Raw genomic sequence first — 56,084 nt, 5'->3', positions numbered from 1 at the left:
CTGTTCGAATTCTCTTTGCCTGCCGCCCTGACAACGCGGTTGATGAAAGCAGGAGGTACGGCCGGGTATGGAGCGGATTTTGCCACCGGATTTTTCGGGGCGGTCATGGCTACTCCCTGCTCCGCGCCGTTTCTTGGAACAGCTATCGCATTCGCACTTGCGGGGCGGGTGATAGACATCGCTGTCGTTTTCACCTTTCTCGGGTTAGGTCTGGCCAGCCCATATCTGTTGGTGGCCATCGTGCCGAACGTTGTTCGGTTCGTGCCCAAGCCCGGCCGCTGGATGATCGCCTTGAAAGCCGGCCTTGGCATCCTCCTGATGGGTACCGCGGCATGGCTGTTCTATGTCCTGCTCGGCGTTGCTGGATCGCGCGCGGCCCTAACAGTTGCATCTCTCGGTGCGGTTATGCTCTTCATAGCGGCATCGCCCTGGGTGCCAAGATCTCTTCGCTGGCCCTTTGGGCTGGCGCTGGCGGCACTCGCGGTCGCGGCCGCGCCATTCTTGGCAACACCCGCCGCACCCGATGCCCAAGCAGGAAAAATTGCCTGGGTCACATTTGACCGCGGCGATATTGCCCGTCGAGTATCACGCGGAGAGGTCGTTTTTGTCGATGTAACCGCCGATTGGTGTTTGACCTGCAAAGCCAACAAGGCGCTCGTTCTTGAACGCGACCCGGTTCTTTCGGCATTGAACAGCTCTGGTGTCACGCCGATGCTGGCCGACTGGACCCGCCCAGATGACGCGATCACCCGTTTTTTGGAGACCAACAACCGTTACGGCATTCCATTCAACGCGGTTTATGGGCCGTCTGCTCCCGAAGGAATTATCCTATCTGAAATATTGTCGACTCAGGATGTTCTTGCTGCTCTGCACGCGGCGCGTCCGGGGGCCGCTCAAGCAACGCTCATCGAGGACGATGTGAAGGTTTCCAGATTTGGAAACACTTTGGAGCAAAGTGCCGACTGAGTAATTTCGCCTAAGCTGCGCATCAAGGACGCCGAGTCAGGCAGCATTTAACGCCCTGATTTAGATCAACCACACCATCTGGATAGCGTGTTATAATCACCTAGGAAGGACTCAAATCATGCGATCAAGGCCACATATCGATGTCAGAAGAGTGTCGCGTATTCGCGTCAGCTTCGTCCTGATATTGATCGGAGCCTTGTTTTTCGGTCTCATTGCCGATGGTTTGCATGCGCATGAGGGCGAGCCTGCCGGGTTAGAGACGCAGATTGTTCAGGTCACCGACGCAAATTCCTCCGTCCACGTTATTCTGGACGCGGATTGCGGAATTCATCCCGGTTGCGCCGCTGCTCTGATCCCTAACGGGCTTGTCAGCGCAGTAGTTTCGAACCGTAGCACGCGAATGGTAATGTCGTGGCGGCAATCGGCGTCTTTCGCCGATGACGAATTCATACACGTCCCCATTCTCTTCTGAGCATTCCAGTCAGCGAGGTAGCGAAGCGCCTCCCTTTCGGCTTTTACGCCAATCGTGACGCTTAGGTTTTTCGACAGGCTCGTAGTCTGGATGTCCGGATTCTACCTGACCGCGCTCCTCACTTCATTCGCTCCTATCAACCGTGGATCCGCCGGTTTTCTGCCCTCGCCACGGCCACCGCATGATCTCGACCAGATAAAGGTTCCAAAAATGAACATGTCGTCCCGCATCGCCTATACGCTCGCCACTTTGTTCGTGTCAGCACCAGCTTTGGCCGCTCCGCCTACGGTCTTCATTCCAGAGGGCAGCGCCAATTCAGTCCTGATGGTTCAGGCGGAGACTGGAAAAGTCCTGCGTCGGATCAATGATGTCGAGGCGGTCCACGGTCTCGCAGGCGCACCCGGCGTGCCGTATCTGGTCGCCGGCAGCTATTCGGAGATCCCGCGCGAGGATGTCGCGTCGCTAGAAAAGCCCTCCACCGTGTCTGCAGACGATCACGCCGCGCACCACGCACCAAAGGCCGCGCCAATGGGGCCACCGGATGCCGGGATCAGTCTTCTCTCGATTCTGGACGCAAAAAGTGGCGATATCCTCCGCCGGATAGAGGTGCCGGGTGCCGTACATCATACGGCAGTTTCCCCTGATGGACGCTTTGCCGTTGCGACCCATCCGGCAGGTGACGGAATATCGGTGATTGACTTGGCGACTTTCGGCATGACGGCATTTGTCCCGACTGGATCGATGCCGAACTATGCAGCGTTCGGAACTGATCCAAATCTCGTCTACGTCTCCAACACCGGTAACGGAACGATCAGCGAAGTAGATCTGTCGCGGGGTATCGTTCGTCGCAACTTCATTGCAGGTGACACCCCGGAACATATGGCGGTTTCGCCCGAAACTGATCGACTCTTTGTCGCAGACGCGGACGCAGGTCAGGTTCTGGAACTGTCTTTGAGTACCGGTGAAAAGCTGCGGACCTTCGAAATTGGCGGCGAGATTCATGGACTGGGGCTGTCAAATGATGGGGCAACTTTGTTCGTCGCGGGTAGGGGAGAGGACAAACTCGCCTCAGTTGCACTCGCTACCGGGGAAGTGCGCACAGCCACGCTTGCACCAGAACCCTACCACCTGACGGTAATTCCAGGCTCCGACATCCTTTATGTCTCAAGCCGTGCAGAGCCCGTGGTTTGGCTCATCGATACCAGCTCACTGCAAACGCGTGAAACAGTTTCTGTCGAAGGAGAAGGACATCAGATGGTGGCGCTTCCCTGAAGGGCTGCCGATGGGAATGAAAGGCACAGGATCATGGCACAGGACACTCGCCCAACACTTCGTTTTCTGGGAGCCGCCGGAACAGTAACCGGATCGCGCTATCTGATTGAAACCGGGGATCGCCGCATTCTAGTTGATTGTGGCTTGTTTCAAGGCTTCAAATCGCTGCGGGACCGCAACCGCAAGGCGTTTCCGGTACGCCCCACCACCATTGACACCGTACTTCTGACGCACGCGCATCTCGATCATTCAGGCTATCTGCCTGCGCTGATCCGCGGCGGGTATCGAGGGAAGGTGATGTGTACCGAAGCGACGGAGGAACTCTGCGGCCTGATCCTGCCGGACAGCGGCCATATCCAGGAAGAGGAGGCACGTTTTGCCAAAAGGCACCGATACTCCAAGCACAAGAACCCCAAGCCGCTCTACACGTTGAAAGATGCTCAGGCGGCGCTTGAGCATTTGCACAGAGTTCCCTTCAACAGCACAGTCGATGTTGGTGACGGAATATCCGCAGAGTTCATCCCGGCGGGCCATTTGCTCGGTGCGGCGCAGATCCGTATCAGACTGCCAGGAAGGACAATCCACTTCAGTGGCGACCTCGGCCGACAGAACGACGCACTGATGCGACCACCACAACCGTTCTCAGGTGCGGACGTGTTGGTTTGTGAATCCACCTATGGCAATCGCCATCACGCAGCCATCGACGCGGAGGAAGAGCTTCTGCCAATCCTGAAACGTGTTTTCGGGCGGGGCGGTACGGTTCTCATCCCCTCATTCGCGGTTGGGCGCGCGCAGGGGCTTATGTATCACATTGCACGCCTGCAAAACCGCGGCGAGATCCCATATGTGCCGGTTTATCTCAACTCGCCAATGGCGATCGACGCGACCGAAATCTACCACGGCCATCACGAAGAACATCACGTTGCCTGGGAGGATTGCCTTGCGATGTTCCAGATCGCCAAGCGGGTCACTTCGGTCGAGGAGTCGAAGAAGCTGAACACGCAGCATGGCCCGATGATCATCATTTCGGCGAGCGGCATGTTGACCGGCGGGCGGATCCTGCATCACCTCGCCAGCTTCGGCGGCGACCCGCGCAACGCAATCCTGCTGTCGGGCTTTCAGGCTGGCGGTACCCGCGGGGCGGCACTGGCCGCTGGCGCGGACAGTCTGCGCATGTTCGGTCGAGATTTCCCGATCAGGGCAGAGGTGATCCAGCTCGAAGCCTTTTCCGGACATGCCGATGCCGAAGAGTTGCTGGCCTGGATGCGCGCGTCGGATCGCGCGCCGCGCATGACCTATGTGACTCACGGCGAACCTTCTGCCTCGGACCGGCTGCGCTGGCGGATCGAACATGAACTCGGCTGGCCTGCCCGCGCCCCCGAACACCTCGAAACGATCCGGCTGGACAATCCAAAATGACAGAAATCGACAATACGCTCGCCCTGTCCCGCGCGGGGATCGACACTTACCGGCAACCCGTTGTCTTCATGCGCGAAGACTGCCACGTCTGCCGCGCCGAAGGCTTCGCAGCCCTGACCCGGATCGAGGTCACGCTCGGCGACAGGTCGGTGATTGCCACGCTGAACGTGTTGACCAATGGCGACTGGCTGCCCGACGACACTGCCGCCTTGTCGGAAGAAGCCTGGGCCGCCCTGAAGCCCCAACCGGGGGACCGGGCAAGTTTTACGCACCCGGAGCCACCGGACTCCGTCTCAGCGATCCGCGCCAAGGTCTATGGAGAAACCCTTGAGCAGCAAAGGTTCGACGCAATCATTCGTGACGTCCTCGATCATCGTCTCTCCGATCTCGATCTGGCAGCCTTCATCACCGCCTGCGCGGGCGACCGGCTTTCGATTGCGGAAACCATCGCACTGACCCGATCCATGCAGGCGGCGGGCGAAACGCTGGATTGGGGCGGCGCCGAGATCTACGACAAGCATTGCGTCGGGGGGCTTCCAGGAAACCGCACCACGCCGATCATCGTTTCGATCATCGCGGCGGCGGGGCTGATGATCCCCAAGACCTCTTCTCGCGCGATCACTTCCCCCGCAGGCACGGCCGACACGATGGAGGTCATGGCTCCCGTCTCGCTCGACATCCCCGCGTTGAGACGCGTCGTCGAGGCTGAGGGCGGGTGCATCGTTTGGGGGGGCAACCTCGCTCTCAGCCCTGCGGACGATGTTCTGATCCGGATTGAACGGCCACTCGATTTCGACAGCGACGGACAGCTGGTGGCGAGCGTCTTGTCGAAGAAGGCTGCGGTCGGTGCGAAGCGCGTGCTGATCGATGTGCCCGTCGGACCAACGGCCAAGGTCCGCTCGGCGGAAACCGCCGCTGCGCTGGCAGAGCGGCTCCGCGCCGTTGGCAAGGCCATCGGCCTGACGCTCTCGATCCATCAAAGCGACGGGACTGCACCTGTCGGACGCGGAATTGGACCCGCACTTGAAGCCCAAGATGTCCTTGCCGTGCTACGCCGCAACGAGAACTTCCCTGTCGACCTGCGCGACCGTGCACTCGACATCGCTGGAGCGCTGCTGGACCTTGTCCCCGAGACGGGCGGCGCGGGCGGGCGAAAGGTGGCCGCACAGCTGCTCGACAGCGGCGCTGCCGAGGCGAAGTTCATTGCGATTTGCGATGCACAAGGCGGTTTCACTGAGCCCGGTGAGGCGCGTTATCATGCGGTGATCACCTCCCGCACGGCGGGGCGCCTCATTGCGATTGACAATCGCCGCATCGCGCGCACAGCGAAACTCGCCGGCGCACCGCGGCAGCAGCTCGCAGGGCTGCGCCTTCTGGTCCAGATCGGTGACCATATCGAATTTGGCAAGCCGCTGTTCGAGATCCACGCCGAAACGCTGGGAGAACTGGAATACGCCCGCTCCTATGCCGAGGCGCAATTGGGACTTTGCACAATTGAGGAGGCAAACTGATGACCATTATCGCCCCCTTTCCCGGCATGGAGCCATTGGCGCGCAGAATGGCGGCGACATCCGGTGCCGAAATCCAGCCGGTGGACTTGCACCATTTTCCCGATGGTGAAACCCTCGTGAAGCTCGGCGGCGATCCTGCAGGACGCGAAATCGCCTTCCTCGCCACGTTGCGCGATCCTGATCGGCTGGCGTTGCCTCTGCGTTTCGCAGCTCTGACGGCGCGCGAACTTGGGGCCGCGCGTGTGGGGCTGGTCGCGCCCTATCTTGGCTACATGCGCCAGGACAAGCGGTTTCATCCACGCGAAGCTGTGAGCGCCCCGATCTTCGCGGGATTTCTTGATGAATGTTTCGACTGGGTGATGACCGCTGACCCCCATCTGCATCGCAACCCGAGCCTTTCAGCGCTGTTCCGCATTCCCGCATATCGTGTCGCCACAGCCCCTCTGCTGGCCGACTGGATTGCGGCGAACGTTCCAGAGGCCGTGCTCCTTGGGCCTGACAGCGAAAGCCAGCAATGGGTGGCTGAAGTCGCCAGGCTCGCCGGACGCCCCTACGAAGTGCTGACAAAACATCGCTCCGGGGATCGGCAGGTCGAGATCAGCCTGCCGGGCAGCGCCGTTTTCCGACAGGGGACACCCGTGATCCTCGATGATATCGCCTCGTCCGGACACACGCTGATCCGAACGCTCGAACAACTCGAGCAGGCCGGTGCCCGACCTGCGACTTGCGTAATTATCCACGCGGTTTTCGCACACGGCGCAGAGGAAGCAATCCGCCATGCCGGTGCCGCGCGGATCGTCAGTACCGATACGATTCCACACTCAACGAACGCAGTCTGCGTCGGCGAGCTGTTAGCGACAGAAATGAAAGTTGCTCAATGCGCCACTTGACCTTCCAGTTACTGGAAGAATTAGGTTTGAGGCAATGAGCTAGAAATACGGGAAAGGATCCCCGAATGAACAACCATCACGAACATGCCAACGGATCTGACGATCAAGTTCCTTCTGGCTACGCGGGCACGGTCTTCACTTGCCCGATGCACCCCGAGGTACGCCGCGCCGAACCGGGAGATTGCCCGAAATGCCAGATGCATCTGGTGCCGGAGGGCGAGCCCTCGCAACACCACGCCCATCATCAGCACACGGGCGACGCGGTGGAGCCAAACCACTTGGACTCGGTTCCCAACGACTACACTGGCCCGGTTTATACCTGTCCGATGCACCCTCAGGTGCGCCAGACGCATCCCGGGTCTTGTCCGATCTGCGGTATGGGGCTGGAACTGGAATCGGCCGCCATGGAAGCGGAAGGCCCGAACCCGGAGCTTGTGGACTTCAGCCGTCGTTTCTGGGTGGGGGCCATTTTGACCGTACCGCTCCTTGTGCTGACCATGGGCCCCTATCTTGGCCTGAGCGGGGTGCGCGAGATATTCGGTGAACGCGTCACCCTCTGGGTCGAACTCGCGCTCGGGACACCCGTTGTCTTTTGGTCCGGCTGGCCTTTCCTTGTTCGTGGCTGGAACTCGTTCCGGACAAGGAACCTCAATATGTTCAGTCTCATTGCCATGGGTGTAAGCGCCGCATGGCTGTTCAGCATCATCGCCGTCCTGGCACCGGGCATATTCCCCGATGGGTTCCGGGATGCCGAAGGGCATGTCGGCGTCTATTTCGAGGCGGCGGCTGTGATCGTCACGCTGGTCCTTGTGGGACAGGTGATGGAGCTGCGCGCTCGCGAAGGCACTGGCAAGGCGATCCGTGCTCTTCTGGATATGGCCGCCAAGACGGCACGTATTATCCGCGACGACGGAAGCGAGGAAGAGGTTCCATTGGAACAGGTCCAGGTCGGCGACCGACTACGTGTGCGACCCGGTGACAAGGTGCCGGTCGATGGTATGGTCGTCGAAGGCAGGTCCTCAGTTGACGAAAGCATGATCACGGGCGAGCCGGTACCGGTAGAAAAGGTCGGAGGAGACCCTGTAACGGGCGCCACGATCAACGGAACCGGCAGCCTGATCATGGAGGCGACGCGCGTCGGCGCCGACACGATGCTGAGCCAAATCGTCGAGATGGTGGCCAATGCGCAGCGGTCTCGCGCGCCGATCCAGAAATACGCCGACAAGGTCTCCGGATATTTCGTGCCTGCAGTTATTGGCATCGCCGTGCTGGCCTTCATTGGCTGGGCCATTTGGGGCCCGGTCCCGGCCCTTTCCTATGCTCTTATTGCGGCCGTTGCCGTTCTCATCATCGCTTGTCCCTGTGCCCTCGGCCTTGCGACACCGATGTCTATCATGACGGCGACGGGGCGCGGCGCGCAGGCGGGTGTCCTGATCAGGAATGCAGAGGCACTGGAACGGTTCGAGAAGGTCGATACCCTGATCGTCGACAAGACCGGCACGCTGACGGAAGGCAAGCCGAAACTTGTCGGCGTCTACCCTGAACCGGGTCACGATGAGGTAGAAGTGCTTCGGCTTGCCGCATCGCTGGAACGCGGCTCCGAGCATCCTCTCGCGGAAGCCATCGTACGCGGTGCTGAAGAGCGTGGCGTCGACCTGGCAAAAGCCGACGCCTTCGAGGCGGTCACCGGCAAGGGCGTCAAAGGCACGGTGGACGGGCGGGTAGTGGCGCTCGGCAACGTGAAACTCCTGACTGACCTCGGACTTGATGCAGCAGAGCTTCGGGACAAGGCGGATGCCCGTCGGGATAATGGCGAAACGGTTATGTTTGTCGTCGTCGAGAATGACGTTGCCGGTCTTGTCAGCGTCGCAGACCCGGTAAAGGCGACCACACCGGCCGCCCTGAAGGAACTGCACGCACTTGGGTTCCGTATTATCATGGCGACGGGAGACAATGAGCGTACCGCTAGGGCCGTCGCGTCCAGTCTAGGCATCGACGAGATCCGCGCCGATGTGATGCCGGAAGACAAAGCGAAGATCATCAAGGAACTTCAGGCCAAGGGGCACAAGGTTGCCATGGCCGGCGACGGTGTCAACGATGCACCTGCCCTGGCTCAGGCCGATGTCGGGATTGCCATGGGCACCGGCGCCGATGTGGCCATTGAGAGCGCAGGGTTCACGCTCGTCAAAGGGAACCTCGACGGTATCGTGCGTGCGCGCAAACTCGCCCGCGCGACCATGCGGAACATACGCCAGAACCTGTTCTTTGCTCTGATCTACAACACTGCGGGCGTGCCCGTCGCTGCGGGGATCTTGTTCCCATTCCTCGGGATCTTGATCAGTCCGATGTTTGCGGCCTTTGCCATGAGCGCTTCCTCAATCTCGGTCGTCCTAAACTCCCTTCGGCTACGGCGCGCGCAGATTTGAGGGGAAACAAGAACGATCGCGAGGTCCATCAGACCGTTCAATAAACAGTATTGGGTACAATCCATCGCCGGAGAAGGGGCAACAGCGTTCAGACAATCACCTGCAAACCAAGGAGACCAAAATGACCTACATTTCCAGACAGATGATCTTAGCCATTGCTGTGGTGTGGGGGCTGCCAGTCGGCGCCCAAGACAGCGGGCATATGACAGATAATGGGGCGATGAGTCAGATGATGAGCTCCGGACTGTTCCTGCCAAACATGGATGCAGCCAAGGGGCGTGCGCTGTTCGCCTCGAAAGGCTGTGTCGTTTGTCATTCTATCAACGGGGTCGGAGGCGAGGATGCCCCCGCCCTTGATGCAGCGTATATGGACCTGCCAATGAACCCGTTTGAATTTGCCGCCCGAATGTGGCGCGGCGCGCCGGCGATGGTCGCTGCCCAAGAGGATGAGCTCGGCGGGCAAATTGAATTCACAGGTCAGGAGCTTGCCGATATCATCGCGTTCGTTCACGATTCCGAAGAACAGAAGGCATTCTCTGCCGGCGACATCCCCGAAAAGATTGAAGAAATGATGCACCAAATGGGTGAGGAGGATCACGACTGAAGCGTCAGGGGATATCGCAGTAGAATAAGGCAATGCGTCAAAGTTTCATTTGCGCCCTAAGATGCCGATCCTATGGCGGACCGCTTCTGCGCCAGCCAAAGTAATCCAAATCCCGCGGCTAACATCGGCAAGGAAAGGACTTGCCCCATCGTAAGCCCCCAGTCACCAAACTGCACAACATACCCAATCGGATTGTTCACGTCTGCGAATTGAGCGTCGGGCTGGCGAAACAACTCTACAAAACTTCTCGCAAAACCATATCCGGCCAGGAAGAGCCCGCAAATTGCCCCTGGTGTCCTAAGCCATCCGCGCCGCCACGCAAGGAATAGGAGAGCGAAGCCAAGCAACAGGCCTTCCAAAAGGGCTTCGTACAGTTGCGAAGGATGCCGTGCGCAAATGTCGGTTATTCCCGGGCATGATTGCGCTGCGTCACCGGGAAATATGACGGCCCAGGGCATGTCCGATGGGCGGCCCCATAGTTCATTGTTTATGAAATTTGCGATCCGGCCCAAGAACAAGCCCGGAGGCGTTGCCAGAGCGAGAAGGTCAGCCATGCTCAGGAGCGGCATACGCTGACGGATGCCATAAACAAGCGCGGCAATGGTTACTCCAGCAAACCCACCATGAAATGACATTCCCCCTTGCCAGACCTTCAGAATTTCTAACGGATTGGCAAGATAGAACCCGCGCTGATAGAACATCACGAACCCTAACCGCCCGCCAACGATCACCCCGATGATAATCCAGGTCAAAAGATCCTCAATTTGGCGCGGTGTTAGCGGGGCGCCCGATGCAGGCCACAGAGCGGCGCGTTTGACCGTGGCAACACAAATTCTCCAGCCGACGAGAAGGCCGATGATATAGGCCAACGCATACCAGCGGAGAGTCAACGTAAACGTGCCGATCTCAACCGAAAATATATCCGGCCCGATATTTGGGAACGGAAGTGCGGACAAAGGCATGGACATTCTTTCTAGTCATTCGGGTGAGGTCGGATCGTGCACATACGCCGTTCGTGCTCTCTCATGGTTTGTTCATCGCGAGTGAAGCTTCCGCGGGCTATTGGCCCGACTGGAGTTCTTCCAAGGACTGCAAAATGACACTTTGGCGCGGGTCTTCGGAGGAAACGGGCACCAATAGCTCTTTGGCTCGACTGTACGCGTTCAAGGCGAGGTCAGTTTCGCCGAGCACCCTGTAGGCCCTGCCAAGACGCATCCATCCATCGATATCGTCTGGTTCAGCCTCAAGGCGTGTTGCCAAACGTTCCACCATGGATCGGATAAATGCATCTCGATCGACATCATCCATCTGGCTGGCCGCTTCGACATCTGCAGCAGTGGGGCCGGGCGAATTGCCTGACATTACTGGAGCATAATCCGACAAACTGATAGGCGCTCGGCCTAGTGCCGCACCTATCCGGTTTGCTTCCGCGACAAATGTTTCCATCCAGGGTGCGAACCCATCCACTTCGTCCAATCGCGTGAGAAGACGATTGTAGGCCTGCTCATTCGCACCCGCTTGCGCAAGCCCGACAGCATCGTAAAAAGTTCCAGCAGGATTGGTCGGATCGAGCTCAAGTGCTCTTGCAATGGCCCGCTTCGCTTGGGGTGTCACGATCCCCTGTTCGGAAACGATGAGAGCTTCCGCATAGATCGAAAACACAGCAGAATCGGCATTCATGGATTGTGTTGCACGCTCGTAGGCCGATGCGGCATCCGAAGCGCGGCCCAATTTCATGAAGGTCTGTCCAAGGAGCATCCAGCCCTCCAAGGCTCCGCCTTCTGAATCCGCCTGCAACCGCTGCAATAGCTTCTGCGCCAACGCTTCGATTTCACGATTTTGCGCGACCTCTGCCTGGCGATCCTCGAAAGCGATGCTGGATAGGTTTGGCGCTCCAGCAAAACTGTAATACCCCGCCGCGAACAGCGGCACAAAGACCGCAGCAGCCATGAGTATGACCCTGCCGCCGCCGCTGGATTCCCCGGTGTTTTTTACTCTCCCCACGGAGAGAACCCGCCGCTTGATTTCCTGTCGCGCCGCATGCGCCTCTGCGACTGAAAGCAGGCCGCGTTCAGCATCCCGATCGACTTCAGACAACTGGTCCTTCAAAACTGCGAGAGTCCTGTCTTCGGCCGGACCTTGCACCAAGGCAGGCTTCCACGCCGAAGCCGCAACAATCCCTGAGGCAGTCAAGGCGAGGACTGCCATTGCAATCCATATCATCGGTGGTCCCCTTCGCTGGATGAAGTGAAAATGCGTGCGACCTCGGCCTCCTCGTCATCGCTCAGGTCTGCGATTTTTTTTCTTTTTCGAGAGCCCATCAGGATGCCGCCACCGATCCCCAGAGCCAAGAGCCCAAGGAGTGGGGGGGTAAACCAGAGAGCGTAGGTCTCGGGTTTAAACGGAGGCTTCAGTAGAACGTAGTCGCCGTATCTCGCTTGGATGAAAGCAATTGCATCTTCGTTCGTGTCACCCGCAACCAACCGTTCCCGGACCAAAAGTCGTAGGTCGCGCGCAACGCCGGCGTTCGAGCTGTCAATATCCTGATTTTGGCAAACTACGCAGCGAAGCTGCCTGGAAACCTCCCGTGCCCGAGCCTCGAGGATTGGATCGGAGAGGATTTCGTCGGGCTCAACAGCCTGCGCAGACATTGGCATGATGAGTGCCAACACAAGGAAGAAACTACGCATGTCAGCTCCTCTCCTCTAACACACCCGCTTGTCGGAGAGCTTGGCGAAAGGCTGATACAGCCTCTTCACCGACGATCGGGCCGACGTATCGGTAGAGCACCGTTCCATCGCCTCCGACAATGAATGTCTCGGGCACACCCGAAATCCCCCACTCGATCCCGGCACGACCTGACAGATCCGAGCCAATACGTTCGTACGGGTTCCCGAGATTTCGAAGCCAATTGACCGCGTCTGCGGGTTGATCCTTGTAGTTGATCCCGAACAAACGCACGCCATCGCGCTCAACCAAAGCGCTCAGAACCGCGTGTTCGGCACGACAGGGAACGCACCAGGAAGCGAAGACATTGACGACGACTGGCGTTGGGTTTCCGAGCAGGTTTTCCCGAGACAGTCCCTGTACATCAAGACCCGGCACCGGCCCGAGATTGAACGAGGGAGCTGGCTGAGAAATGAGAACCGAAGGAATCTCGCTTGGGTCACGATTGGGATTCAGGCCCCACAAGAAAAATCCGCCGACAATCACTGCCAGTACCAAGGGAATAATCGCTACAGCTCGTTTCATTGCTCACTCCGCTGCGACCGGTTTCGTGGATCGTGCCTTGGAGCTTTGGGGTGCCCCGACACGGAAGCGGCGATCGGACAAGGACAGACTGCCGCCTATGACAAGCATGGCCGCACCCAACCAAAGCAAGCCGACGAATGGCTCATAGAGAATACGCAGAGTCCAGGCACCGCTCTCTTCGGCTTTGTCCAGAGAGGGTTCCGTGATCGAAGCGTATAGGTCTCCCGCCAGGGTTGACCGTATCGCCGATTCTGTTGTCGTACTTTGTGCGACCGGATAGCTGCGCCGCTCAGGTTTGAGAGCCGTCACGAAAGAGCCGCCCCTTTCGACGCGCAGGGTTCCCTGATCCGCAATATAGTTCGGGCCACGAACGCGCTGCACACCTTCAAATGTGACATCAAATCCCGCAATGTTGACACTCGTGCCGGGCTCTACAAATGCGATCTCTTCAGATTTCCAAACCGAAGAGCCAATCATGCCGATCATCAAGACCGCAACTCCCGCATGAGCGAGCGTCATTCCATGCGCCGCGCGGGGCAAATTGCGGGCACGCCGGATGCTTTCCTGGAGCGGAACCTCGAACAAACGAACCCGCAGCGCCCATTCACGTAAGGAAGCAAAAAACAACCAAAGCGCGATGAGGATCGAAAGATATGCCAACACGGGCCCGCCTTTGGCGAAATACCAAATTGCGAGCGTTGCCAGCACCGCCAGCACCACCACGAAGCGGACACGTTGAAGCACTCCGACCAGATCGGCTCGTTTCCAGGACAAAAACGGCCCGAGACCCATGACAAAAACCAAGGGGAGCATCATTGGTACGAACGCGCCATTGAAGAACGGCGGACCGACGGAAATCTTGTCACCAGAAACGGCTTCGAGAAACAGCGGATAAAGCGTACCGAACAGAACCGTGCCAGTCGCTGTAGCCAGGATCAGGTTGTTTAGCAACAACCCTGCCTCTCGACTAATCGGCTTAAACAACCCGCCACCTTCCATCATTGGCGCCCGCCACGCATAGAGTGCAAGTGAGCCACCAATTGAAATCGCAAGCAGGCCAAGAATGTATAGGCCTCGCTCCGGATCCACGGCAAAAGCATGCACAGAGGTCAGCAAGCCAGACCGAACCACAAATGTGCCGAGGAGTGACAGCGAAAACGTCAAGATCGCGAGCAGGATTGTCCAGCTTTTGAACGCGTCACGCTTTTCAGTGACAATCGCCGAATGGAGAAGTGCTGTCCCGAGAAGCCAGGGCATAAAACTGACATTTTCAACCGGGTCCCAGAACCACCATCCACCCCAACCCAGTTCGTAATATGCCCACCACGATCCGAGAGCTATCCCCGCAGTCAGGCTGATCCACGCGGCCAGTGTCCAGGGTCGAACCCATCTTGCCCAGGCTGTGTCGATCCGTCCCTCGATCAAGGCTGCGGCTGCAAACGAAAAGACGATCGAGAAGCCGACATATCCAAAATACAGCAGCGGCGGGTGCATCGCGAGGCCGATATCCTGGAGCAGAGGATTGAGGTCAGCGCCATCAAGCGGCGGAGGAAAGACGCGCTCGAACGGATTGGATGTAAAGAGAAGGAAGGACAGAAACCCGACGCTGATCCATGCCTGCATTGCCAAAGTTCGCGCTCGAAGTGTTTCCGGTAGGTTTGAGCCGAAAGCAGCAACCGCAGCACCGAAGATGGTCAGAATGAAGACCCAGAGCAGCAACGATCCTTCATGACTTCCCCAAGTCGCCGCGACTTTGAAGATCATTGGTTTCAGCGAATGCGAATTGTTCGCGACGTTCAAAACAGTGAAATCAGAGACAACAAAAGCGCGCATCAAGGCGGCAAAGGCAAGTCCGACGAAGACGACCTGCCCAAAAGCAGTTGACCGGGCTGAACGCATCCAGAGAAGATTGCCCCGGGCCGCGCCGAAAAGAGGAATAGTCGATTGGACGATGGCCAACGCCAATGCGAGGGCCAGCACAAAATGGCCGAGTTCCGGGGTCATAGGAGCCTCATGATCTTTGGCAGTGGGATCGACTGGTGATCAGTTTCTCAGTCGTCTAAAGCGGCCTTGCGCTTGCGATACTCGTCTTCATCAATCTCACCGCGCGCGAAGCGATCCCTGAGAATGTCCTGAGCACTAGACCCGGAAACACGGTCCTTTTCGCTGAACCAGCGAACGGCGAAGAATATCAGCGCAATAATCACGCCCCAGAACACGATCATCATCAGCCCTCCCAGCATTCCAAATCCACCGCCCCACATGTGGCCGTAATAATCTCCGCCTGGGTCCGCCATGGCGGCCGTCGCGAACAGCGTGAATGCTGCGGTTGTGTTGGTAAGTCTAAGCATGTCGGTTTCCTTTTCTGTCATTTCATGTTTCAGCAACTGGCAATCGAATTGTCGCGATAAGCCCGCCGTCCGGGTGGTTCGCCAGACTGATCTCCCCACCCTGCGCGCGAAGAATGGACCTTGCGATCGACAGGCCCAGCCCATGCCCGCCGGTTTCCAGAGATCGGCTTTCTTCAAGCCTGAAGAATGGGTCAAATACGCGTTCCAATTCTGCGGTTGGAATCCCCGGCCCTCTGTCAGTGACGGAAATTTCTATTTCCCCATCGGCTGATATCCAGCCCAGCGTTGCGGACCCGCCGTAGCGCACCGCGTTCTCGATCACGTTTCGCAATGCCCGTCGAATGGCATTGGGGCGCAATCGAACCGTGACTTCGGGGCCGTCAGAGAGCACAAACGGTACGACCATATCCCCCCGCAGAGCTTCTAGGAACGATTGCAGGTCAACATCCTGCATTGGTTCGTTCCCTGAGAGACCTTTCGCGAAGGTAAGGGTTGCTTCCACCATCGACTGCATTTCTTCGACGGTTGCGACGAGACTCTCTCGGGTTTCGTCTTCCTCTACCATTTCTGAATGTACTCTCATTGCGGTAAGCGGAGATCGAAGATCATGTCCAAGGGCCGCCAGAACCCTCGTTCGGTCGGCAACGAACCGTGTCAGCCTGTCCTGCATGCGGTTGAAACCAGCGGTCAGCTCCCGAACCTCCTGGGGTCCCCGTTCTGGCAACGCGTCTATGTCTTCTCCACGCCCCAATCGTTCCGACGCCCCGGCCAATCGCCGCAGAGGGCCCAGCAGTCCGGTCATGACAAACCAGCTCACTGCGACCAACAGGGCCATTGCCGTCAGACCAAATGTCAGCATGGAATAAAGCGGCCACTGGATCGGCGGACGCTCAAAGCGCGTACTTACGTTCAACCACTGGCCACCGGCGATCGAAATTGAAAGGTTCATCTCGATAGCGGACAGTTCACCTCGCATCATGGCCAAGTGCATCTCGGTCATTTCGTGCGACAGGTTCGGTAGCGGCAGGATCGCGCCTTGGATCTGGTGAAGCTCTACACGAATGTCGCGACTGTAGCTGTCGTTCAGGAGTGCGCGGACGCGGGTTTCAACCAACCCGCCATCCGAATGGTCGCTATGTTGCACAAGCGGCTTCGTCCCGAGGTCAAAGCGAACAAGGGGCGAGTTCGCCGCGCGGATAATTGATGGGCGCAGGTCAGCGGGTGCCTCTTCAATCAAGCGCGCAACATTTGCCGCTCGTCCAGCTGCCTCAAACCCAAGAGCAGCCCGTATGGCGAGGCTTCGTTCATCGGCGAAGAGCCACAGGCTGACAAACTGTGCGATCCCCAACGCGATAATGATGAGAAGAACGAGTTGGATCCGGAGAGATCGTAGGAGCCGCCAGATCATTCGGACACCTCGACGTCGACCGACAGGCAGTAGCCGCCGCTTCTGATCGTCTTGATAATACGTGGACGGAGAATGTCGGGCTCGAGCTTTCGCCGAAGGCGCGAAATCTGGTTGTCAATTTTCCTGTCCAACGGACCAGCGGAAATGCCCTGAGAAAGATCTAGCAACTGATCGCGGCTCAACACCATCCGAGGGCGCTCCAGAAGGACCGTCAGCAGTTTGAATTCTGCGACCGTAAGAGCGGTCTCTTGTCCCGCGTCGTCGAGAAGCACCTGCCGGTCTACATCCAAGGTAAGGTGTGCAAAGCGGACTTTGCGGCCGCTCAGAGATCCGGTGAAGGCTTCTTTGTGCTCGCTTCTTCGCAGGACGGCTTTGATCCTCGCAAGGAGTTCGCGTGGATTAAACGGCTTGGGAAGATAATCGTCCGCACCGATCTCCAAACCGACAATACGGTCCGCATCTTCACCGAGCGCGGTCAACATGATGATCGGCAGTCGCCCTTCGCTTGACAGACGTTGGCAAACGGAAAGGCCATCCTCGCCAGGCATCATGATATCCAGGACCAGTAGGTCGAAGCTTCCGACAGCCAGCTTCGCGTCCATCTCCGCCGCATCCTTGGCAGCGGTTGCTCGCATGCCATTCTTTTCCAGATAGCGGGTTACACTTTTCCGGATCTGTTCATGGTCATCCACGACGAGAATATGTGGCGCGTGTTGCATGGGGCCCTTCTAAAGCATTGGAAATCAGACGGTCAGGTTCCTTTTTGTCGCCAATTGTATCAGCCCCTGTCCATTGCGACAGACGGATACAAATCCACGGGTGTACGTCCTTACATTCAAATGTTTGATGCCAAGTTGTATGAGGTCAAAAGAAGGAAAGGCTTCAAAATGTCCTACTCAACAAAAATTTCTACCGGTCTTCTGGTTGCCGTTCTCACAGCAGGTGCTGCGCTCGCCGATGACAGCCATCACCAAGCTGCGGGCGCTGAAAGCGTCTCTCCCAATGTACTTGCTCAACCGATGGCAGGGACGGGCGGGCCCGGAATGCTGATGGGTGGCGGCATGATGGATCCCAGTCAGATGGCCGAGCATCTTCAGATGATGCACGGCATGATGCGCATGATGATGCAAATGCATTCGGGCATGATGAGCGGAAACGGCAGCATCATGGGACCAAGCACAACCGGTCAAGGTATGTTCCCGATGATGGGGGGCAACATGATGTCAATGTTCGATATGGATGGAAACGGCGCAGTGTCTCCCGAAGAGGCGCATGAGGGCCTTCAGTCGATGCTGTCGGACTATGACGCCGACGGTAACGGCACGCTCTCGATTGACGAATTCGCGTCGCTTCACGCCAAGGCGATGCGCGAGACCATGGTCGATCGTTTCCAGATGCTCGATGCTGATGGCGACGGCCAGATTTCTCAAGGCGAAATAGTCGCCCCTGCCGACAACATGGCACAGGGTATGACAGCAAATCCCGGAATGATGACGGACCAAGACAACTGAACCCCGTCGTTCAGAATTTCCCCATTCAGGCAAGCCCGTCAACGGTTCGGCGCTTTGGGTTTGCCTGAACAAGATCGAGAGGGCTCAAAATGAGTTATACCTACAACAGACATCTGCCCAATACGGCGATTGATGATGCGGAGATGCGCCTGCGCGAAGCCCTGAAAGAAAAGGGATTTGGTGTACTGACCGAAATCGACGTCCAGGCAACAATGAAGAAAAAGATTGACCGCGACATGGATGGATACCGCATTCTGGGTGCGTGCAACCCTCATATGGCATGGGAGGCCATTGGGCTGGAGCCCCGTATAGGATCGATGCTGCCTTGCAACGTGATCTTGCGGACGGTCGAAAACGGCACTGAAATCAGCGCTGTTGATCCTGTGGCTTCGATGGCCGCTGTCGAGAATGAGAAGCTGCACGAAGTCGCCGCGCAGGTGCGCGATATGCTGCGATCTGCGGTTGACAACGCATAAACTAAACTGAGGAGGCAGACCATGCTGAGCCGCCGTCAAACTTTTGGCCTGTTCGCATCGAGCACCTTGCTTGCCTATTCGCCAGCTTGGGCTGACAACCATGACGTATGGGCGCTCGATACTCTCCATGATGCGCTGAAAAGCGATTTGGCAAGGCTTGTGGACATCCGCAGACCCGAGGAATGGCAAGATACCGGCGTCGCGGAGGGGGCGTGGCCAATCGACATGACCCATCCGCGGTTCGGGGAGCGCCTCTTCGCCGCCCGCGATCTTGCTGCGGGACGCCCGGTCGCCCTGATTTGTCGGACCGGCCATCGCTCAGGTCTCGTAATGAGCAAGTTGCGTGAAGCGAAAGCTGCCGGCTTTGTTGACGCCGTAGGCGGGATGCTTGGCGCCCCGGGGAGATCCGGCTGGATCGAGCAAGGTCTGCCGACAGTAACAAGAGAAGCCGCACTGGCCGCCCTCCCAAGTGAGCTAGCGTGAGACACAAGCTATACCATGACCAATCGTAGAGCCTTCATCGCCGGCTTGGCTGGCCTGCCGTTTGCCACAGGTCCGCTGGCGGCCATCGCACAGGAGAGTGTCAGGGCGTTGGCTATGCCACCATTGCTCGACGCAACCCGCGATCGGCATTTCCGTCTGACTGCCCAAAAGGGCAAGACCGATTTTACAGGACTGGGCGGCGGCGAAACCTGGGGGTTCAACCAATCCTTTTTGGGGCCTACACTACGTCTTCCCGCAGGAGCTTCGACGCAAGCACAGATCGACAATACGCTGTCAGAGAAAATCTCGGTGCACTGGCACGGTATGCTGATACCCGGCGAAGTTGACGGCGGCCCACACCAGACGATTGAACCGGGCACGACTTGGTCTCCCGAACTGGATCTGACACAACCACCCGCTACTCTTTGGTACCACTCGCACGTTCATGGCGACACCGGACGACAAGTTCAAAGGGGATTGGCCGGTGTGATCCACGTTGATGACGGTCGGGACGATGCTCGGGGTCTCCCGATCTCATACGGCGTCGATGATTTGACATTGGTTCTGCAAGACCGCCGGTTCGACCGGCAGGGCCGCATCGATTATGGCCTGTCTATGCCAGATCAGATGATGGGTTTCATGGGAAATGTCATTCTTGTTAACGGTCAGCTAGGCACCCAGGCTGTCGTCCCTCGCGGTATTGTCCGTTTGCGCTTGCTCAACGGCTCGAACGCGAGGATTTATCCCCTATCGTTTTCTGACCGTCGCGAGATGCACCTCATCGCGACGGACAGTGGCTATCTTAATCAACCTGTCGCAATTGAGTCCCTCGTGATCGCTCCCGGCGAACGATACGAAGTCCTCGTCGATTTTTCGGGAGGAGAGGCTGGCACGCTGGTATCCTCTGCAAATCCCAATCAGATGATGGGTGGGATGATGGGCGGCGCGAGCACTGCTGGGGGGAGCTTCGTAGTTCTACCCTTTGGTGTGGATGTGAGACTTCCTGCCCGCATTCTGGAAATACCCGCCGACTTGGGCGGCGTCCTGCCTGACAGTGAGGCCCGATCAGTCAATACACGTCAGATCACACTCGATATGCCAATGGGGATGGGCATGATGATGCGTAGGTCGAATGATCGGTTTGCGATCAATGGGCAGTCCTTCGACATGGGGAGGATAGACTTGTCTCTTTCGAAGGGGGCGACCGAGATTTGGCAAGTCTCCTCAAACATGATGATGCACCCGTTTCATGTTCATGGCGTGAGGTTTCAGGTGCTCGCCGAAAACGGAAAGAAACCAAGCATACAAAATTCTGGCTGGAAGGATACCGTGCTCGTAAATGGCCGTGTCGATATCCTGGTCAGCTTTGAGCAGACGGCAGATCGCGCCAATCCCTTCATGTATCACTGTCACATCCTTGAACACGAAGATGGAGGAATGATGGCGCAGTTCACGGTCACATGATCGTGCAAGCATGGGGATATGGTCGCCTGATTGGTTGTTTGGCGATAGCAACTGTTCTGTCTCTTGCAGTTTTCGGCCTTTTTTCGGGCACGGTTTCTCTGAGCAATCTTGGGGTCGCCTTTTCACAGGCTGAAGTGCAGCGCCATATTGAAAATGCCGGAGCCGTTGGCCCCCTCGCGGTTATTGCACTCATGGCCCTCGCGATTGTCGCAAGCCCCATACCGAGCGCACCAATCGCACTAGCCGCCGGGGCTGCATTTGGCCACTATCTCGGAGCCGCCTACGTAGCCATAGGCTCGGAGCTCGGTGCTACAATCGCATTTGTCATCGCGCGAAAACTCGGTCGAAGCACAGTTCGGCGTTTTTTGGGTAAATATTCAGAGTTCGGGCTGTTGGGGTCGCAAAAGGCTCTGATGTTATCAGTGTTTGCGTCCCGCCTGCTTCCATTCGTTTCTTTCGATGCAATCAGCTATGTTGCGGGCTTGAGCCAACTTCATCTATGGCGCTTCATGCTGGCAACTTTTGCCGGGATTTTGCCGGCGAGTTTTGTTCTTGCCCATTTTGGAGCTGTGGCCATGTCAGGGGATTGGGGAACGGCTGAATGGATCACGATAGGACTTGGGGTTGTGACAGCACTGCCTTTTGTCTTTTTGACCCTCAAAAATAGAAAGCAGATCGACGATGAATAGCGACTATAAAGCGGGCAGCATTTCTCTTTGGGATGCCGTCGCCATGGGGACTGGTGTCATGATTGGCGCCGGAATTCTGGCACTCACAGGCCAAATTGCGGAACTGGCCGGCCCTACCTTTCCACTTGTGTTCATCGTTGGAGCCATCGTTACAGCCTTCAGCGCTTACACTTACATAAGAATGTCCAATGCCTACCCGTCAGCTGGCGGAATTGGAATGATCCTGCAAAAGGCCTATGGACCAACCGCCGTAGCCGCTGCAGCGGCTTTGCTTATGGCTCTGTCAATGGTCATTAACGAAAGCCTAGTCGCACGGACCTTCGCAAACTATTTGCTCCGTGGACTGGGCATTGCACCAGATGGCTTACTGGTTCCGGCAATAGGCGTTGCTCTCATTATCGCAGCCTATGTCGTCAACATCTCGGGCAACCGCTCTGTAGGCTGGATTTCCCAATTGCTCGCCGTACTGAAAGTTGGCGGTATCACTCTGTTTGGGATCTCTGCGCTTTGGGCCGGCGGGTTTACTTTTGGCACAACAGGAGATGGAACAGCTTCACAGGGTCTCAGTGGATTTGTTGGTGCCACAGCGTTGGCAATTCTGGCATTCAAAGGGTTCACGACAATCACCAACAGCGGCGCCGAGATAGTGGACCCACACCGCAACATCGGACGCGCGATCATCATTTCATTGGCGGTCTGCGTAGTGGTGTATCTCTTGGTAGCATTTGCGGTGGGAAGCAGCTTGCCGCTTGGCAAGATCGTCGAAGCAAAAGACTATGCGCTCGCGGAAGCGGCAGCACCGTCCCTTGGGGAAACGGGCTTCTATCTGACCGTCGCGCTCGCTTTGATCGCAACTGCATCAGGCGTGATTGCCAGCATCTTTGCGGTATCTCGTATGTTGGCAATGCTGACAGAGATGAAATTGATCCCGCACAGTCATTTTGGGATGTCAGGCGGAGTCCGCGACCATACACTGATCTACACAGTAGTGATTGCGAGCCTGCTGACCATTCTCTTCGACGTTAGCCGAATAGCTTCTATGGGGGCCTTCTTTTACCTTGTAATGGATATGGTTATTCACTGGGGAGTGTACCGAAACCTTAGGGCCGAGCTTTCTGCGCATGGATGGATCATGTTGACTGCAATCGGTCTCGACGCGATCGTGCTTGTCGTATTCGCTTCACTAAAGTGGCAGAGCGATCCAATGATTGTAGTGGTCGCATTCGCGATCATGGCTTGTGTATTGATCTTTGAGCATTGGTTTCTTCAGCGCACAAAAACCGAGCCACATCAACATGATCACAATGGGAATTGAGTGCTCGCGTGATGACCAGGTATCGAAGCAGTAATTCTTAGCGCTTCCAACATTCAAATTGGTCGGGTTTGAGCGATTTTGAGATCCACTTTGCCGATGTGTAGGACTACTTCCGTTGCCTCAATGCCGGGCGCCAACGCGCGTTTCACGAGGTCAGTGAAGACTATGGAAGACTGGTCGAGCCATTGAAATGAGGAAACGCAAGAGCTTAACCGCCGTCGAGACCCTCGTAGTAGACGAGCGCGGGCATGTTGCGGCGCTGGTGCACGATGCGCAGGATGACTGCCGCCCCATCCGCGGCATCTAGCCGCTTGTAGAAGATCACGTGACGTTGGCAGTTGACGGACCGCATCCCCGGAACGAAGAGACTCCTGTCCCGACCCCGGTCGGGATCCCCGGTGATCTGCTCGAAGGCGTTAACCAACTGGCGGTAATAGACGAGCCATTGATCCCTACCCCAAGTTTCGACGGTGTAGGCACGGATCTCTTCAAGGTCGGCCCTGGCCCGACCGGAAAGCCGAATAGTCATGTGGGTCAGCGATCAAACGCATCCGGTTCGAAGGCATGAGCATCGAACTCGGCGAAATCCCCATTTTCGGCCAGGGAGGCTGCTTCCTCTAGGTCGGCCTTGAGGGAATAGAACTGCCGGGCGCCATCCTTCTCCATCAGCATCCTTACGCCGGCGCGCACGACTTCGCTCAGATTGGCGTAGGCGCCGGACTCGATCTGCGCCTGCACATATTTCTGCATCGGTTCGGTCAGGTGGACGTTTGGCATCAGACTCTCCTATCCATGCTCAATCGTATCAGATACTGACATAGATATTCAAGCTCATGCTCGATCCCAACTTGGGCCCCAAATCGGCTCGCTGGCTGCTCCCGCCCTTCTGATCCCGGATTCCATGCGGAGAGCCGGGCCCGGCAGTTTCCCGATACAGCCCTTCCCGAGGCCACGAGCGCTGCGCCACGCGGTTTGGAGGGCTCATTCGATCTGTCCTTCCGTGACCACTTTCGCGGCCACATTGGAACACCCAATTTCCCCTTTGTAACAGACGTTTGTTTAGCAGCTAACGTGAAAGGGGTCCGCAATTTTGGCCACTTTCAAGACGCAGAAGCAGCCAGAACCGGCGTCAGATCTTGGAAGCGGTCAAGCGACACAAGCGAACAGTCGCAAGCAACCATCAATCAAATCTTCTTGCTATCATTAATGTTGTTTCGTATCGCTGCACCATTATAGATGGAGTCGGCATCATGAAGCACGTGATCCACAGCGTGGCAACAGCCACGGCACTAACCATATCCGGACTAATGGCCTCGTCAGGTCCGGCTCAAGCCTATCAGGTCGACTGTGCAATCCTCCTCTGCCTTGCGGGCGGCTGGCCTGCCTCCGCGCCCTGCGCGCATGCCAGAGCGGTCTTCATTCGGCGGATCACGCCATGGCCGATCGAGCCGCCCTTACAAATCTGGCGGTGCCCAATGGGTGTGTCGTTCAAAGACCCCAGTCCAATGTCGCCTATGGAACGCCTTTATGACATCACGTTCCGCGATCCGCCCGAACCGACTCCTATGCCCCTTGTCCGCGTCCAGGCGGATGAACAAGCCGACATCGACATCTCGGGCGACGCCTTTGATTTCGTGCGCAGCATTCGCGTTTATCACATCCAGTACCGCCAGCATGAAAACCGAGATGGCGACTGCAATCGCAGCGACTCCACGCGGTTGGGGTCCTACGGCGTGCAGGGCGATTACCGATGGACAAGATCCACCGTGGGCCAGGTGCCGACCGCATCCGGACTGCGCATCCCGAATGGATGTGGCAGCTACTTCTACCGTTCCGTCTTCGTCGACTGGCGCGACCACGCCGGGAACTATGGCTCTGAAGAGGTTCGCTACTGACAAAATCTGCGCGCGGTTTTGCTGTGCGCGTCCTCACAACCCCGCACGGAAGGCTGTGCAGAACCCCCAAAAAGGAGACGACGCCAGACCGTGAAGCCTGACGCCGTGCTAGAAAACTCCGTGAACAAGAGTTTCCTAGCGCACCGCTAAAACACCTGCAACCAGCAAAGTTGTTTTGTTGGCAAGAATGTTGTTGTCTCACGACATGGCGTCGGATCTCCAAGGAGACCTCGACCATGGAACCTACGACCGGCCTGATCCTGAGACGGATCACGCAGACAAATCTCTCTGTTGCTGCGCACAAGCTTGCTACCCTCATCCTCGATGCCATCGCCTGGAAGGATGGCTACAACGGTTTGTCGCGCGGAACGGCAGCCTTCACCCTCTCGGCCCTGGCGGAGAAGATGGGTGTCTCAAGACAATATCTTTCGGTTCTTTTGAACGAACTTGAGACGTCGGAGTTGCAGCTCGAGCGGGCGAAGCCGAATGGCAAGTTCGCGCCCTGGATCTTTCGGTTTTCCGCCTTCGACGAGGAGAGTGAAACCCATGATCTCGTGTCAGGTGAAGGCGACACATCACTATCTAGAGATAATAATAACAAAACTATCTTCTCAGGGCTGATCGAAATCACCGAGAGTTCGAACGTTTTTCAGACCAGTTGGGCAGAGCTCATCAAAGCAGCGAAGGCCACGTTGCCCTGCTGGAACATCGACACCCAGGTCATCTGGGATCGCTTCCTCGCCTTCAACCGGTCCCGAGGCAACGGCAGGGTGCCGGCCGGCTTCCTGCTTGGCTTCATGCGCCGATGGCGAAATTCGTGGGGAACTCCAACTTGTCCCGCGGTCAAGCCGCCCGCGAGACCAATAACGGATCCCAAAGAGCGCGAATTGCTGAGACAGATGCAAGCCGCACCAACTGCGAACCGCCAGTTCCACGCGTCCGACTTGTGTCGCTTGATCGGACACGCTGCCTACGAAGCGCGGGTACTCGATGTGATCCGCAAGTTTGGGTGCCAGAGGTTTTCAGCAACTTTGGCGGTGCACGGACGGGCGGTGTTTGCTGGCGAGATTGCGCGGTGACTTTCACTCAGTTGGCCAATCAAGCTCGACTTCAGCCAGATTGTGGGCGCAATAGCCGGTGTGGTCGCGCAGTGAGTTCTTGAAGCACTGCATCGGCTTGAAGCCATGTGCCTTCCTATCCGAGGGGCCGAAGCCGGAAGGGATGGCCTGAATGTCGTATGAACGGCGGTTGCCTGAGAAAGGACTCCCGTCTCCCGCTACAAGCGGCGGTTCAGCGACCGGAGTTGATGATTGCCAGCCGAAGGGGCAATCCAGTTGGGGAGGTGAAGTCGCTGTGGGCGGCTTCGACGGCCACGTCAGCGCAGCCGCTTCTTCATGCGCTCGATCTGCTCGGGCGAGCCCTCGAAGCTGTAGCCTTCGCGGGTCTTCTTCATCCGCACGCCGGGACCGGCAGCCTTCTTGAGGCTGTCTTCAACGTGCTTCTCCATGCTGCGCGTCAGCTCACGCTGAAGCTGGGCGGCAGAGGCGATCTTGCGGCCATTGAACCGCATTTCGATGCGAGCCATCGCGTCGTTCCTTTTCTGTTAGCCCTTCGGAGGGAAGGGATCGTTGCCGTAGGTGTTACGCTCGCGGATGCGACCGTTCTCGCCGTGGATCAGCATCTCGCTGCCCTGGCGCATGGCGGATTCTCGCGCGGCCGCGATGGCCTCGCGCTGCGTGCCATGGACGGAAGACGCGCGGGAGTTGCCCGCCCCCTTCACTGCCCAACCGCCCTGATGCGGCACAACATGCTGATTTTTCTTAGACATTTTAAGCTCCATATGTCGATTTCGGTTGACGATTCTGCCAACCTTGTGTTTAAATATAGATTAGGAAATGGCGCTTATCAACCAAAACAACAACCGCCGGGAGAGGACCATGTTCGGACAAAGGCTCAGGCTTGCCCGCAAGCGGGCTGGCCTATCCATGCAAGCTCTCGCCGACCGCGTGACCCCAAGCGTGTCGGCGCAGGCCATCAGCAAATACGAAGCGGACAAGATGATGCCGTCCTCGTCGGTGTTGGTCGGCCTCGGAAAGGCGCTCGGCGTGTCGCTGGATTTTCTTGTCGGTGGCCAGGTCGAAGCTCTGGAAAGCGTCGAGTGGCGGAAGAACTCGACTGCCTCGGCGCAGGATCGCGCGATGGCGGAAGCCATCGTGATCGAGAAGCTCGAAGACTATCTCGCCATCGAGGACATCCTCGACCTGCATCCGGCTGAAGACCCGTTCGCCGCGCTGCGCGTGGACATGGTAGCCGATGAAGAGGCCATCGACGCCAAAGCGCGGGACGTGCGGCGCGAGTGGAAGCTCGGGATCGACCCCATCCCAAGCATGACCGCCCTGCTCGAAGACAAGGGGCTCAAGGTCATCGAGGCCGATCTACCTGAGCGCATCAACGGGCTGGCTTGTCATGTTGAGCGGGCGGAAGGTGCACCGACTGAGGTGATCGTCGTCTCGCGGCACACCAACGTCGAGCGCAAGCGCTTCAACCTCGCCCATGAGCTCGCGCATCGGATCATCATCGAGACCGGCAATGTCGCGCTGAAAAAGGAGCCGTCCATGCACCGCTTCGCGGGGGCGTTTCTTATCCCGCGCGAGCATCTGGAAGAGGAAGCTGGCCGGAACCGGCACGGCATGACCTGGATAGAGATCATGCGGCTCAAGCGCACCTACGGAGTCTCTGCCGCCGCGATGCTCGTGCGGCTCGGCCAAGTGGGCATTCTGTCGAAGAGCGCTGTGGAATATGCGTTCAAGACCTATGCGCGAAGCTGGCGGCGCGAAGAGCCGGAGCCTATCGGTCCCGGTGAGGGTTTCGCGGCCTTCGAGAAGCCGCAACGCTTCGAGCGCCTCGTTTGGCGCGCGCTCGGCGAGGAGTTGATTTCGCCTGTTCGCGCTGCCCAGATGCTCGGGCTCCCTTTGAGCGTTGTCGAACGTGACATCAGGGGGCCGCGTGACCAGTGACCTGTATCGTCGTCAATGATGCGTCCTGCCTGATCGACCTGAAGAAGGGAGAGTTGCTGCACGTCCTGCTGCGGCTGCCCTATCGGTTCATCGTGCCCCTGCCCATCCGTGAGGAGGAGCTCCTCGACTTCACGGCGCAGGAATGGCGGATGCTCGAAGATGGTGGCCTTGCCACCTATGATCTGCCGGGCGAAGAGGTCGCGCGGGTTTTCGCACTGAAGCGGGAACATAGCCGCTTGTCGGCCAACGACTGCTTCGCCCTCGTGACGACAACCTGCCAGGAGAACGGTATCCTCCTGACCGGCGACAACCTGCTGCGCAAGGTGGCCACCGCCCGCGCCGTGCGCGTTCATGGCGTACTCTGGATCATTGACGAACTGCACGCGGCCGGTGTCTGCGAGGTCGAGCTTCTCATCTCCGCGCTGCAGGTCTGGCGCGCGGATGATGCTGTCTTCCTGCCCGTGGCTGAGATCGACAAGCGGCTGCGCCGTCTCAGCGCATAGCTGCAGAGATTGCCGATCATCTCACCTTCTGGGCATAGGTCTATGGAGGACAGAAGTGCGTCAAGGAATTCGGAAATCCCATCAGCAGCATTCAGTTCGCGGTGCACCACATCCGATAGCGCCCTTGTCTCGTTACCTCACGGATTAGCCCTCGCGCTTCCATCCAAGCAAGGTTGCGCTGAACGGCAGTTCGACTGGCGCCTGTAATGGCCTCGGCCATTGGCGCAGAAACGAGTGGCCATTCCGTAAGTGTGGCGAGCAGCGCCGGAGGGGTCTTACCCGAGAGCGGCGACATTTCGGTTTCTGCCCGCACAAACCAAGACTCAATGTCATCTAGGTAACGCATCGCAGTCAGGCACGACGTCGCCATTCCCTCAAGCCAGCGAGCGAGGCGATCGACCGGCGGGCCACTAACACGGAGCCCCCCTGCCCCGCTGTCGCGTTGCCCTTTAATCTGAGACGCGACGCGTTTGGCGACAATTTTTGCCCTTAATTGTGAGATACGGCTGTCATGGGGCCCCTGTTTCTCGCGCACCTTTGCGCGATGTGATCAACCGCGGCAAGCAATCGAGGCTCCTTCTCGAAGGCGCGCAAGAGAGCAACCCTTGCATAGTCGTCGATGCTTTTGCTGACGATGGCTGCCTTAGCCAAGGGATGAGATCGAGCGGCGGCGATTGCGGCGAGGCAGAACAGCCTAACTTCCGATCTGGGGTTCTGGACAGCGAACGACGGATCCCCGCGGAAGGTTTTGAGTGACATGGCAAAGGTGACTGCGCGCATTGCGCGCCGAAGTTGCTTGGGGCCGCGCGAGCGCGCGGCGCACTCAAGCATCTCTGCCCCGCGGCGCGCTCGGTATATCAGTTTTCCAGATATTTGTTCCTCACGGAGTTTGCCAAGGGTCTGCACAAGTCTCGTCCCGCAAACTTGGCAGTCAAATGCCCAGGCCCGCCTCCAATGCCTGAGCGAAAGACCCTCTCTGGCGCATTGCATGCAATGCTGGAATGGCATCTGAGCCGTCAGCGAGGCTTCTCGTGGCGTCATTGCCGGAAAGGTCAAAGATCGAACAACATCTGGGTTAACCCGTGCGGCGTTGGCAATCTTCGCCGCCGCAGCCGCGTCGACGTTGAAGTCCAAGGCGGTGCCATGCGCGGTATCGATTCTGAGATGAGCCAGTAGTTCCGCATCATCACAGTAGTTGGCCGCCGCCAGCCGAGACAACCAACCTGACAACAACTCGTCTGGCAGCGGCGCGACAGTCTTGGGCAGCGGGTGCGGCTTCACACCCGGGACTTCTGGAGCCGCCGATGGGGGTTCGCATGGCGCGACCAAACCGGCGTCCATTTTGCGATTGCGTCATCGGTGGTGCATTCCTCGCCTGTGATAATGGCGTCGATGGAAAGATCCTTGACCAGAGCGAAGATGCGCGAGGTCACCCCACCGGTCAGTGCCAAGACCTGCTTGAGAGATTTGACCTTCAGGTTGGACTTCTTTTCCAGTGGCATGGCAGCAATAAGGGTCTGGATCATGTCCGAGAACTCGGCATCGTCGCGCCAGTTTGGCAGATGATGTTCGTCCAGCCGTCGGGCAAGCTGGATATCACCGCGAATAGCATCGACGGCCTCGCTGACCCCAAGGCAGACCAGTGACACCTCGAGTTCATTGCTGAGATACCGCAGGACATTGAGAAATCGGCGCTGTTCGCGGTGGGTCCCGGCCAAGAGATTGTGGACCTCGTCGATCATGATCATCCGCAGGCCAAGGTCGCGTAAGAGCGCGATGACACGGACTTCGAGGGAAGCCACATTTTGAGCGCGGGCGCTAAGAGCCGTCGCCGGGGCGCCGACGGCGGCCAGGATGTGCAGGTAAAACCGCCGTTCATCAGGTGCGGGCGGCGCTTGCAACAGCAGAAGCGGTGTGCGGGTGATGCCCGACGCCGGATCGTATTCTGGTGCGTACTTGCGCGACAGGTTTCGGGCAATCATCGTCTTTCCGATCCCGGAGGCGCCATGCACAAGAAGCCCAGGCATACGGGTTTGTCGTGGCGCTTCGATCATGCCCTGCAAGCGGTCCAACACCTGTTCCGCCCGAGGAAAGCCGATCCAGATATCCGATTGAATGAGGGCGATCCGGCCGTCTTCTTCAGTTGTCCCTGCCCTCAATTCACCATCTCTCCACCTTGAACAATGGGCGCGATGTATCACCCGTATCGATCGGGCGCAGCCCTTCGGTTGTCGAGACGGCCGAGTTCGTGCCCTTCAATGTCCCTTTTCTTTCACGGGTTCTGCGTTCGGCCTTCGTCAGGCCCCGGCTTTCAGCTTCGATCTGGCGTTGCTGTCGGATCAGCTCAGCCAGCACCAGCTCATTAGACCCGGACTTGCCAAGGGCACGGGCCTTCCTCATCGCTTCGCGATATTCCCAGAGCGAGACGGGCGGAATTTCCAGGTTTCTGTACCGCGCCTCAACATACCGGCCATCGTCCAGTTCGACCCAGATCATTGAGATATCGCGAGGATCGTAGCGAACGACCACCTTTCCATCCCCGCGCCCAATGTGGCCTGCAAGGGCATCGGACCAGTACCTTATCTGGAACAGATGGATGCCGTCACGCCTGATCTTGCGCAGTTCACTCGGCAGGAAGCTCACCTGAAAGGCTTCCATCTCGAAGGGGATGTCGCCTGTCATTTGCTCTGAGAGCGCCTCCCATTTGGCAACGGGCGTGCAGCCAAGACTTGAATGAATGCTGTTGTTGTAACGGCAGATTTCCAGAGCAAACCAGCGATCGAATTCGCTCAACGTCATCGTGGCCTTGCTTTCGGCGTCATAGTCGCCCTTTGCCGCGATCGAGGATTGCGTTGTTCCCGGCAACAGGTGAACGGCCCCCATCATGGTGCCGATCAACCGTTCGATGTGACCACCGAAGTGAGGACTTGCTGGCGGTCGATAGACCAGATCGATCCCCCAATCCGCACAGGCCGACCGAAAGGCGCGCGACCGGAAATCGCGACCGTTATCGACGTGGATGCTGTGCGGTTTGCCCTGTGCCGGCCAAGGAACATCGCACGCCAATTCCGCAAGAAGTTCCTCCTTGAGGGCCACCGCCTGTGTCAGGCAAAGCGCCACTGACAGACGCGAAGGTGCCTCGAGAGAGGTGTAATATCCGGTCACCATCCGCGTTGCGACGTCGATCGCCAGCGTGACCCAAGGCCGCCCAATTGGTTTGCGTTCAAAGCCGTCGACAAGAATGATGTCCGCCGGTGTATGATCAATTTGGACGATCTCCAGTGGCATACTGGCCTTGTTCTCACCTGTGACCGGCGCAAATTTCTGGCGGGCCGCCTTTGCGCCCTCTCGTGCCTTCGCAACTTCGCGGGCATCCATCGCATCCAGACGACGCTGAACCGTTCGCCGTGTCGGCGGTTGCAAGCCCTCCTGCCAGCAAGCGCTGCGGATTTCTGTCACGACGCGCGACAAGCTCGAACGCTCCCGGCGCAAGAAATAGCGGCGAAGGTGCTCCTCGATTACCGCTTCGACTTTGCTGGATATTAACATCGTCCCGGTCGGGCGGCCCCGTTTCCGCGGAGCCAGAGCGCTGGTGCGCCCACCCTCTTCCGCCAACCGTTTTATCCAACGCCAGACCGTCGCCCTGCTGACACCAAGCTCCCAAACGGCGTCATTGATGCCACGTTCCAGGCTGCCAGTCCCATTGAGATATGCCTGAACAAGAGGGCGCAGCACCGCGGCCCTGCGCGCCTCTTCAGCACCAACGGCAACGGAGTCTTCGCCATCATCATTCATCGATATTTGCCGCAAATGTCTGTGAACCCTGTCTCAGGTTTAAGGGCAAAAATATCAGAATTAAAGGCAAAATCTCATATTTAAGGGCAAAGCTCAGCCGTTGATTTCGTTGGATTTCCCATCTCACAATTAAGGGCTACGCGACAGGAGTCCAGCATACATACGATATTATACTATCGCAACACCAAGTATAAAGACGCATAATGAAGTTTATGTTAAATTTCGAAGAATTCAGCGCGTAGGGACTTATTATGCAGCCTAAAGTCGACATCAAACTGCATCGGATTGTTTCATCCGAGCAGACAAATGTTGCTGACTACATTTAGATCGTTCCGTTCCTCCATTAATCGTGAAGCATCTGATGTGATGTCAATTTCCAGGCCAGAGTCCTTTTCTTGCAGAATCGCTGGCTACCCGTCACGCGCCCACGCAATTGCGGACTCGGTATCGCTGGATTCGAACCACTGCATCTCGGAGCCCGTCAATAGGTTGACCACCCGTGCGCCCCATTCCATCCATCTGCGTTCTCCGACAACCGCTATGCGACCGAAATCGTTCGCGTGGGCGGTGTCGACCTTCAGATCTTCTAGCATCGCCGAAGGCTCTTCGTAGCCCTCGAAACTTGTAAGGTCGAGAACCAGACCCGGATTATCGGTTGTTCCAAGACGCTCATGAAGCAGCGCGTGCATTTACTTGAATTCTGTCTCCGTCAACTTGCCTTCGCAGACGAGCCCGATGACATCATCACGCTCGGTCAGCGTTTCCTTGAACATTGGTCTTCTCCTTTTCACTTGCGTTGCCGTGACCGTAGAGATCGGCGTTCTGATGAGCGCGATCCTCGTGCTCGAATTCGAGGCTGGAATGGCTGATGCCGAATTCTTCCTTCAGCCGCTCCTTGATCGCGCTCTTGATCTCTTCGATCTTCGACCATCCCTCGGCTGCCACGACGACATGACAGTCGAGCGCAGCCTCGTGCTCTTGCATTTGCCAGAGATGGACGTGGTGGACGTCGGCGACGCCTTCGACTTTCCGCATCGCTTCGACGACGGCCTCGTTGTCGATGTCCGGCGGGCTCCCGAGCATCAGGGTTCGGATTGGGCCGCCTATTTCAGTGAAAGACAGATACAGGATGTAGGTCGCGATGCCGATGGTGATGGCAGGATCGACCCAACGCATGTCGTAAAGGATGATCAGCGACCCAGCGACGATAACCGCGACCGAAGCAAGCGCATCCGAAAGGTTGTGGAGAAAAAGCGCACGGATGTTCACGCTCCCCTTCTGCATCGAATAGGTCAGCATTGCGGTCAGCGTGTCGACCACAAGCGCGATTCCACCGAGAATGACGACGGTCCACCCCATGACTTCGGGTGGATCAATCATGCGCATGCCACCTTCGTAGATCAGATAGAAGCCGATCACGATGAGGGTGGTGTAGTTGATCAGGGCCGCGACGATTTCGACCCGGCCATAGCCGAAGGTCATGCGCTCATCGGCCGGGCGGCGCGCGATCTTGCGTGCGGCAAAGGCAATGACAAGCGAGGCCATATCGGAAAAGTTGTGCAGCGCATCGGCGATCAGTGCCAGGCTGCCCGACAATATGCCCCCGACGATTTGCGCAACGGTAAGAAGCCCGTTCGCCCAGATCGCGATGGCAACCCGCCGATCGCCAGAATCCGGATCGATATGCGCGTGCCCGTGGTCATGTGGCATTGGCAGGCTCCTCATGCGCGTGTGTCGCGCGTCGGTCAGTCTTGAGGCGGTCGCTGCGGAAACCACGAACGCGCGCATTCATCCAGTGGCGTATGATATGACGGTAAAGGGCACCACGCAGCCATCCAAAGGATTGCTCATGGGAAAAATAGAAGGCGTCCGGCGTATCAAACACGCCGAAATCCTGCACGATGCCGGTTTTCTGAATGTAGGTATCTTCTCCGTTCCAGGCGACGGGAGGCGCGCCAAGGCAATCCGTGCCCGCGCCATAACCGCAGAGACTTTCTGTGTCCGAGAATGACGTTTGCAGGACATCGAGGAAAGCGTCATCCAGGATGAAGCCTTCAAGGTTGATCCAGGCACCTTGAAATTCGATCTCGACCCATGAGTGGAGAATTTCCTGCGGAGCAAGCGGATACACCAGCTCAGGGACAACACCGCGCTGCAAGCCTTTGTGGATCGTAAACCCATGCAACCGGCAACGAATGCCGACACCACGCAGCAGCGCCATCAAGAGCGTGCTTTTGGTATTGCACTGCCCATAGCCGTCGGAAAGCACTTCGGATGCGGGGATGTCGTCAGCTCGATTGTATCCGAACGCGATTTCATTCCGAACGAAATCATAGGCAGCTCCGATCCGATCGTATTCGGATAAGCCGCGCCAGCTGCGGTTCTCAATTAGACGCGCAAGAGGCGCGGCATCAAAATCCAGTAGTTTGGTGGGTACAAGTAGGGGGTCGATCATCTGCAACGGGTCGCTCCTCGAATCGTCTTGGAACAAGACTAATTGCTATAGTCACTATAGCTTCAATCCTTTCTTTCAGAAAGAATCTCCCGCAACTATTTGTCCGTGTGAACCGCTTTGTGGTGTTCGCCGTGTGCGTCGCGCAGGATGTCGATACCGCCCCAGGCCGCGATCCCGGCGACGATCACACCGACGACAAGGTCCGGCCAGTTGGTTCCTAGCCAAGCGACGAGGCCACCGGCCACGACGATCCCGAGGTTCGCGGCGAAATCGTTGTAACTGAAGGTGTTGGCCGCGCGGATATTGACGTTTGGATTTTTGAGCTTAGCGAGCAGCCAAACGCAGACTGCGTTGATAGCCGCCGCGATCAGGGCCATTGCAATCATGATCGTCCCGAGCGGATCTGACCCACCGATGTAGCGGCGCCACGCATCGTAGAGGATGCCTGCAGCGAACAGGATCAGCAGCCCGCCGGAAACGTTCGCCGCCCCGCGTTTCCATTTGGCGGATCGGGACAAAGCGAAAAGGCTGATCGCGTAGACGAAGCTGTCGGAGAGGTTATCGAGCCCGTTGGCGATCAGGGCACTTGAGTCGCCGAAGGCGCCTGTTGCGAAAAAAGCCACGGCCAAACCGATATTGAGCGCCAGAACGATCCAAAGCGTCCGTCTCTCCATTGAATCTTGTCTAGCGGCCATTTTGTGGTTCCAGCTTGTGTTGTACGACACATTAACTTCTGCGGCAGATCTGCGTTCCAGCCGGAATGTTGGCTGAATTCCTTCAGGCCCCGATTTCCTCGTGTTCGGTCAAGCATTCCGAATGGTCCCGCAACACCTCAAGCACCTTGCAATCTCCCGTCCGCCCGCCGCTGCATTCGTGAACCATGCGTTTCAGTTCCGTGCGCAGCGCCTTCAGGCGGGCCATGCGCTGCTCCACCTGTTTGAGCTGGCGACGCGCGATGGCATCAGCCTCATCACAGGGCCGGTTGGGATGGTCGCTGAGGTCGAGCAGCTCGCGGATCGCATCGAGCGAGAAACCGAGTTGTCGCGAATGGCGGATGAAGGACAGCCGGTCGAGCTGTGCATTGTCGTAGCGCCTCTGCCCGCCTTCGGTCCTGCCAGGTTCGGGCATGAGCCCAATCTGTTCGTAGTACCGGATGGTCTGCACCTTCGTGCCAGTCTTCTTTGACAGAGTACCGATCGTGAGCATTTTCGCCTCCATGAAAAAGATACAGTTTGTGTAGGTTTTGCCGTCGGAATAAACAAGTGTCGGTTTCACAGACGCGTGAGTTCAAGCTATACCATGATTTCGTGCTTGAACCTCTAGCGGCTAGAGGATGTATCCGCACTTGCAATAAGAATCAAAAACAGGCGAACAGGATTGTCCCTTACATCGGCACAGAAGTTTCTTTGGGTTTTGGCAGGCGTGGCAGCGCTTGCCTTCGTATGGCTCTTGCTATGGTCCGATTATCGTGCCGATAGCGCCCGAACTGACGCCGAGCCGCCTTTTTTCGCTGAGTTCGAACTGACGGACCACCAGGGTATGGTTCAAACCGAGGAGGACTTTGCGGGGCGCTGGATGCTGGTTTTTTTCGGCTTTACCAACTGCCCCGACGTCTGCCCGACGACCCTATCTGAGGTCGCGGCGGTGATGGACGGTCTGGGCGACGATGCCGCCAAGGTCCAGCCGATTTTCATCACCATCGACCCCGAACGGGACACGCCCGCCGCACTCGCCGAATACGTCCCGCTGTTCGATGCGGGCATCATCGGTCTGACCGGCACGCCGGAACAGATCGCCGCCACATCCGAGACGTTTCCGATCTTCTTTGAACGCGTCGAAGAGGCTGCGGCGCCGGATGGTTACACGATGGGCCACACGTCGCATTTGTTCCTCTTCGATCCCGACGCGGGCTTCGCCGACTCGTGGCCCTACGGCACCTCCGCCGAAGAGATACTCGCCGATCTGGAAGAGAGGTTCTGACCGACATGAACCGTATGTCCGGAGAAACAGCCCTCGGGCTGGCGTGGATCATCGCGCTCGTCGCCTCGCTTGCCGTGCTTTTTGTCGGCGAGGTGCTGGGGCAGACGCCCTGTGTGCTGTGCTGGTTCCAGCGCGCCTTCATGTTCCCCTTGGCCATTGTCCTCGGGCTCGGCCTTTGGTGGCGGGACGGCCGCGTGGGGCGCTACGGCATCGCATTGGCGCTTGGCGGCGGCGCAATCGCCCTCTGGCACATGGGGCTGTACGTCGGTCTTGTTCCCGAACGCGTCCAGCCCTGCACGGCCACCGGCCCCTCTTGCACCGATGACAACCAACTGGTCTTCGGCATCCCTATCCCGCTGATGGCGCTCGCCGCCTTCGCGCTGATCGGGGCGCTGTCGGCCCTTTCATTGAAGGACACACGAACATGAATCGACGCGGCCTGATCCTGTCCGTTCTTGCCCTCGGCGCCGCCGGTTTCGGCGGAGCCACCTGGTTTGCAATCCGCCCCGGCCCAGTGGCCGAAGCGGAGCCCGTTGCTCCGGAACTTGCGGAGGCGATGATCCGCCCCTACTCGCCCATCCTCGGGCCTGCGGATGCGCCCGTCACGATCGTCGAATTCTTCGATCCGGCCTGCGAGGCCTGTCGCGCCTTTCATCCCATCGTGAAGGACATCATGGCCGAGCATGGGGAAGCTGTCCGCGTCGTGATCCGCTACACGCCCTTCCACGGCGCGGCATCCGAGGAAGCCATCCGCGTGCTCGAAGCGGCGCGCATGCAGGACGTTTACGTGCCGGTGCTCGAGGCCGTTCTGCGGGAACAGCCGAGATGGGCGTCGCACGGTGCCCCGGCGCCTGGCCTGATCCTTCAGATCGCCGCCACGGCCGGACTCGATGCCGAAGCCGCGCGCACGCAAATGCTGGCACCCGGTGTCGTGGCGATCCTTAACCAGGATCGTGCTGACGTCGAGGCCGTGGGAATTCGCCAGACGCCCACATTCTTTGTGAACGGCAAGCCGCTCGATCCATTCGGGGAGGCAGAGTTGCGTCGTCTGGTGGCCGCCGAAGTCGCTGCCGCGCAAAGCTGAATGGAAAGGGCAGGATCAGAACGATGAAAAAGTATATTTTGACTGGCACACTGGCCGCGCTTTTGACCCTTGGAGGGCTCTCGGTGCCCGCGCTGGCCGGACCCGAGGATGTTGTCGTCGAGAACGCGTGGTCCCGCGCCTCCATCGGGATGAACCGTCCCGGGGCCGCTTACATGACGATCCGCAACACTGGCGACGAGCCGGTGACGCTGATCGGCCTTACAACACCGCTCGCGATGATGCCCGAAATCCACGAGACGAAGACCAATGCCGAAGGTGTGAGCTCCATGAGCCCGGCGGGGGAGATCGCGATCGCCCCGGGCGAGAGCGTCGCGCTCGAACCGGGGGGCCTGCACGCAATGCTGATGCGGCTACAAGAACCGATGACGGAAGGGGACACCTTTCCGCTGACCCTGCTTTTCGACGACGGAGGCGAAGTGACGGTCAAGGTGCCGATCCTCGGAATCGCCGCGCGGGGGCCAGAGGACTGATGCGGCGACGGGCGGTCCTGGGGTACGGCGCGGCTGGTGTCGGGGCGGTCGCCCTGATGCTCTTCGTCGGTTGGTGGCAGGTCGATGGACCCGGTGGACCCGAACCTGTCGGGCAGCGGCCTGTGGCCCTGACCGAGATGGATTTCCGTCTGACGGATCATGAGGGCAACGCGGTCGGGCCGGAAACCCTGATCGGTCGCCCGACGATGGCGTTCTTCGGCTTCACCTACTGTCCCGATGTCTGCCCGACCACGCTTTCTGACATTTCGGGATGGCTCGACGATCTGGGAGACGAGGCCGACGAGATGAACGTGGTTTTCATCACGGTCGATCCCGAGCGCGACACTGTCGAAACGATGGCCGAATATGTCGGCTACTTCCATCCGGCGATCCGCGGCTGGACGGGACCGGAAGAGCAGATAGCGCGCGTCGCGGACGGCTTCCGCGCCACCTACGAGCGAGTACCGGCGGAGAGCGGCGATTACACGATGAACCACACCGCGAGCGTCTTCCTGTTCGCAGCCTCTGGGCGATTCGTCACCATGATCGACTATCACGAGCCCAAAGAATTCGCGGTGCCGAAGATCCGCCGCGCGCTGGAAGAAGAAATGGAGGGGGCGACATGAGGCTCAGAACTTTGGCGGCTTGTGTCGCAATTGCGGGGACGGTTTCGGGAGCGGCTATCGCCATCTCTGATTCCATGTCGAAAGAACCCGTGCCGCCGGAACTTGCCCAGGCAGGTAGCTGGATGCCCCAAGGTCCTGAAGCCCCCCAGAACGTTGACATCCCCGTGACGCTGCCCGCGGCGGCATGGGCAGACGATGCACCCGACCTCAGCCCGCTGCCCCTTCTGCAGGCCGCGTTTGCCGACAGGCCGGTGCAAGCGATCGAGCCACCCCTGTCGACGTGGTCGCGCGACATTGCTCCGGGCGAAACGCTCGATTTCTTGCTGTCAGAGGCCGGTCTTGCGGCACCTGACAGAGCCGAAGTTGCCCTCGCGCTTGGTGCGGAATACGATCTGCGACGGCTGCGGCCGGGGCACTCGGTCACTGTCGCTTCGACCGTGGACGGCAGCCCCCGCACCGTCTCACTCGCCGTCGAGGACGGGGTTCGGATCGAGGTGGTTTTCGGCGAGCAGATGTCCACGCAGGTCGTGGCTCCGGATCCGGAAATCGTAACCCTTGCCGGCGAAGCCATGATCGACAGCTCGATCTTCGCGGCACTCGACGAAGCCGGCATACCCGCCCGTTTTTCCGTGGACCTTGCGCAGATGCTGGGTGGGACCGTGGATTTCCGCCGCGAGATGGCCGGTGGCGAAACACTAAGGCTTCTCTGGCGTGAGGCGCGGGTCGGAGAGGACAGGATCGGACAGCCCGAACTCGCCTTCGCCGCACTGGAGATCGGCGGTTCGCTTTACGAGATCGTATGGCCGGACGACGGCAGCGGTCAGGCGACGATCTACGTCGATGGCGAGGTGCTGCGCGTCTTCGCACAGCCGGTAGAGGGTGCGCGCCTCAGCTCGGTGTTCGGACGCCGCACGCATCCGGTCTTTGGCAACGTCCGGATGCACACCGGCGTCGATTTTGCAGCGGCACGTGGGACACCGGTTCAAGCGACGGCACCGGGGCGGGTCAATTTCATCGGCTGGCGCGGCGGATATGGTCGCGTGGTCGAAATCTTGCACGGCTCCGACACCATGACGCGCTACGCGCATCTGAGCGCCGTGCCGGAAGACTTGGCACAAGGCCAACGCGTTGCGGCGGGAGACGTGATCGGCCGCGTCGGCGCGACTGGCACGGCGACAGGTCCGAACCTGCACTATGAGGTGCTCGTGGATGGGCGCCCGACTGACCCCCTCTCTGACGACCGGCTCGCCGAAGCGGCCGAGAGCGATGCGGATGATACCGCCGCGCTCTCGCGTCTGGCCGAGGCGCGGGCGCTTCTGAATGAAAACCTCGGCAGCGAGATTGCCAAAACGACAACCGAAAGGCTCTGACCCATGAAACGCATGACACAAGTTCTTGCCATCACGCTCGCCCTGTTCCCAGCGGCCCAGGCCCTCGCAGAGGCAACGGCGATCGACGTCCGCAAGACCAACGGATGCGGCTGCTGCCTCTCGTGGATGAAACATCTCGAAGAGAACGGGTTTGTGCCGACCGGCCAGGACATGTTCGGCGGGCTTCTCGTGCGCTTCAAGCTAGACAACGGCGTGCCGCAGCGCATGGTCTCCTGCCACACCGCGCTCATTGACGGCTACGTGATCGAGGGCCATGTACCGGCCGCTGACATCCGCCGCCTTCTCGAGGAGCGCCCGGACGCCGTCGGCCTCGCTGTTCCGGGGATGCCCTATGGCTCGCCCGGCATGGGGCCAGAAGACGACCGCGAGGCCTATGATGTCTTCCTCATCCGCAAGGACGGGTCGACGGAAGTCTTTTCGAGCTACGCCGAAGGATAATCTGGCCCGCCCATGGAAAATCTGTCTCCGATAATGCTCGGCTTTCTCGGAAGTCTTGCCGCCGGATCGCTCACAGCAGTCGGAGCAGTTCCCGTGCTGTTCGGGCGCATCCCGTCTCGGGCCACACGCGATCTGTCGCTCGGCTTCGCTGCCGGTGTGATGCTCGCCGCTTCTTTCTTTTCGCTGATCATCCCGGCATTGGATGCGGCGGAGCCGATGTTCGAAAACGGCGCGATGCCTGCGGCCATCGTATGCGTTTCGATTCTTCTGGGCATGGGGGCTGTCGCCCTGATGAACGAAAAGCTGCCGCACGAGCACTTCAAGACGGGACGCGAAGGGCCCGAAGCGGCGTCTTTGCGGCGGGTCTGGCTGTTCATCATCGCAATCACGATCCACAACTTCCCCGAAGGCCTTGCGGTTGGGGTCGGCTTCGGATCCGGAGGTATGGAGGGCGGTCTGCCGCTCGCCATCGGCATCGGGCTTCAGAATGCGCCCGAAGGATTGGCCGTCGCTGTATCTCTGCTGGGCGAGGGATATCCGAAGCTGCGCGCCTGGGGCATCGCGGCGCTGACGGGCATGATCGAGCCGATTGGCGGTTTGCTCGGGGCCGGCATCATCACACTGTCGGAACCGCTGCTTCCATGGGGTCTGGCCTTTGCCGCGGGCGCAATGCTCTACGTCATTAGCCACGAAATCATCCCCGAAACCCATCGCAGCGGCCATCAGAACAGGGCGACGCTCGGTCTCGCAGTCGGGCTCGTTCTGATGCTGTTCCTTGATGTCTGGTTGGGATGAGGCAATGTCACTAAACAAGGTATCTCCGATGATCGGCGTCTTCGCAGCACTTGCTGCGTTCGCGATCGATCAGATCACCAAAGCCATTGTCGTTGCGAATGCCGTCACTTTAAGCGCCGGAATTCCCGTGTTTCCGGGATTCAACCTCGTCTTTTATCGTAATGACGGCGTGACTTTCGGGATGTTGGGCGGCGCGCCGTGGTGGAGCCTCATCGCTTTCGCTCTTGCCATCTGTGTTTGGCTGGGGGTTATGCTGTTTCGCGCCGACAATGCGGTGGAAACGCTTGCCTACGGTGCGATCATTGGCGGAGCCCTGGGCAATGTCATCGATCGTGTGCGGTATCGGGCTGTAACAGACTTTCTCGATTTCTACATTGGCACAACACATTGGCCTGCCTTCAACTTGGCCGATGTATTTGTCGTCAGTGGCGTGGGGCTCTTGCTCGCCGCGCCATGGATCAGCGCGCGGCGTTCGATCAAGTCGTGAAGCCGGAAATTCTGAACCGCATCGCTCTGCGCCACCGTTTGCTTTCGCGGATGACGCTTGGTTTCGCCGCCGGGGCGATGACCGTTCTGACTTTCCCGCCTCTTTCGATTCTCCTGCTCGTTCCCGTTGCCTATTCCGCGTTGTTTGTCGGGCTTCGCGATCTCTCCTTCGGGCGCGCTTTCCTCGTCGGCTGGGCGTTTGGTCTCGGCCAGTTCGGTTTCGGGATTTGGTGGATCGCGGAAAGTTTCTACGTCGAGGCCGAGCGGTTTGGGACGATGGCGATTCCGGCGGTCGCGGGATTGTCCGCAGGTCTCGCGATTTTCCCAGCCATTGCCGCTGCGCTTTTTGCCGAAATCGCGCGGCGCGGAGCCATGGGCAGTCTCTTGGCCTGCCTCCTGTTCGCGACCTCCTGGACCGTGGCCGAGTGGTTGCGTGGTCACGTTCTGACAGGGTTTCCCTGGAACCTGGCCGGTTACGCACTTGTAGACTACGCCGCCCTTCGCCAGACCGCCGCCTGGGTCGGAAGCTATGGGCTAAGCTTTCTCACCGTGTTCGTCGCGGTACTCCCTGGCGCGGCTGCTATGGCGTCCGGGCGGCAACGATTGACCATCTCGCTCATGGCGCTGGCCGGAATCGCGACGATGTGGGCTGTCGGCACGCTGCGCCTCCAGTCGGATGCACAACAGCCACCCGGTGTCGACCTGCGCATCGTCCAGGGCAACATTCCACAAGAGGAGAAATGGGCTCCCGAGAACCGCGAGGCGACCTTCGCGCGCTATCTTGAGCTTTCAACCCGGCCCGGCGATTTCGACGTGCTTCTCTGGCCGGAAACCGCCTTTCCGGGTTTCCTCGATGAGGATACGGAGGCACGGGCCCGCATTGCCGCAGCGCTACCAGACGGCAGAGTGCTGCTTACCGGTGTGCCGGACCGTGTACCGAGCGAGGATGGCACCCGATATTTCAACACGGTCCAGGCATTTGACGAGACCGGCGAGATCCTGACCGGATACGCGAAACACCATCTCGTGCCCTTCGGCGAATATGTGCCATTCCGCGGCTGGTTGCCCATCGAGCGGCTCACGGCGGGTCTGGGCGATTTTACGCCCGGACCGGGCCCGAGAACGCTTGCGCTTCCGGGTGTGCCGCTGGTCGCCGTGGCGATCTGCTATGAGATCATCTTCCCAGGGCATGTGGTCGACGACCTGTTCCGGCCGGACTGGATTTTCAACGCGACAAACGATGCCTGGTTTGGCACCAGCATCGGACCCGAGCAGCATCTGGCTTCCGCACGTATGCGCGCCGTAGAGGAAGGCCTTCCAGTCATCCGAGCCGCGAATACGGGCATCTCTGCGGTCATCGACGCGAGCGGAGAGATCGTTGCGCGGCTCGATACCGGCGAAACGGGCATCATCGACGCTAGCCTGCCCTCCGCGCGACCGCCGACACTCTACGCGAGCTTCGGGGACTGGATGCTGTTGGCGCTCATCTTGGCTTCGTGGAGCTGGGCAATGGCGCCAATGCGACGGCTCACTACCGCCGCATGAGAAAGACCGTCATGCAAAGATGTGGATAGGTGTCCCGTCCTTCACCATTGCATAGATGTCCTCGATCTCCCGATCCGTGACCGCGATGCAGCCAGCTGTCCAGTCGCGGACATTTGTCGGGTCGATGCCGGGGCGTGGGCCACCATGGATGAAGATGTCGCCGCCGGGGGAAAGGCCCTGCGCTTCGGCAAAGGCGATGTCGGCCTCGTTCGGATAAGAGATGCCAATCGAAAGATGGTAGGTGCTGTTGGGGTTTCGCCTGTCGATTGTGTAAACTCCTTCCGGAGTCCGGCCATCCCCCTCGAATTGTTTGTGACCCTCAGGAGCGAAACCCAGCCCGACCGGATAGGTTTGCAAGACGCGATCGGCTCCGTCGAGAACAAGCAAGCGCTGTCCCTTGTAAAGCCGAACACGGGTGACTTCGGGTCCGTCATAGCTGCGGAACTTGCTGGCACACCCGGACAGAAACGCTACCAGCCCGCCCAACAGGACGGCGCGGCGGGGAAATCGGATGGTTTTCACTGCTCGATGCCTCTTTCGTGAGGTCTGTTATGGACATTACGTTACCTTGCAAATGCTGCGTGATCAATGTCCGTGGGCAAGCGCGGCCTTTGCCATCTGTGGGCCAACCTGCTCACCGCCGGACGGCGGCGCCTTGGCCTCTTGGCTGTTCAGCAGGCGCAGGGCATTGGCCACCACCAGCAATGACACTCCTACGTCGGCTGCAATCGCGCCCCACATCGATGCCAGTCCGAACGCGGTAGCGACAACGAAAACGCCCTTGGTCGCCAAGGAAATACCGATGTTCTGATGAATGATCGACATTGTCCGGCGCGAATGACCGATCAGCCAAGGCACCTTGCCGAGATCGTCGGTCATCAGGGCTATATCCGCCGTCTCGATTGCCGCGTCCGAACCAACGGCACCCATTGCGATGGCGTAATGCGCGCGCGCCATGGCCGGGGCGTCGTTGACCCCGTCGCCGATCATGGCCACCATGTCATGCGTTTCGACCAGTTCTTCGATGGCAGTCACCTTGTCTTCGGGCAGAAGCTCGGCACGGACCTCGTCGATGCCGACCTCGGCTGCAACAGCGCGCGCTGTCCGCTCGTTATCACCGGTCAGCATGACGATGGTCTTCACACCCTGCGCGTGAAGCTGCGCCACGATGCCTTTGGCATCCGGGCGGATACGGTCGCGCAATTCCAAGATGCCGGTGACACCGGTGTCGTCGCCCACGGCAACAAGGGTGCTGCCAGCCCCTTCGATGCGGTCGCGCAAATCCTTCGGAATGGCGTCGCCGAAACCCTTCTCCTCGGCAAACCGGTCCGACCCCAGCCAGATCGACCGGCCGTCTGTGCGTCCTTCAAGTCCCCTGCCCGGAACGGTTCGGGTATCTTCCGCGGCGGATACCTTGATGCCGTCGGCTTCTGCCCGCGCAAGAATGGCGCGCGCCAAGGGATGCGAGGAACGTGCCTCCAGCCCAGCGGCGAGGGTCATCAGATCTTGCGCCGATGCTTTGCCCAGCGGATGCACCGCCGCCACCTCGGGCTCGCCCATGGTGATCGTGCCGGTCTTGTCCATGGCCAGTGCAGTGGTCTTGCCCGGTGCCTCAACATATGCACCGCCCTTGATCAGCACCCCGGCCCGCGCTGAGGCGGTGAGTGCAGCGACGATGGAGACCGGTGTCGAGATGACCAGAGCGCATGGGCAAGCGATCACCAGCAGCACGAGTGCATTGTAGAACCAATAATCCCAGGCCCCCCCGAAAATGAGCGGCGGCAGCAGGGCAATTGCAATGGCGAGAGCCATGACGATAGGCGTATAGATGCGGGCGAATTTCGCCACCCACTGCTCCACCGGCGCGCGGCGGGCATGGGCGTCGCCGACCATGCGGATAATCTTGGCCAACACGGTGTCCGAGGCGGCCTTCGTGGCGCGCACCGTCAGTGTGCCTTCGCCGTTGATCGTACCGGCATAGACTTCGTCGCCCCGTTCCTTTGGGACCAGCGCACTCTCTCCGGTGATCGGCGCCTGATCGACGGCCCCTGCCCCATCGACAACCTCACCATCCAATGGGATGCGGTCTCCGCCGCGCACGATGAAACGTGCGTTGATAGCAACCGCAGAAGCCGGAACGTCCGCTTCCGAGCCGTCATCATGAAGAACTCTTGCCGTCGGCGGCGCGAGGTCGAGCAGAGCTGAAACCGCATTCCTCGCACGCCCGACGCTCCAGCTTTCGAGGTAGAGCGAGAGCGAAAAGAAGAACGCGACTGTCGCCGCCTCGAAAAATTCGCCAAGCCCGATGGCACCGGCCACGGCGACCACCATGAGCAGGTTCATGTCGGGCGACAGCCGCCGAGCGGACGACCATGCCTTGGGTGCCACGAGCCAGACACCGAACAGGATCGCAACCGCGAACAGCCCTGCCTCGACCAGTGGCATCGGCGCTTCGCCGTGACCCGCGAAGAGGCCGAGCGCCCCGCCCATGCCGGTCTCGATGATGTGCCACAGAAATCCCGCGGCCCAGAAGCCTCCACTGAGCGCCGTAAACAGCCGCTGTCTTGCAAGATGGGCCGCCTGGTCGACCGACGCGTTCTCGGCATCCCAAGGCTTGGCGGTCATGCCGGTGCTTGCGACCAGTTCTGCAATTTCGCCGTCCGATAAACTCTTGGCGCTGTCGAGAATAGTCATCCGCCCATTGATCACGTCGAACGCGAGATGCTCGGCCCCGCCGATCTTCGGGCCGACCACCTTGTTCAGGATTGCTACCTCCTCGGCGCAATCGAGGCCGGACACCTGAAAACTGCGCCCGCCCGCTGGCGCGGGGGTCGCCGGAACGATGTCGCCGCACGTTCCGGCGCTCCCGCAGCAGCTGCCGCCGCTTGTCTGGGCATCTTCGGCGTGATCGTGGTCGTGACGATGGGTGTCGGGCGGCATGAATGGACCTCTGGATTCGGGTGCTTTACCATGACATAGCCCCTACAGTAGCTAGAGCTTCAAGAGCAAAATACGGTGGTATTTCAGTTTGTTTTATTGCTAGAGGATGCGGCGACCGGCTCCATCACGCCTTGAGGCATGAAAAGCCGATGCAAAGAAAAACAGACACGAAAGGAAGCTTGATGCGGGTTTTGATGCTGAAGCAAAAAATAATTGTTGCAGTGGCGCTGTCTCTTACGGCCGGGTGCGCAATCCAGCCGACTGGACCGGGCGACTCGGCAGACCGGCGGGGCAAAGTTCCCGAAGCCGTGATTGCAATGGCTGCCCCGGATCAGGATGTTGCAACCGCGCGCTTGGTGCCCGAGGACGGGTGCTACTGGTACAAACACAGCGGCCCCGTAGAAACAACCTTGCTGCCGCTGCGCACGGCGAACGGCAATCGTATCTGCACCCCTCGCGAAACTTAATTGCGTTTGCCGTCCGCTGCTTGGCTTAGCTGCGGGCAGTCACGCTGTCCTCCGCCGAGTAAAGATAGGCGGTAGAGCCGGTCTCGACGTTCGGGTAAAGATCATTGATATGAGCCATGACCATCCGTACGCAGCCCGAACTTGCGCGGCCACCGATACTCCGTGGGCTCGGAGTGCCATGGATGCGCAAAAGGGTATCGCGATCCCCGACGTAGAGATACAGCGCCCTCGATCCAAGCGCGTTTTCCGGTCCCGGTTCCATGCCATCGGCAATGTCAGCATAAAGTTCGGGGTCGCGATTGATCATGCTCTGTGTCGGTTGCCAGTGCGGCCACCTGACCTTGCGCTTGATGGTATAGACACCCGGCTCGTAGAGGTTCCCCCGCGCGATGGCCACGCCGTAGCGCATCGCGGTTCCACCCTCTTCAATGTGGTAAAGATATCGTGCGACCGCGTCGACATGGATATCTCCCGGCACGAGACCGGCCTTCGCGACCACACGTTGCGGTAGGAACCGCGGGTGCAATCCCCATGGGTTGGAAGTCTCGGCAACATAACCCTGAGGCGTCACCTGTGCGTCCCATTCAGCCTTCTGAGCCTCGGTGGGCCAAGTGTCGGCAAAAGCCATACCGGGACCGGTCACCGAAAAAAGCGCCGTTGTTGTCTGAATGAAGTGTCGTCTTGTCAGCATTTCGTACCCTTTCGGTTCTCACCGGCGATTGATGGCAAGAACGGTATGTGTTCTCCTTGAACAGATAGGACTTCTAGTGGCTAGAGGTTCAAGGGCAAATTTTCGTAAGTAGACATGCGATCCTTGCAGTTTCCAGTTTGCTAGGGAGGAGAAAACTGCTCGCACAATACCTGGTCCGAAGTTGCGCAGCGACAATTCGTTAAGTCGCAGATTGTCTGGAAATTTAGGCACAGCGGCTTCGATATCGCGACCATGAGATCGGGAACGTCACGGCACAGGGAACTTGCGCCACTCGCAAATGCTACGATGCCATCTCTGGCTCCGGCTCTCATTCCGTTATTTCGCCCCGTTACAACCTTCACCCACTGGAGCTTCAAGCGATCAATTGTCACAAAAACGTGAGACGAATGGCTAACGAACGCTTTGGGCTGGAAAAGCCTTGTCGCATTCGAACGGAAAGTGGCTTAAACGATCATCTGGGGCGGCACTAAAGCGTGCCAGGTCAAGCCGGTGTCAGCCTCGACAAATGACCTATATTAGGTCAGCTTTCCACATGCGATACCTCCCGTTCCCCGTCACCTCGCGGATCAAACCGCTTGCCTCCATCCATGCGAGATTGCGCTGAACGGCGGCGCGGCTGGCTCCGGTCATGGCCTCAGCCATCGGGGCGGAGACCAAGGGCCATTCCGTGAAAACCTTTCGCAAGGCAACCGGCGTGCGGCCAGATAATTGCGCCATGACGTTTTCTGCCCGCCCGATCCACACTTCAATATCATCAAGTGTTCGCATCGCCGTTAGAATTGCGCTGTTCATCCCATCCAACCAGCGGGCCAAACGCTCGGGTGGCAAGCCCGAAACGCGCAGCCCCCCGGCCCCGGCCATAGCGAGCGGCGCGAAGATGGCACCGCTTCCATCGCTGGTCGCGATCCTAGACGCGGTGACGGCAGCTTCGATCTGGTCGCCGTGGCGTCCGAGGCCCGCCAAGCTCCACAGGTGATACCCCATGCACGCCCGCGTGATCGGGTGGAGACCCTTTGCGGCTGCCATGACGTCCAGCCACCCACCCGCGCGATCCTCGAAACGCTCAGCGCTGTCTTCAATGTTCTCGGGGTCGCGGCGATCCAGAAAAGCGGCCAGGTCAGCCATCGGTCCGGGACCGCCTGTCAAGCGCCGAACAGCCCATCCAACGCGTGCCAAGGCATTTGGGTCATCCTGTGCACCTGACAGCCGCATGGATACCCAGAGCGCCAGACGATCAGTACTCACCCGATCTCCTGCGACCCAGCTGAGGGCCGCTGCCTCGACAAGAGCGAGGCGATGCCGCCAGCCTTCCGGGCCGCGCAGCAGCCGGTCATCCAGAGCTCCCAGGCGTCCAGCCACCTTTGCTAGCCGCGCAGCGTGAACGCCTTCTGCCTTTGCCCAGTCTTCGATGACGGCAGTGTCCGGCGGTTCTGCACGCGGCCCGGGAGGCAAATCATCTGGTTCTTCTTCGAATGGTCCCGGCAGAAACCAGAGATCCTTTTCGTGAGCCTCTGCATCCTCCTCGGTAGTGATGAGGGGGTCGTCGTAACCATCAGTCAAAATAGAGGCTCTCGTATTCATATGTGCAAAATACTTATTTTTTGCACATTACCCAAGTGATTTTGTGGCGGTTGCCTACGCCCTTTATATAGCACGCTCGCGCGACTGCCGGCGGAACCTCTCAGATCGCGCTCAGCGCTAGGGAACCAAGGGTCTTAGGATGAACGCGACGAGAGAGCACCTACTTGCATTCGTTTACAAACGGTCGTTTATTGGTGGTACATAAAATTGCAAACGGCCCAGTTTCATGCCGCTGATTGGCTATGCGCGCGTCTCCACCGAGGATCAGACCCCCCTGCCCCAGTCTGAGGCACTGCAGTCTGCGGGATGCGCCGAGATCTTTGAAGAGCACGCCTCGGGCGGCAATCGCGCGCGGCCCGTGCTTGCACGTGTGCTGGAGCGGATTGGCAAGGGCGACACGCTGGTCGTCGTGCGGATCGACCGGCTTGCGCGGTCTTTGTCGCACCTACTTGAGGTGATCGAAAGACTGGAAGGCAAGGGGGCGTTCTTCCGCTCGCTCCAGGACCCGATCGACACTGCCTCGCCCCAGGGCAAGTTCACGTTGCAGGTTCTGGGCGCTGCGGCTGAGTTCGAACGCGCTCTGATCCGCGAGCGTACCAAAGCCGGACTTGCCTCGGCACGCTCAAAGGGCCGCGTAGGCGGCAACCCAGGTCTTCGCGCCAAGGACCCTGAAGCGCTGCGCAAGGTGCGGCTGGCGCGACAGGACGGCTACATGGAGCGCTTGAACGAAACTGCGCAGGATTGGGTGCCCCATGTGCGCCGTTTGCGCCCCGATATGGCTTGGGAAGACGTCCTCCGGATCATCAATGGCCCCCTGCCCCATGATCGGCGCTGGACGCAAAGCCGCCTGCTCCGCGCCGTGAAGGCATACGTGGCGGACGGATTCCTGCCCGCTGAAGTGCTTGGACGCGCTGGACGTCGCGAAACCGACGATCGCCTGCCTGCGATTGTCGCCGCAATCAAAGGTGCTGACCCCGAGATCACCTTGCAGGCAATCTGCGACCGACTGGAATCCATGCGTGAGCGCACCCCTCGCGGTCGCACCAGCTGGCAGCCTTCCTCGGTCAGAATGCTGCTGGAGCGTGCTGAAAAGCTGGGGCTCCTCTGAGGATCACACTTGTGTTGGCCTAACCGATTGCCACTAAATCTAGAAAGTGCTTGCACGAATCTGGTTGGTCGGGCAATAGTCTCGAAAAATAACGCGCGGTCACATAAAAAACGCGCCCACGGATCGGGGCAGACATGAGCGAAGCAGAGCAGGATCTAGACATCGCCATCGGGCACTACGCGGAACTTCTCGCGTCGAACCTGCATGCTCAGCGCGCCGCACACTTCCCTCCGGATGCAAAGAAGGTGATGCGCACTTTGACCAGCGGCGAAGCTGCCGAGCTCCTTGGCGTCGACCATACCTATCTTCGGAAGCTTCATCGAGAAGGAAAGATCGTTGACGTCGAGACGACGGCTGGAAGTCATCGTCGCTATACTCTCGACGATATCTGGGAAATCCGGCAGACGCTTGAAGGAAACGCAAAAAAGTCTGGAACTTACGTGCCTGGGCGTCGCGACGGTGACGAGCTTCAAGTTATTTCAGTGGTGAACTTCAAGGGCGGGTCCGGCAAAACGACGACGTCTGCTCACCTCGCTCAGCGCTTGGCGCTCAAGGGGTACAGGGTTCTTGCGATCGATCTCGACCCCCAAGCATCTCTTTCGGCTCTTCACGGAATCCAGCCAGAACTCGACCTTATGGAGGGCGGAACCCTCTATGATGCCGTTCGCTATGACGATCCGGTTCCGATCGCCGAAGTGATCCGCAAGACCTACATCCGCGGCCTTGATCTTATCCCGGGCAACCTTGAACTCATGGAGTTCGAGCACGAGACGCCTGCTGCTATCCAGCGAGGCGGAGCGAAAGCGTTCTTCGCGAGAGTTCATGACGCACTCGATAGTGTTGAAGCGAACTACGACGTTGTTGTGATCGACTGCCCGCCGCAGCTTGGTTTCTTGACGATGTCAGCACTTTCCGCGTCCTCGGGTGTCCTCGTGACGGTTCACCCGCAGATGCTTGACCTCATGTCGATGTCCCAATTCCTGCGAATGACCGCGGATCTCCTGGGAGTGATCAGGGATGCAGGCGCAAATCTGCGCTTCGATTGGCTGCGCTTTTTGCCAACGCGATACAAAGTCGGCGACGCGCCACAAACCGAAGTCATCGCTTTCATTCGCGGACTGTTCGGGAGGTCGGTCCTGACCAATCACATGGTTGAATCGACCGCAATTTCTGATGCCGGCTTGACCAAGCAAACGCTCTACGAAGCTGACAAGAAGGACTTCACGCGTCAGACGTTTGATCGTGCGATCGAATCCATGAACGCAGTGAACGATGAGATCGCTGAAATCATCCAGAACACATGGGGGCGGAATGGCAAGAAAGCCTAAACTTGGCCTGCCGCTGCAGACCCTTCGCAACGCTCCTGACGCTCTTGAAGGGCGCCGACTGCGTGGCGGTGTATTTGAGATCGATCCGGCGCAGATTATTACCGAAGGACGATTGGATGACAGGCTTCAGATTGAAGTTGAGGGCCTGAAGAATTCAATCTCCAAGAACGGTCAGCGTGTGCCTGTCTTGGTCCGCCCACTGGAAGGCGATCGCTACAACCTGATCTATGGCCGCAGACGCCTGGAAGCATGTCGCGAACTCGGTATCAAAGTTCGAGCCATCGTCACGGAAGTTGATGGTGATCAAGCGCTTCGAGATCAGCTTCTCGAGAACCAAGAGCGTCGTGATCTGAGCTTTATTGAACGGGCGCTTGTTGCGACGGCGCTTCTGGACGGCGACCATTTGGAAGGGGCGGAGCGCACCAATCGAGGTGTCGCTGAAGTCCTTAACCTCCACGAAGCTGGGGTTTCACAACTCTTGAGTGTCGTTCGGACGGTCGGCGAGGATCTCATCCAGGCAATTGGTGCAGCTCCTGGGATTGGTCGCCCGAGATGGGAAGAGCTCAAAAAGGCTTTGGGTGCCTACGACGGTGATCGGGACCAACTGCTAGCCATAGCTCATGCAGCGAAGTCCGAAAGTTCCGGCTCGGTCGATAAGGTTTCTGAGCGTGCGTTTCTCGCAGTTCTGGCAGCTGCGAAGAGCCCAGAGAAGAAAGCAAACCCGTCTAGAAAGGGCGTGCCTGCTTTGGCGATCCCCGGTGTCGGAGCTGCGACGGTTAAGACCGGCCGCCAAGGCAAGCAGCTTAAACTCGATCTGACTACGGATGAACCTGATTTTATCAGCTGGTTGGAGGGCAATGCCCCAAAGCTGATTACCGAGCTTCATGAGCGCTGGAAGCGTTCAGGAGACTGAGGAAGAGCAACCAACAAGAAGGAGGCACGATACAGGCAAAAAGAAAAAGGCCCCGAGAAGCTAGCTTCACGAGACCTTTGTAAGGTTTCGCACCGGGATCAGCCCGCTACAAAATCTCAGTTTTCGCACCTCTGAATGTAGCGTTCTGGCCCCTACCCCGCAAGCGCAAAGCGATTCGCGGGCCGCAGAAATTTTGCCTTCGTGAACGTTTTCATGGAGTACACACCGATTTCGCCGTTTATGCGGCCGATCTCGCACGCCCATCTGCGCGTGATCGAGCGACCCGAGGCATCTGTTCCGGGCAGACCCGTCAACAAGTGGGAACTCCTGCGCGAGCTCTCCAAGGCGCAAGCGGCCTTTGGCGTGTCAGAACGTGATCTAACTGTTTTGCAGGGGCTCCTCAGCTTCTTTCCAGACGATGCACTTGGCGGGAACGCCGAGATGGTAGTCTTCCCCTCGAACAAGGCGATCTGTGAGCGCCTGAATGGTATGCCCTGCTCCACTATGCGTCGTCACCTCGCGCGTCTTGTCGAGGCTGGTTTGCTCCAGCGGCGTGATAGCCCCAATGGAAAGCGCTATGTCCGCAAGCACGGCGAAGAGCGCGTCGCCTTTGGCTTCGATCTTTCCCCGCTCTACTGCCAGTCCGAGGAGATAGCACGGGCCGCAGAGGCCGTACGTGAGGCTGAGGAGCGCGTCAGGCGTCTGAGAGAGGTTGTAAGCCTCATGCGGCGTGATCTCGCGGCCCTCGCGGAGTTCGGAGACGAGATGCAGCCAGGCCTAGGCATCTGGGACCAGCTTCGTGACAAGGCTATCCTCACAGCGCGCGCGCTTCGCCGCAAGCTTTCAATTGAGGACCTCGCGGCCTATCGAGCCGATCTTGAAGCTCTCCTCGATCAGGCACGCAACATCATTGATGGCTCTGAAACAGAAGAAATGAACACCAATGATGCTCGATCTGAGCGTCACCATCATAATTCAAATAAAGAATCTATAGATCTTGAACCTGCTTTAGAAAAAAGCGGGGCGGCGGCAGGCGTGCCAGATGTGGACAGGGATGAGCCCGTGGCTGACGTCGATGAACAGGACACAAGACACCTACCAAAGATCCCGCTGCACCTGGTGATCGCGGCATGTCCCTCGCTCAAGACCTTCTACCAAGGCGAAATCCGGCATTGGCACCAGCTTTTCGATGCGGCATGCCATGTGCGACCAGCCATGGGGATCAGTGCATCTGCATGGGAAGAAGCGCAGCGGTTCATGGGTCCGGAGCAAGCGTCGATTGTCGTTTCTGCCATGCTGGAACGCTTTGAGGACATCAGATCGCCTGGTGGATACTTGCGAGCTCTGACTGCCAAAGCTGTGGCCGGTGAGTTTTCCTGTGGGCCGATGGTCATGGCATTGATTGGACGACGATCTGCAGCTTAACAGCTGTTAAGGTTGAGAGACTGCGTACCGTTCCGCCACCTCGGGACTGACGACTTAACAGCTGTTAAGGTCCCGTCTCGGGAGCGTCAGAACAGGAGAGGGAAAGGTTTGTTGGTTTGAGGGGTGACGGGAAGTGAGATCGGGAGAGTGGCTTCCGGCGCCCGTCGTGGAGAAGATCTGATGGCGAAATCTGCCCAGAAAGTCACCCTGTGCCCGTCCCGGGACATTCCCTTCGACAAGCTCGTGCTGAGCCAGTCCAACGTTCGGCGCATCAAAGCCGGCATCTCGGTCGAGGAACTGGCCGAAGACATCGCGCGGCGCGGGTTGCTGCAGAGCCTGAGCGTCCGGCCCGTTGTGGCCGAGGATGGGTCCGAGACCGGTAAGTTCGAAATCCCCGCTGGCGGTCGGCGCTTCCAGGCGCTGTCACTCCTGGTGAAGCAGAAACGCTTGGCCAAGACGACGCCCATTCCCTGCATTGTTCGGGATGCCAAGTCCACGATCCTCGCCGAAGACGACTCGCTCGCTGAGAACATGCAGCGCGCTGCCTTGCATCCGCTCGATCAGTTCCGCGCCTTCGTGGCGCTGCGGGAGAAGGGACAGGGCGATGAAGAGATCGCGGCCGCTTTCTTCGTCACGCCGCAGGTGGTCAAACAGCGCCTGAAACTCGCCTCCGTGGCCCCTGCCCTGCTCGAGCTTTACGCCGAGGATGAAATGACGCTGGAGCAGCTGATGGCCTTCACGGTCAATCCGGATCACGAGCGTCAGGTTCAGGTCTGGGAGGCGATCAAGTCGTCGTGGAACAAGGAGCCGTATCAGATCCGGCGGATGCTGACGGAAACCTCTGTGCGCGCCTCTGACCGTCGGGCCGTCTTTGTCGGCGTCGAGGCGTACGAGACGGCTGGTGGCACCTTGTTGCATGACCTCTTCCAAGGCGATGACGGCGGCTGGCTGGAAGACCCTGCCCTGCTGGATCGTCTCGTCAGCGAGAAGCTTCAGGCTGAAGCCGAAGCGATCGCGACCGAGGGCTGGAAGTGGATCGAGGTCTCGCTCGACCTGCCCTATGGCTACAGCCACGGTTTGCGGCGGCTAAGCGGAGACCCGGCGCCGATGACGGATGACGAAGGCGCGGCCCATGCCAAGCTGCTTGCCGAGTACCGGGCGCTCGAAGAGCAATACGAGGGCCAGGATGAATTCCCCGAAGAGATCGACGCGCGCCTTGGCGCGTTGGAAGTCGCGATGGAGAAGCTCGAGGCCCGGCCGCTGATCTTCGACGATGTGGAGATCGCACGGGCAGGGGCTTTCGTGACGCTTGACCGCTTTGGCGAGCTTGCCGTCTATCGGGGCTTTGTGCGGCCCGAGGATGAGCCACGGGAAGACGCCGATGTCCACAGCGGTGAACCGGCAGCAGACGGGCAGGGCACTGAGCTTTCGGCTGCGAGCAGCGCGGATGGTGTCGGCCATGGCACGGTGATCACCTCTGCCGGTCAGGCGCTTGCCGCCAACGTGCCCGACGACGAGGACGATGGTGCGTTGAAGCCCTTGCCTGAGCGGCTGGTCATGGAGTTGACGGCGCACCGGACATTGGCACTGCGCGAAGCGGTCGGGCGCTCCCCTGACGTCGCGTTGACGCTGCTGCTCCTGAAGCTCGTCAATGACACATTCCGGACGTCCAGTTCGGCCGGCAGCTGCCTCGATGCCTCGGTGCGTCACGTCTACATGTCCGCGCAGGCGAGCGATCTGAAGGAAAGCGTCGTAGCCAAGCTGGTGGACGACCGACACGCGGAGTGGGAGGCCGACTTGCCGCTCGGCAACGATGCCGCGCTCTGGGACTACCTGACCTCCCTTGATCAGCCGAGCCGGCTGTCCCTGCTCGCGCATTGCCTCAGCTTCGGGATCAACGCGCTCCACGAGAAGGTGAACCCTTATGGTGCCGGTATCTCCGCCGGCGGTTTGACCAGGCGGATGACCCAGTCCGACTTGGTCGCACAGGCGGTCGATCTCGACATGGTCGAGGCGGGTTGGCAGCCGACGGCCGATACCTACCTGAACCGCGTACCCAAGGCCCGGATCCTCGAGGCCGTGCGCGAGGCGAAAGGGGAGGGGACGGCGCAACTCCTCGATCACCTCAAGAAGGGCGAGATGGCGACCGAAGCCGAGCGTCTGCTGAAAGGCAGCGGCTGGTTGCCGGAGGTTCTTCGCCGTCACGATCTGGCAGCACTCGACGACGCGGAAGGGCAGGGGGCGTCTGAACCCGTTTCCGACGCCGACCAGAGCGAGGATGTCGACCTTCCTGCCTTCCTCACCGCTGACCTGCCGGGTGATGATGCATCGATGATGGCTGCGGAGTGATCCGCGCCATCCGAGGGCGGGTTTCCCCGCCCGCAATCACATAAAAGTCAACAATATCAACGAGATGAATGCAAAATGACGCATTCAGGATGAGGAATCATGTCTGCAACCACCATTCTCGACACCGCGCCCCTGGGCGCGCTCATTCGCTACACCGACAACAGTCCGAAACCGCCTGCGCGGTTCACGAAGAAGCTCGCGGCCTGGGAACGCTCCAACGGCGTTGGACGTCTCGTCAAGAAGGAGCCGCC

The 56,084-nt window shown here is 59.0% G+C and carries 57 protein-coding genes and 2 pseudogenes (1 of these 59 running past the window's edge); 34 read left to right on the top strand and 25 right to left on the bottom strand.

Going from position 1 to position 56,084, the window contains the following annotated elements; translation table 11 throughout:
• The 7 genes from BMI89_RS17110 to BMI89_RS17075 form a co-directional block, all read left to right on the top strand.
• Window positions 1-966, top strand: the 3' end of a protein-coding gene (locus BMI89_RS17110; RefSeq protein ID WP_009573630.1) for a protein-disulfide reductase DsbD domain-containing protein. 1,215 nt of this gene lie to the left of the window's left edge; the window shows 966 of its 2,181 coding nt (coding positions 1,216-2,181); its start codon lies off the left edge, out of view; it ends in the stop codon at window positions 964-966.
• 562 nt (window positions 967-1,528) lie between these two features.
• Window positions 1,529-2,710 carry a YncE family protein gene (locus tag BMI89_RS17100; protein WP_229861855.1) on the top strand — a complete coding sequence of 394 codons (1,182 nt, stop codon included), beginning with the start codon at window positions 1,529-1,531 and terminating at the stop codon, window positions 2,708-2,710.
• A gap of 33 nt (window positions 2,711-2,743) precedes the next feature.
• Window positions 2,744-4,129, top strand: coding sequence for an MBL fold metallo-hydrolase (locus tag BMI89_RS17095; RefSeq protein WP_009573627.1), 1,386 nt, complete (start codon window positions 2,744-2,746; stop codon window positions 4,127-4,129).
• Window positions 4,126-5,640 (top strand): thymidine phosphorylase family protein, encoded by a 1,515-nt coding sequence (locus tag BMI89_RS17090; protein ID WP_009573626.1) that lies wholly within the window; start codon window positions 4,126-4,128, stop codon window positions 5,638-5,640. The genes BMI89_RS17095 and BMI89_RS17090 overlap by 4 nt, the downstream gene beginning before the upstream one ends.
• The gene (locus BMI89_RS17085) at window positions 5,640-6,530 is read left to right on the top strand and encodes a ribose-phosphate diphosphokinase (RefSeq protein WP_009573625.1); all 891 of its coding nucleotides are present in this window, start codon (window positions 5,640-5,642) and stop codon (window positions 6,528-6,530) included. Before BMI89_RS17090 ends, BMI89_RS17085 begins: the two co-directional genes overlap by 1 nt.
• A 65-nt stretch (window positions 6,531-6,595) precedes the next feature.
• A complete protein-coding gene (locus tag BMI89_RS17080) occupies window positions 6,596-8,956 on the top strand; it encodes a copper-translocating P-type ATPase (protein ID WP_009573624.1) in 2,361 nt (786 codons plus the stop codon).
• Window positions 8,957-9,077: 121 nt separating this feature from the next.
• Window positions 9,078-9,560: a cytochrome c gene (locus BMI89_RS17075; RefSeq protein WP_028095400.1), complete on the top strand. Its 483-nt coding sequence runs from the start codon at window positions 9,078-9,080 to the stop codon at window positions 9,558-9,560.
• Between the two features lie 56 nt (window positions 9,561-9,616).
• Here BMI89_RS17075 and lgt read toward each other — a convergent pair whose 3' ends face one another.
• From lgt to BMI89_RS17035, 8 genes are all read right to left on the bottom strand, one after another.
• The gene (lgt, locus tag BMI89_RS17070; protein ID WP_028095401.1) at window positions 9,617-10,522 is read right to left on the bottom strand and encodes a prolipoprotein diacylglyceryl transferase; all 906 of its coding nucleotides are present in this window, start codon (window positions 10,520-10,522) and stop codon (window positions 9,617-9,619) included.
• Between the two features lie 97 nt (window positions 10,523-10,619).
• Window positions 10,620-11,783, bottom strand: a complete 1,164-nt coding sequence (gene ccmI / locus BMI89_RS17065) for a c-type cytochrome biogenesis protein CcmI (protein ID WP_038068299.1) — start codon at window positions 11,781-11,783, stop codon at window positions 10,620-10,622.
• Window positions 11,780-12,250, bottom strand: a complete 471-nt coding sequence (locus tag BMI89_RS17060; RefSeq protein WP_028095417.1) for a cytochrome c-type biogenesis protein — start codon at window positions 12,248-12,250, stop codon at window positions 11,780-11,782. Before BMI89_RS17060 ends, ccmI begins: the two co-directional genes overlap by 4 nt.
• A gap of 1 nt (window position 12,251) precedes the next feature.
• Complete coding sequence (locus BMI89_RS17055) at window positions 12,252-12,812, bottom strand: DsbE family thiol:disulfide interchange protein (protein WP_038068298.1); 561 nt, start codon at window positions 12,810-12,812, stop codon at window positions 12,252-12,254.
• A 3-nt stretch (window positions 12,813-12,815) separates the two neighbouring features.
• On the bottom strand, window positions 12,816-14,816 hold the full coding sequence (locus BMI89_RS17050; RefSeq protein WP_028095416.1) for a heme lyase CcmF/NrfE family subunit: 2,001 nt from the start codon (window positions 14,814-14,816) through the stop codon (window positions 12,816-12,818).
• Window positions 14,817-14,863: 47 nt separating this feature from the next.
• A complete protein-coding gene (locus BMI89_RS21025; protein ID WP_198431755.1) occupies window positions 14,864-15,163 on the bottom strand; it encodes an SHOCT domain-containing protein in 300 nt (99 codons plus the stop codon).
• A gap of 22 nt (window positions 15,164-15,185) precedes the next feature.
• Window positions 15,186-16,571 carry an ATP-binding protein gene (locus BMI89_RS17040; RefSeq protein WP_028095414.1) on the bottom strand — a complete coding sequence of 462 codons (1,386 nt, stop codon included), beginning with the start codon at window positions 16,569-16,571 and terminating at the stop codon, window positions 15,186-15,188.
• Window positions 16,568-17,290, bottom strand: a complete 723-nt coding sequence (locus tag BMI89_RS17035) for a response regulator (RefSeq protein ID WP_009573615.1) — start codon at window positions 17,288-17,290, stop codon at window positions 16,568-16,570. Before BMI89_RS17035 ends, BMI89_RS17040 begins: the two co-directional genes overlap by 4 nt.
• On the opposite strand from BMI89_RS17035, the gene BMI89_RS21130 reads away from it, so the two are divergent.
• The 6 genes from BMI89_RS21130 to BMI89_RS17005 all read left to right on the top strand — a co-directional run bounded on the left by BMI89_RS21130 (window position 17,252) and on the right by BMI89_RS17005 (window position 22,509).
• Entirely contained in the window at window positions 17,252-18,082 is an 831-nt protein-coding gene (locus BMI89_RS21130; RefSeq protein ID WP_229861857.1) for a hypothetical protein, read from the top strand. The two genes, BMI89_RS17035 and BMI89_RS21130, sit on opposite strands and share 39 nt — an antisense overlap.
• 89 nt (window positions 18,083-18,171) lie before the next feature.
• Window positions 18,172-18,558, top strand: a complete 387-nt coding sequence (locus BMI89_RS17025) for a DUF302 domain-containing protein (RefSeq protein WP_009573613.1) — start codon at window positions 18,172-18,174, stop codon at window positions 18,556-18,558.
• A gap of 21 nt (window positions 18,559-18,579) precedes the next feature.
• Window positions 18,580-19,041 carry a rhodanese-like domain-containing protein gene (locus BMI89_RS17020; RefSeq protein ID WP_035367136.1) on the top strand — a complete coding sequence of 154 codons (462 nt, stop codon included), beginning with the start codon at window positions 18,580-18,582 and terminating at the stop codon, window positions 19,039-19,041.
• A gap of 15 nt (window positions 19,042-19,056) precedes the next feature.
• Window positions 19,057-20,505 carry a multicopper oxidase domain-containing protein gene (locus BMI89_RS17015; RefSeq protein ID WP_028095412.1) on the top strand — a complete coding sequence of 483 codons (1,449 nt, stop codon included), beginning with the start codon at window positions 19,057-19,059 and terminating at the stop codon, window positions 20,503-20,505.
• Entirely contained in the window at window positions 20,502-21,194 is a 693-nt protein-coding gene (locus BMI89_RS17010; RefSeq protein WP_028095411.1) for a VTT domain-containing protein, read from the top strand. Before BMI89_RS17015 ends, BMI89_RS17010 begins: the two co-directional genes overlap by 4 nt.
• Window positions 21,187-22,509 (top strand): APC family permease, encoded by a 1,323-nt coding sequence (locus BMI89_RS17005; protein ID WP_028095410.1) that lies wholly within the window; start codon window positions 21,187-21,189, stop codon window positions 22,507-22,509. Before BMI89_RS17010 ends, BMI89_RS17005 begins: the two co-directional genes overlap by 8 nt.
• 208 nt (window positions 22,510-22,717) lie before the next feature.
• Here the strand turns inward: BMI89_RS17005 and BMI89_RS17000 are convergent, their stop codons facing one another.
• Both BMI89_RS17000 and BMI89_RS16995 read right to left on the bottom strand, forming a co-directional pair.
• A complete protein-coding gene (locus tag BMI89_RS17000) occupies window positions 22,718-23,038 on the bottom strand; it encodes a type II toxin-antitoxin system RelE/ParE family toxin (protein ID WP_028095409.1) in 321 nt (106 codons plus the stop codon).
• Between the two features lie 5 nt (window positions 23,039-23,043).
• Window positions 23,044-23,286, bottom strand: coding sequence for a type II toxin-antitoxin system ParD family antitoxin (locus BMI89_RS16995; RefSeq protein ID WP_028095408.1), 243 nt, complete (start codon window positions 23,284-23,286; stop codon window positions 23,044-23,046).
• Window positions 23,287-23,759: 473 nt separating this feature from the next.
• On the opposite strand from BMI89_RS16995, the gene BMI89_RS16990 reads away from it, so the two are divergent.
• Both BMI89_RS16990 and BMI89_RS16985 read left to right on the top strand, forming a co-directional pair.
• Complete coding sequence (locus BMI89_RS16990; protein ID WP_246832060.1) at window positions 23,760-24,404, top strand: hypothetical protein; 645 nt, start codon at window positions 23,760-23,762, stop codon at window positions 24,402-24,404.
• A 236-nt stretch (window positions 24,405-24,640) separates the two neighbouring features.
• Window positions 24,641-25,483, top strand: a complete 843-nt coding sequence (locus BMI89_RS16985; RefSeq protein WP_078572045.1) for a hypothetical protein — start codon at window positions 24,641-24,643, stop codon at window positions 25,481-25,483.
• Between the two features lie 296 nt (window positions 25,484-25,779).
• Here BMI89_RS16985 and BMI89_RS16980 read toward each other — a convergent pair whose 3' ends face one another.
• Window positions 25,780-25,989: a hypothetical protein gene (locus BMI89_RS16980; protein ID WP_028095405.1), complete on the bottom strand. Its 210-nt coding sequence runs from the start codon at window positions 25,987-25,989 to the stop codon at window positions 25,780-25,782.
• A gap of 18 nt (window positions 25,990-26,007) precedes the next feature.
• Window positions 26,008-26,232, bottom strand: coding sequence for a DUF2188 domain-containing protein (locus BMI89_RS16975; protein ID WP_028095404.1), 225 nt, complete (start codon window positions 26,230-26,232; stop codon window positions 26,008-26,010).
• A gap of 67 nt (window positions 26,233-26,299) precedes the next feature.
• On the opposite strand from BMI89_RS16975, the gene BMI89_RS16970 reads away from it, so the two are divergent.
• Both BMI89_RS16970 and BMI89_RS16965 read left to right on the top strand, forming a co-directional pair.
• Complete coding sequence (locus tag BMI89_RS16970; RefSeq protein ID WP_028095403.1) at window positions 26,300-27,421, top strand: XRE family transcriptional regulator; 1,122 nt, start codon at window positions 26,300-26,302, stop codon at window positions 27,419-27,421.
• Entirely contained in the window at window positions 27,418-27,924 is a 507-nt protein-coding gene (locus BMI89_RS16965; protein WP_028095402.1) for a hypothetical protein, read from the top strand. Before BMI89_RS16970 ends, BMI89_RS16965 begins: the two co-directional genes overlap by 4 nt.
• A gap of 91 nt (window positions 27,925-28,015) precedes the next feature.
• Here the strand turns inward: BMI89_RS16965 and BMI89_RS21125 are convergent.
• From BMI89_RS21125 to BMI89_RS16920, 9 genes and pseudogenes are all read right to left on the bottom strand, one after another.
• A pseudogene (locus BMI89_RS21125) lies at window positions 28,016-28,357 on the bottom strand (hypothetical protein); the annotation flags it as partial.
• Window positions 28,358-28,413: 56 nt separating this feature from the next.
• Window positions 28,414-29,205: a TniQ family protein gene (locus BMI89_RS16955; protein WP_038147409.1), complete on the bottom strand. Its 792-nt coding sequence runs from the start codon at window positions 29,203-29,205 to the stop codon at window positions 28,414-28,416.
• On the bottom strand, window positions 29,202-30,083 hold the full coding sequence (locus BMI89_RS16950; RefSeq protein ID WP_078572043.1) for a TniB family NTP-binding protein: 882 nt from the start codon (window positions 30,081-30,083) through the stop codon (window positions 29,202-29,204). Before BMI89_RS16950 ends, BMI89_RS16955 begins: the two co-directional genes overlap by 4 nt.
• A 1-nt stretch (window position 30,084) precedes the next feature.
• Complete coding sequence (locus tag BMI89_RS16945) at window positions 30,085-31,719, bottom strand: Mu transposase C-terminal domain-containing protein (RefSeq protein ID WP_140849483.1); 1,635 nt, start codon at window positions 31,717-31,719, stop codon at window positions 30,085-30,087.
• 410 nt (window positions 31,720-32,129) lie between these two features.
• Window positions 32,130-32,408 (bottom strand): STAS/SEC14 domain-containing protein, encoded by a 279-nt coding sequence (locus tag BMI89_RS16940; protein ID WP_234988885.1) that lies wholly within the window; start codon window positions 32,406-32,408, stop codon window positions 32,130-32,132.
• A gap of 55 nt (window positions 32,409-32,463) precedes the next feature.
• On the bottom strand, window positions 32,464-33,429 hold the full coding sequence (locus tag BMI89_RS16935) for a cation diffusion facilitator family transporter (protein WP_010138164.1): 966 nt from the start codon (window positions 33,427-33,429) through the stop codon (window positions 32,464-32,466).
• Entirely contained in the window at window positions 33,419-34,174 is a 756-nt protein-coding gene (locus BMI89_RS16930; protein WP_026155634.1) for a transglutaminase family protein, read from the bottom strand. The genes BMI89_RS16935 and BMI89_RS16930 overlap by 11 nt, the downstream gene beginning before the upstream one ends.
• Window positions 34,175-34,269: 95 nt before the next feature.
• Window positions 34,270-34,848, bottom strand: a complete 579-nt coding sequence (locus BMI89_RS16925) for a cation transporter (RefSeq protein WP_009573601.1) — start codon at window positions 34,846-34,848, stop codon at window positions 34,270-34,272.
• Between the two features lie 103 nt (window positions 34,849-34,951).
• Window positions 34,952-35,380, bottom strand: coding sequence for a helix-turn-helix domain-containing protein (locus BMI89_RS16920; RefSeq protein ID WP_013959865.1), 429 nt, complete (start codon window positions 35,378-35,380; stop codon window positions 34,952-34,954).
• Between the two features lie 207 nt (window positions 35,381-35,587).
• Between BMI89_RS16920 and BMI89_RS16915 the strand changes: the two genes are divergently transcribed.
• From BMI89_RS16915 to lnt, 10 genes are read left to right on the top strand one after another with little or no spacing between them, the layout of a single operon-like run.
• A complete protein-coding gene (locus BMI89_RS16915) occupies window positions 35,588-36,154 on the top strand; it encodes an SCO family protein (RefSeq protein WP_026155633.1) in 567 nt (188 codons plus the stop codon).
• A 5-nt stretch (window positions 36,155-36,159) separates the two neighbouring features.
• A complete protein-coding gene (locus tag BMI89_RS16910) occupies window positions 36,160-36,582 on the top strand; it encodes a disulfide bond formation protein B (RefSeq protein WP_018001722.1) in 423 nt (140 codons plus the stop codon).
• Complete coding sequence (locus BMI89_RS16905) at window positions 36,579-37,238, top strand: thioredoxin domain-containing protein (protein ID WP_018001721.1); 660 nt, start codon at window positions 36,579-36,581, stop codon at window positions 37,236-37,238. The genes BMI89_RS16910 and BMI89_RS16905 overlap by 4 nt, the downstream gene beginning before the upstream one ends.
• A 23-nt stretch (window positions 37,239-37,261) precedes the next feature.
• Window positions 37,262-37,729, top strand: a complete 468-nt coding sequence (locus tag BMI89_RS16900) for a copper chaperone PCu(A)C (protein ID WP_018001720.1) — start codon at window positions 37,262-37,264, stop codon at window positions 37,727-37,729.
• Window positions 37,729-38,355, top strand: coding sequence for an SCO family protein (locus BMI89_RS16895; RefSeq protein WP_026155632.1), 627 nt, complete (start codon window positions 37,729-37,731; stop codon window positions 38,353-38,355). Before BMI89_RS16900 ends, BMI89_RS16895 begins: the two co-directional genes overlap by 1 nt.
• Entirely contained in the window at window positions 38,352-39,725 is a 1,374-nt protein-coding gene (locus BMI89_RS16890) for a M23 family metallopeptidase (RefSeq protein WP_026155631.1), read from the top strand. The genes BMI89_RS16895 and BMI89_RS16890 overlap by 4 nt, the downstream gene beginning before the upstream one ends.
• A 3-nt stretch (window positions 39,726-39,728) precedes the next feature.
• Window positions 39,729-40,184, top strand: a complete 456-nt coding sequence (locus BMI89_RS16885; protein WP_018001717.1) for a DUF411 domain-containing protein — start codon at window positions 39,729-39,731, stop codon at window positions 40,182-40,184.
• A 12-nt stretch (window positions 40,185-40,196) separates the two neighbouring features.
• Entirely contained in the window at window positions 40,197-40,979 is a 783-nt protein-coding gene (locus tag BMI89_RS16880; RefSeq protein ID WP_026155630.1) for a ZIP family metal transporter, read from the top strand.
• A gap of 28 nt (window positions 40,980-41,007) precedes the next feature.
• Window positions 41,008-41,466: a signal peptidase II gene (gene lspA, locus BMI89_RS16875; protein WP_018001715.1), complete on the top strand. Its 459-nt coding sequence runs from the start codon at window positions 41,008-41,010 to the stop codon at window positions 41,464-41,466.
• Window positions 41,433-43,010, top strand: coding sequence for an apolipoprotein N-acyltransferase (lnt, locus tag BMI89_RS16870; protein WP_018001714.1), 1,578 nt, complete (start codon window positions 41,433-41,435; stop codon window positions 43,008-43,010). Before lspA ends, lnt begins: the two co-directional genes overlap by 34 nt.
• 9 nt (window positions 43,011-43,019) lie before the next feature.
• Here the strand turns inward: lnt and BMI89_RS16865 are convergent, their stop codons facing one another.
• Complete coding sequence (locus BMI89_RS16865) at window positions 43,020-43,532, bottom strand: L,D-transpeptidase family protein (protein WP_018001713.1); 513 nt, start codon at window positions 43,530-43,532, stop codon at window positions 43,020-43,022.
• A gap of 63 nt (window positions 43,533-43,595) precedes the next feature.
• Complete coding sequence (locus tag BMI89_RS16860; protein ID WP_018001712.1) at window positions 43,596-45,950, bottom strand: cation-translocating P-type ATPase; 2,355 nt, start codon at window positions 45,948-45,950, stop codon at window positions 43,596-43,598.
• 182 nt (window positions 45,951-46,132) lie between these two features.
• On the opposite strand from BMI89_RS16860, the gene BMI89_RS16855 reads away from it, so the two are divergent.
• Entirely contained in the window at window positions 46,133-46,417 is a 285-nt protein-coding gene (locus tag BMI89_RS16855) for a hypothetical protein (RefSeq protein ID WP_038068706.1), read from the top strand.
• A gap of 25 nt (window positions 46,418-46,442) precedes the next feature.
• Here BMI89_RS16855 and BMI89_RS16850 read toward each other — a convergent pair whose 3' ends face one another.
• Window positions 46,443-47,108: a L,D-transpeptidase gene (locus BMI89_RS16850; RefSeq protein WP_026155629.1), complete on the bottom strand. Its 666-nt coding sequence runs from the start codon at window positions 47,106-47,108 to the stop codon at window positions 46,443-46,445.
• 248 nt (window positions 47,109-47,356) lie between these two features.
• Here BMI89_RS16850 and BMI89_RS21120 point away from each other — a divergent pair.
• Window positions 47,357-47,464 (top strand): annotated as a pseudogene (locus BMI89_RS21120) (IS5/IS1182 family transposase); the annotation flags it as partial.
• A 175-nt stretch (window positions 47,465-47,639) separates the two neighbouring features.
• On the opposite strand, the gene BMI89_RS16845 reads toward BMI89_RS21120, so the two are convergent.
• Window positions 47,640-48,710 (bottom strand): hypothetical protein, encoded by a 1,071-nt coding sequence (locus BMI89_RS16845; protein WP_038068700.1) that lies wholly within the window; start codon window positions 48,708-48,710, stop codon window positions 47,640-47,642.
• Between the two features lie 226 nt (window positions 48,711-48,936).
• Here BMI89_RS16845 and BMI89_RS16840 point away from each other — a divergent pair, with 226 nt between their 5' ends.
• The 5 genes from BMI89_RS16840 (at window position 48,937) to BMI89_RS16820 (ending at window position 55,833) form a co-directional block, all read left to right on the top strand.
• Entirely contained in the window at window positions 48,937-49,818 is an 882-nt protein-coding gene (locus BMI89_RS16840; RefSeq protein WP_071974352.1) for a recombinase family protein, read from the top strand.
• A 134-nt stretch (window positions 49,819-49,952) separates the two neighbouring features.
• On the top strand, window positions 49,953-51,146 hold the full coding sequence (gene repA, locus BMI89_RS16835) for a plasmid partitioning protein RepA (RefSeq protein WP_009827042.1): 1,194 nt from the start codon (window positions 49,953-49,955) through the stop codon (window positions 51,144-51,146).
• Entirely contained in the window at window positions 51,130-52,059 is a 930-nt protein-coding gene (gene repB, locus BMI89_RS16830; protein ID WP_078572041.1) for a plasmid partitioning protein RepB, read from the top strand. Before repA ends, repB begins: the two co-directional genes overlap by 17 nt.
• A gap of 213 nt (window positions 52,060-52,272) precedes the next feature.
• Window positions 52,273-53,484: a plasmid replication protein RepC gene (gene repC, locus BMI89_RS16825; protein ID WP_071167364.1), complete on the top strand. Its 1,212-nt coding sequence runs from the start codon at window positions 52,273-52,275 to the stop codon at window positions 53,482-53,484.
• Between the two features lie 180 nt (window positions 53,485-53,664).
• Window positions 53,665-55,833, top strand: coding sequence for a ParB/RepB/Spo0J family partition protein (locus tag BMI89_RS16820; RefSeq protein ID WP_078572039.1), 2,169 nt, complete (start codon window positions 53,665-53,667; stop codon window positions 55,831-55,833).
• The last annotated feature ends 251 nt before the right edge of the window (window positions 55,834-56,084 follow it).

It is taken from the genome of Thioclava sp. F36-7 (genome assembly GCF_002020075.1).
GTDB lineage: Bacteria > Pseudomonadota > Alphaproteobacteria > Rhodobacterales > Rhodobacteraceae > Thioclava > Thioclava sediminum.
The sequence above is the reverse complement of the archived record's forward strand: the minus strand, read 5'-3'. Positions and strand labels throughout refer to the sequence as shown.

What these genes read in the sequence shown, in the direction of transcription:
- BMI89_RS16970 (WP_028095403.1), top strand. Translation starts at nt 26,300, where the DNA reads ATGGCGCTTATCAACCAAAACAACAACCGCCGGGAGAGGACCATGTTC.
- BMI89_RS16990 (WP_246832060.1), top strand. Translation starts at nt 23,760, where the DNA reads ATGAAGCACGTGATCCACAGCGTGGCAACAGCCACGGCACTAACCATA.
- BMI89_RS17035 (WP_009573615.1), bottom strand. Translation starts at nt 17,290, where the DNA reads ATGCAACACGCGCCACATATTCTCGTCGTGGATGACCATGAACAGATC.
- BMI89_RS16895 (WP_026155632.1), top strand. Translation starts at nt 37,729, where the DNA reads ATGCGGCGACGGGCGGTCCTGGGGTACGGCGCGGCTGGTGTCGGGGCG.
- BMI89_RS16840 (WP_071974352.1), top strand. Translation starts at nt 48,937, where the DNA reads ATGCCGCTGATTGGCTATGCGCGCGTCTCCACCGAGGATCAGACCCCC.
- BMI89_RS17075 (WP_028095400.1), top strand. Translation starts at nt 9,078, where the DNA reads ATGACCTACATTTCCAGACAGATGATCTTAGCCATTGCTGTGGTGTGG.
- repC (WP_071167364.1), top strand. Translation starts at nt 52,273, where the DNA reads ATGGAGTACACACCGATTTCGCCGTTTATGCGGCCGATCTCGCACGCC.
- BMI89_RS17085 (WP_009573625.1), top strand. Translation starts at nt 5,640, where the DNA reads ATGACCATTATCGCCCCCTTTCCCGGCATGGAGCCATTGGCGCGCAGA.
- BMI89_RS17015 (WP_028095412.1), top strand. Translation starts at nt 19,057, where the DNA reads ATGACCAATCGTAGAGCCTTCATCGCCGGCTTGGCTGGCCTGCCGTTT.
- BMI89_RS16890 (WP_026155631.1), top strand. Translation starts at nt 38,352, where the DNA reads ATGAGGCTCAGAACTTTGGCGGCTTGTGTCGCAATTGCGGGGACGGTT.
- BMI89_RS16900 (WP_018001720.1), top strand. Translation starts at nt 37,262, where the DNA reads ATGAAAAAGTATATTTTGACTGGCACACTGGCCGCGCTTTTGACCCTT.
- BMI89_RS17080 (WP_009573624.1), top strand. Translation starts at nt 6,596, where the DNA reads ATGAACAACCATCACGAACATGCCAACGGATCTGACGATCAAGTTCCT.
- BMI89_RS16975 (WP_028095404.1), bottom strand. Translation starts at nt 26,232, where the DNA reads ATGTCTAAGAAAAATCAGCATGTTGTGCCGCATCAGGGCGGTTGGGCA.
- BMI89_RS16880 (WP_026155630.1), top strand. Translation starts at nt 40,197, where the DNA reads ATGGAAAATCTGTCTCCGATAATGCTCGGCTTTCTCGGAAGTCTTGCC.
- repA (WP_009827042.1), top strand. Translation starts at nt 49,953, where the DNA reads ATGAGCGAAGCAGAGCAGGATCTAGACATCGCCATCGGGCACTACGCG.
- BMI89_RS16935 (WP_010138164.1), bottom strand. Translation starts at nt 33,429, where the DNA reads ATGCCACATGACCACGGGCACGCGCATATCGATCCGGATTCTGGCGAT.
- BMI89_RS16925 (WP_009573601.1), bottom strand. Translation starts at nt 34,848, where the DNA reads ATGGAGAGACGGACGCTTTGGATCGTTCTGGCGCTCAATATCGGTTTG.
- BMI89_RS16940 (WP_234988885.1), bottom strand. Translation starts at nt 32,408, where the DNA reads ATGCACGCGCTGCTTCATGAGCGTCTTGGAACAACCGATAATCCGGGT.
- BMI89_RS17025 (WP_009573613.1), top strand. Translation starts at nt 18,172, where the DNA reads ATGAGTTATACCTACAACAGACATCTGCCCAATACGGCGATTGATGAT.
- BMI89_RS16930 (WP_026155634.1), bottom strand. Translation starts at nt 34,174, where the DNA reads ATGATCGACCCCCTACTTGTACCCACCAAACTACTGGATTTTGATGCC.
- BMI89_RS16945 (WP_140849483.1), bottom strand. Translation starts at nt 31,719, where the DNA reads ATGAATGATGATGGCGAAGACTCCGTTGCCGTTGGTGCTGAAGAGGCG.
- ccmI (WP_038068299.1), bottom strand. Translation starts at nt 11,783, where the DNA reads ATGATATGGATTGCAATGGCAGTCCTCGCCTTGACTGCCTCAGGGATT.
- lgt (WP_028095401.1), bottom strand. Translation starts at nt 10,522, where the DNA reads ATGCCTTTGTCCGCACTTCCGTTCCCAAATATCGGGCCGGATATATTT.
- BMI89_RS16860 (WP_018001712.1), bottom strand. Translation starts at nt 45,950, where the DNA reads ATGCCGCCCGACACCCATCGTCACGACCACGATCACGCCGAAGATGCC.
- BMI89_RS16995 (WP_028095408.1), bottom strand. Translation starts at nt 23,286, where the DNA reads ATGCCAAACGTCCACCTGACCGAACCGATGCAGAAATATGTGCAGGCG.
- BMI89_RS16910 (WP_018001722.1), top strand. Translation starts at nt 36,160, where the DNA reads ATGAACCGTATGTCCGGAGAAACAGCCCTCGGGCTGGCGTGGATCATC.
- BMI89_RS16885 (WP_018001717.1), top strand. Translation starts at nt 39,729, where the DNA reads ATGAAACGCATGACACAAGTTCTTGCCATCACGCTCGCCCTGTTCCCA.
- BMI89_RS17055 (WP_038068298.1), bottom strand. Translation starts at nt 12,812, where the DNA reads ATGAAACGAGCTGTAGCGATTATTCCCTTGGTACTGGCAGTGATTGTC.
- BMI89_RS21025 (WP_198431755.1), bottom strand. Translation starts at nt 15,163, where the DNA reads ATGCTTAGACTTACCAACACAACCGCAGCATTCACGCTGTTCGCGACG.
- BMI89_RS17050 (WP_028095416.1), bottom strand. Translation starts at nt 14,816, where the DNA reads ATGACCCCGGAACTCGGCCATTTTGTGCTGGCCCTCGCATTGGCGTTG.
- lspA (WP_018001715.1), top strand. Translation starts at nt 41,008, where the DNA reads ATGATCGGCGTCTTCGCAGCACTTGCTGCGTTCGCGATCGATCAGATC.
- BMI89_RS17095 (WP_009573627.1), top strand. Translation starts at nt 2,744, where the DNA reads ATGGCACAGGACACTCGCCCAACACTTCGTTTTCTGGGAGCCGCCGGA.
- BMI89_RS17020 (WP_035367136.1), top strand. Translation starts at nt 18,580, where the DNA reads ATGCTGAGCCGCCGTCAAACTTTTGGCCTGTTCGCATCGAGCACCTTG.
- repB (WP_078572041.1), top strand. Translation starts at nt 51,130, where the DNA reads ATGGCAAGAAAGCCTAAACTTGGCCTGCCGCTGCAGACCCTTCGCAAC.
- BMI89_RS17010 (WP_028095411.1), top strand. Translation starts at nt 20,502, where the DNA reads ATGATCGTGCAAGCATGGGGATATGGTCGCCTGATTGGTTGTTTGGCG.
- BMI89_RS17005 (WP_028095410.1), top strand. Translation starts at nt 21,187, where the DNA reads ATGAATAGCGACTATAAAGCGGGCAGCATTTCTCTTTGGGATGCCGTC.
- BMI89_RS16850 (WP_026155629.1), bottom strand. Translation starts at nt 47,108, where the DNA reads ATGCTGACAAGACGACACTTCATTCAGACAACAACGGCGCTTTTTTCG.
- BMI89_RS16855 (WP_038068706.1), top strand. Translation starts at nt 46,133, where the DNA reads ATGCGGGTTTTGATGCTGAAGCAAAAAATAATTGTTGCAGTGGCGCTG.
- BMI89_RS16920 (WP_013959865.1), bottom strand. Translation starts at nt 35,380, where the DNA reads ATGCTCACGATCGGTACTCTGTCAAAGAAGACTGGCACGAAGGTGCAG.
- BMI89_RS16905 (WP_018001721.1), top strand. Translation starts at nt 36,579, where the DNA reads ATGAATCGACGCGGCCTGATCCTGTCCGTTCTTGCCCTCGGCGCCGCC.
- BMI89_RS16980 (WP_028095405.1), bottom strand. Translation starts at nt 25,989, where the DNA reads ATGGCTCGCATCGAAATGCGGTTCAATGGCCGCAAGATCGCCTCTGCC.
- BMI89_RS16845 (WP_038068700.1), bottom strand. Translation starts at nt 48,710, where the DNA reads ATGAATACGAGAGCCTCTATTTTGACTGATGGTTACGACGACCCCCTC.
- BMI89_RS17040 (WP_028095414.1), bottom strand. Translation starts at nt 16,571, where the DNA reads ATGATCTGGCGGCTCCTACGATCTCTCCGGATCCAACTCGTTCTTCTC.
- BMI89_RS16985 (WP_078572045.1), top strand. Translation starts at nt 24,641, where the DNA reads ATGGAACCTACGACCGGCCTGATCCTGAGACGGATCACGCAGACAAAT.
- lnt (WP_018001714.1), top strand. Translation starts at nt 41,433, where the DNA reads ATGGATCAGCGCGCGGCGTTCGATCAAGTCGTGAAGCCGGAAATTCTG.
- BMI89_RS21130 (WP_229861857.1), top strand. Translation starts at nt 17,252, where the DNA reads ATGGTCATCCACGACGAGAATATGTGGCGCGTGTTGCATGGGGCCCTT.
- BMI89_RS17000 (WP_028095409.1), bottom strand. Translation starts at nt 23,038, where the DNA reads ATGACTATTCGGCTTTCCGGTCGGGCCAGGGCCGACCTTGAAGAGATC.
- BMI89_RS17090 (WP_009573626.1), top strand. Translation starts at nt 4,126, where the DNA reads ATGACAGAAATCGACAATACGCTCGCCCTGTCCCGCGCGGGGATCGAC.
- BMI89_RS17100 (WP_229861855.1), top strand. Translation starts at nt 1,529, where the DNA reads ATGTCCGGATTCTACCTGACCGCGCTCCTCACTTCATTCGCTCCTATC.
- BMI89_RS16820 (WP_078572039.1), top strand. Translation starts at nt 53,665, where the DNA reads ATGGCGAAATCTGCCCAGAAAGTCACCCTGTGCCCGTCCCGGGACATT.
- BMI89_RS17060 (WP_028095417.1), bottom strand. Translation starts at nt 12,250, where the DNA reads ATGCGTAGTTTCTTCCTTGTGTTGGCACTCATCATGCCAATGTCTGCG.